Raw genomic sequence first — 55990 nt, 5'->3', positions numbered from 1 at the left:
CGGACTATCTGGATGACTGGTTTTATCAGCCCACGGAGTATGCGCTGCTGGATCTGAACCAAGACGGAATGAAAGAGCTCATTCTTCAGGGAAATTACTTTGACACGTTCTACGATGATTTCTATAATTTCTCAGTCTTCACATATGATGCACGCACTAAACAGGTGGTCATTGTACCTTTGGCAGATGGGACATCGGAAAGCAACGCGCCTAAACAAGTCGAAACCTGTTACGGGGAACTGATGTATTCCCCCCAATATCAGTCGCTTGTGTTCACCGATCTGCGCCCCTACTATGTAGGGACAACTGCCATTTCAAATTATGGCTATTACACGCTCAACAATGGCAGCCTGCAAATGGAACAGAGCATTGGGACGAACCACTCGGAGGATTACTCCCAAATATACTATGAGATTCACACTTCTGACGGAGGAAGCACCGTCATTTCTGCCGAGGAATACCGGGAATATATCTCGGAGCGAGACCCCATTGCTTTTGAGCCACTGCCCTGAAGCAGCTACGGCGCAGTAAGCCCCCGCCCCCTGGCGGGGGCTTTTGCAGTTGGCGGCGGAACTCCTTGCAAAACAGACCGTTTTTCCCCTTTTCAGCAGGGAAGAATTCTGGTATAATCAGGCATCATACGGAAGAAAGGACTACGCAGTATGAGAAAACGAATGGTAAGCGCGGCCCTGGCCCTCTGCCTGGCCCTGACGCTTTTCTCCGGCACGGCCCTGGCGGCGGGAGAGCATCCCTTCACCGACGTGCCCCAGGGGCACTGGGCCGGCGACGCGGTGCAGTATGTTTATGAGAACAACCTGATGGGCGGCACAGACAGCACCACCTTTTCCCCCAACAACACCACCACCCGGGGAATGATTGTGACGGTGCTCTACCGTCTGACAGGAGAACCGGCCAGCGGAACGGCCAGCCAGTTTACCGACGTGGCCGCCGGGGCCTGGTACGCCAAGGCGGTGGCTTGGGCGGCGTCCCGGGACATTGTCAACGGCACCAGCGCCACCACTTTTTCCCCCAATTCCCCCATCACCCGGGAGCAGCTGGCGGTGATCTTTTACCGCTATGCCCAGGACCAGGGATGGGACGTGTCCGCCTGGACTGATCTGGGGCTCTACCAGGACGCGGCGCAGGTGAGCGACTATGCCACCCAGGCGCTGGCCTGGGCCTGCGGGGCGGGGCTGATCACCGGCACCACGGACACCACGTTAAGCCCCCGGGGCAGTGCCACCCGGGCCCAGGTGGCGGTGATCCTCACCCGGTTCTGCGAGACGGTGATGCCCGATGGCCCGGTGAGCCACCAGGAGATGGTGCGAAACCTCCAGAATTCCTCCCTGCGGAAAAGGGATACCCTGGCGGCCATGGCCCAGGTTCTGCTGGACGATGGGTTTGCCCCCGCCTTTGTGGCCGGGCTTTTGGGCAACATCATAGAGGAGGGGGACTGCGGCCGCTTTGAAAGCTCGGCCTATCTCTCCAACCCCGACGCCGAGCCCGACTATCTGGTGTACATGGATGAGAATTACGACTACCGGGACAAGTATTCCTACCGGCTGATCTATGAGGGCATCTCCCTCCAGGAGGTCTATGCCATGGTCCTGGAGCTGGGTCCTGCGGGGGCCAACGGCCGGGGAAGCTGCTTCGGCCTGGGCTGCATGCAGTGGACCTCCTACAACCGGATCAAGCGCCTGCTGGAAAACTATCTGGAAGCGGCGGACGGGGCGGACACCATCACCCTGGCCCAGGTCCAGGAGGCGGAGGGGATCACCATCAGCTATGAGCTGCGCAACACCCACAAGAAGGTCTATACGGACTGGCAGACCGCCAACCCTGAGCAGGACACGGAAGAGGCGGCCTATGATGCCGGGGTGAAGGTGTGCACCAGCTACGGGATTCCCGTGGGCTACAACACCCCGGAGGTACAGGAGAAGCGGGGCGGGAATGCTGCCCAAGTCTATGCAGTCATGCTGGGTGAGTCCTAAGACACAACAGATACCACACAAAAAGACCGGCGCTGTGCAGTCCACAGCGCCGGTTTCTTGTTATAGGTTCTGATATTTTTTGTTCCCCTTCAGGGCCTTCATACGGATTTCGTGGTTGAGAATCCGCTTGCGAAGGCGGAGGTTTTCCGGGGTGACCTCCAGCAGCTCGTCATCGGCCAGAAACTCCAGGCACTGCTCCAGGCTCAGGTTCCGGGGCGGCACCAGGCGGAGGGCCTCGTCGGAGCCCGAGGCCCGCATGTTGGTCAGCTGCTTCTTTCGGCAGACGTTCACGGTGATGTCCTCGCTCTTGGGGGTTTCCCCCACCACCATGCCCCCGTAGACCGGGACGCCGGGGCCGATGAACAGGGCGCCTCGCTCCTGGGCGGCCCAGAGGCCGTAGGTGACCGACTCGCCGGTTTCAAAGGCGATGAGGCTGCCAGAGCTCCGGCGGCTCAAATCCCCCTTATAGGGGGCGTAGGAGTCGAAGACAGAGGCCATGATCCCCTCTCCCCGGGTGTCGGTGAGGAATTCGTTGCGGTAGCCGAACAGGCCCCGGGCGGGGACCAGGAACTCAATCTTCATCCGGGTACCCACCGGGGTCATCTCCAGCAGGTCTCCCTTCCGGGAGCCCATCTTCTCAATGACCGCCCCCACCGCGTCGGCGGGCACGTCCACCACCAGGCGCTCCATGGGCTCGCACTTCACCCCGTCGATCTCCTGGTAGAGGACCCGGGGGGGAGAGACCTGGAACTCATAGCCCTCCCGGCGCATGGTCTCAATGAGGATGGACAGGTGCATCTCTCCCCGGCCGGCCACGTTGAAGGCCTCGGTGGAGTCGGTGTCGCTGACCCGCAGGGAGACGTCCTTTAAGGTCTCCCGCATGAGCCGGTCCCGCAGGTTCCGGGAGGTGACGTATTTGCCCTCCTTGCCGGCGAAGGGGGAGTCGTTGACCGAGAAGGTCATCTCCATGGTGGGGGCGGAGATTTTCACAAAGGGCAGGGGCTCGGCCAGGCCGGCGGCGCAGATGGTGTCCCCGATGGTGATGTCCCCGATGCCGGACATGGCGATGATGTTGCCGGCGGCGGCCTCGGTGACCGGCGCCCGGGCCAGACCCTCGAACTGGTAGAGGCTCACCGCCTTGGCCTTGCGGCTCTGGCCGGGGTCGTGGTAGTTGCAGACGGTGATCTCCTGGTTCTGCTTGATGGTGCCCTGCTCAATGCGGCCGATGGCGATGCGGCCGACGAACTCGTTGTAGTCAATGGAGGAGACCAGCATCTGGAAGGGCTTGTCCGCCTCCGCCTCCGGGGCGGGGATATAGCTGAGAATGGTCTCAAACAGGGGCTGCAGGTCGGTCCCCAACACGTCGGGGTCCCGGGAACAGATGCCCTGGCGGGCGGAACAGAAGAGCATGGGGGAGTCCAGCTGCTCCTCTGTGGCGTCCAGGTCCAGCAGCAGCTCCAGCACCTCGTCCATGACCTCGTGGATGCGCTGGTCGGGGCGGTCAATCTTGTTGATGACCACGATCACCCGATGGCCCAGGTCCAGGGCACGGGAGAGGACGAAGCGGGTCTGGGGCATGGGCCCTTCGGCGGCGTCCACCAGGAGGATGACGCCGTTGACCATTTTCAGAATCCGCTCCACCTCGCCGCCGAAGTCAGCGTGGCCCGGGGTGTCTACAATATTGATCTTCACATCGCCGTATTGGATGGCGGTGTTTTTGGCCAGAATGGTAATGCCGCGCTCCCGCTCCAGGTCCCCGGAGTCCATGACCCGGTCCTTCACTTCCTGGTTCTCCCGGAAGGCGCCGCCCTGCTTGAGCATCTCGTCCACCAGGGTGGTCTTGCCATGGTCCACGTGGGCGATGATGGCGATGTTTCTCAGTGATTCGTTCTGCACAGGTTCGCACCTCATATCTATCGAAAATTCAAACGGACGCTAATTCAACGGCTATCTATTATACTATTGTAAATAAAGGATTGCAAGGATAAATTTTGCCGCGGCCCTGGGAGACCGGGCGGCGGAAGGGAGTTCAGGGGCGGGGGACAGGCAGGACAATCTTCCCGCCTGATTCTTTTCACTTTTTTTGAAAAAGGGGCTTGACAAATGGAGAAAATGTGTTATTGTATTATTCGTGCAGTACAACAGTACAGCGACACAGATGAACACCACCAAGGAGGGATGGATATGGCGTGGCAGTTTCGCAATGACATCCCCATCTATACCCAGCTGATTGCCCAGATCCAGCAGAGGATTGTCAGCGGCGCCCTGCTGCCGGGGGAGCGGCTTCCCTCGGTGCGGGACCTGGCCGCGGAGGCAGGGGTAAACCCCAACACCATGCAGCGGGCCATGATGGAGATGGAACGAGAGGAGCTGGTTTACAGCCAGCGCACCGCGGGCCGGTTTGTCACCGAGGACGGGGAGCGGATTCGGCGCCTGCGGGAGTCCCTGGCCCGGAACCAGGTGAAGGACTTTTTAGAGGGAATGTACCAGCTGGGGTTCCAGCTGGGAGAGATCGTCACATTTGTACAGACGGAAGGAGAGAAGGGACACCATGAGCATTCTGGAGTGTAAAGGGCTGAGCAAACGCTTCGGGGCGGTGACCGCCCTGGACGGAATCAGCTTTACCATTGAACCGGGCCGGATTGTGGGTCTGCTGGGCCCCAACGGCAGCGGAAAGACGACCTTGATTAAGCTGGCCAACGGCCTGCTGGTCCCCACGGCGGGGGAGCTTTGGATCAACGGAAGGGCGCCGGGGAAGGAGAGCCACGCCATGGTCTCCTATCTTCCCGAGCGGACCAGCCTTCCCCTTTGGATGACCGTGAAGCAGCTGCAGGACTTTTATGAGGATTTTTATGCGGATTTCCAGCGGGAGCGCAGCGAGGAGATGCTGGACCGGCTGGAGATCTCCGCCAAGCAGCGGATGAAGCACATGTCCAAGGGCACCCGGGAAAAGGTGCAGCTGATCCTGGCCATGAGCCGCCAGGCCAAGCTCTACCTGCTGGATGAGCCCATCGGCGGGGTGGACCCGGCGGCCCGGGACTATATTTTGGACACTATCATCCGCAACTACAACCCTGAGGCCTCGGTGATCATCTCCACCCACCTGATCGCGGATGTGGAGAAGGTGCTGGATGAGGTGCTCTTCATTGACCGGGGGCAGATTCTCCTCCAGTCCTCGGTGGACGCCATCCGGGAGGAGAAGGGCATGAGCGTGGACGCGCTGTTCCGGGAGGTATACAAATGCTGAGAAAACTGTTGAAACATGAGTTCCGGGCCACAGCCCGGGTGATGATTCCCCTGTATTTGATTACCGTTCTGCTGGCGGTGCTCACCCGCGCCACCGCATTGTGGGCCGAGATGGTGACCTTTGACGGGATGCTGGGCCGCAACTTCCTGGCCCTGCTGTCCGGGATCATTATTTTTGGGTTTGTCCTGGCGCTGATTGCCACCTTTGTGGTGGCGGTGATCCTGGCCATCCTCCGGTTCCGGAGCAATCTAATGGCGGACGAGGGATACGTGATGTTCACCCTGCCGGTGTCCACCCATACCCTGGTGTGGTCAAAGCTGATTGTCTCCGCCGTCTGGTTCCTGGGGGCGGTTGTGGTGGATGTCCTGTCCCTGCTGGCCCTGGTGGCGAATGTGGAGATGTTCTGGGAGCTGGGTAGGGTCTTCCAGGAGATTGCGGACCAGTGGAACGCCTACTATGTGGGCAACGGCGTGGCCTTCCTGGTGGAGTGCCTGCTCCTCTTTTTGGTGTTCTGTGTGGTCGCCTGCCTGGAGTTTTACACGCCTCTGGCCATCGGCCATAGCTTTGCCCAACATAAAATGTTGCTGTCTGTGGCCTTCTTTTTCGCCATCCAGGTGGTGACCCAGATTGTCTCCGGTATGCTCCTCTTTGCGGGGGTCCCCATGCTGGATTCCATGGATGGCTGGCTCAATTCTCTGACCCCAGCCACCGCCATCCACGGCTTTATGTGGGGCAGTATTCTGATCTCCGCCATTTATGGCGCGATCCTCTACTGCATCACCATTCGGATGCTTCACCGGCATCTGAATCTGGAGTAAGGATACGGTTTCCAGTCTGCGCCCCCGGCCACGGGCCGGGGGCGCAGACTGCCTTTAAGGGGAGGAGAACCAGCGGGTGCCCTCGGTGGGGCCGTAATACCCGTGGGAGCCGCAGCACTTTTTCAGGCCGCCGATATCGTGGACCTGGGTATATCCCATGTCCTTCAGCCGGGAGACGGCCCGGGCACTGGTCTCTCCCCCATAAGCGTAAACAAAGAGGGGGACCGACAGATCGGGCAAAACCTCTTTGGCCCGGGAGAGCTCCTCCAGGGGAAGGTTTCGGCTTTCCGGGATTCGCTTGCGCGCGTACGATTCCCGGGAGCGGACGTCCAGCAACACCGCGCCCGGCGTGGCCTGATAGTTGCGAACGCCCCGGTTGATGTCGATACAGAACAGATGCGAAAGAATGCCCATAAAAACTCCTTTCTCAGGGATGCCTTGCGCCCGCTTGCGGGGGGGCGGGCCGCTGTTCTGTTTTTAGTATAGACGGCGTGGGGGGGACGTTCCGTAATTAAGTCCCATTCGGCCATGTCCAAAGTAGATTGACAAACCAATTATCATAGGATAAAATAAAAATGTCTGTGCCCCCGTAGCTCAGATGGATAGAGCGTCCGCCTCCTAAGCGGAAGGCCATGCGTTCGAATCGCGTCGGGGGTGCCATGGGGAAAAGCCAATCGCGGCAATGCGATTGGCTTTTCTTTTTTGGGCGGGCCGCTGGTTTTTCCTGCGCTTGGGGGCGAAAGAGACGTTTTTATGGCGATTGTTTGAGAAAAAGAAAAAATGTTGTTGCAAAAAGGGGATTTCTCCCGTCTTATTATGGCAGAAAGGGGTCGTTGGAATGAGAGAGCCGAAGCAGTACCTTTTCCTCCTGGCCTGCCTGGGGGTCTGCGTCTTTGCCCTTTTGCTGGGGCTTCTCACCGGCTGCGGTTGATGCGCCGCCGGGCGGAGGGGGAATGGTTTTTTCCCCTGCAGAAGAAACAGGAAGTAGAATCTGAGGAAAAAAGCGAAAAATCCAGCTTTTTTGACAGAGATACAACCAATCTGTATAATAGAGGGAGCCGGCACGGCAAGCGCAGCCATTCCTTTTTGGAGAGGAGTCTCGATCCATGTCATTTCAGTCCTACACATTTCTTTTTGCCCTGCTGCCGGTGTCTGTGGCAGGGTGGTGGCTGCTGAACTGGCGGGGCCATGGGCGTCTGGCCCAAGGGTTTCTGCTGGTGGTGTCTTTGGCCTTTTATGGAAAGGGAAACTTGGCCTTTCTCCCCCTTTTGCTGGGGAGTATTCTGTTTAACTTTTTGGTTGGTAAGGCAATGGGAGCCCTGCCCCGGGCCAGAAAACCTCTGCTGGTGCTGGGTCTGCTGGGCAACTTAGGCCTGCTGGGTTACTTTAAGTACGCCAACTTTTTTCTGGACAACCTCAACTGGCTGCTGGGGACCTCCATCGGGGCGCTGTCGCTGCTGCTGCCCTTGGGGATCAGTTTCTTTACCTTTCAGCAGATTGCTTTCCTGGTGGACCGGTACCGAGGAGACCCGGCAGACTATACCCTGCTGGAGTATGCCTGCTTTGTGAGCTTTTTCCCCTGTGTAACCTCCGGCCCCATTGCCTTCCATGACGAGGTGATTCCCCAGATGCGGGCGGTCCAGGGAAAAGGACCTTCCGCCCAGGGCATTGCCGAGGGCCTGTGGCTGTTCTCCTTGGGGATTTGGAAGAAGGTCATTGTGGCAGAGGCTTTTGGCGGCGGCGCGGACTGGGGCTGGGCCAATCTGCCTGCCCTCAACAGCACCACGGCCTTGGCGGTGACGCTGAGCTACACGTTGCAGCTCTACTTTGATTTCAGCGGCTACACGGACATGGCCCGGGGCATTGGAAAGATGCTGGGGGTTACCCTGCCGGAGAACTTTGATGTGCCCTACCAGGCGCTGACCATCCGGGGCTTTTGGAAGGGCTGGCACATGACCATGACGCGGTTTTTCACCCGGTATCTCTACATTCCTTTGGGCGGCAGCCGGCGGGGGTTGCCGCGGACCTGTGTCAACACCCTGGTGATCTTTTTGGCCTCTGGGCTGTGGCATGGGGCGGACTGGTCCTTTGTGGTCTGGGGAGGGCTGCATGGGATCGCCATGGTGGCCGACCGCCTGCTGGGCAGCCGGCTGGACCGGCTCCACCCTGCGCTGTCCTGGGCGCTGACCTTTGGGTATGTCAATTTCTGCTGGATTTTCTTCCGGGCCGGCAGTGTCCGGGAGGCGCTGGCCATGTGCCGGGCCATTGCGCGGTGTGCGTTCGGTCCGCTGGCAGAAGAGTTTACCACCTCCTTTCAGATGCCGGAGATTACCTGGATTGGACGCTACCTGGAGATAGATATGGCCCGTTTGGCCCTGCTCATGTTCCTGCTCTTTGTGGTGGGGAGTATGTTCTTTTGTCTGCAAGAGACGCCAGTGGCCCGGAGAAAGCATCGGATGACAGGGCGGCGCGGTGTGCTGGCGGGGATTCTGCTGTTCTGGGCGGTGATCTCTCTAACGGGCGTGAGCCGGTTTATCTATTCTAATTTCTGAGAGGGGGAGACATTCGGTGCCCAAACGATTTCTGAGACTGTTTTTTGCGGTCTTTCTGGCGCTGACGGCCTTGTTTGCCGGGACAATCTATGTGGTGGACCCCTATTATCATTACCATGGCCCAGTGGCGGGACTTCCCCTCTGGCTCCAGGATGGGCGGTATCAAAACGTGGGGGCGGCGGAAAATCTGGACTATGATTACCTGCTTATGGGCACCTCTGTCACGGCCAATTTTACCTTGGAGCCCTTTCAGCAGCGTCTGCCAGGGCAGACGAGGAAGCTCATTGTCCAAGGCGGATATTTTGAGGATTTTCTTCTTCCCCTGGACGTGGCCCTGGAAACCCATACGGTGCGGCAGGTTTTTTGGGGGGTGGACTCCAACTGTTGGCGGCGGTATGACAAGGAGAATACCTGGGAGGCGCCTACCTACCTTTTTGATGAAAACCTGTACAATGATGTGCATTACCTGCTGAGTAAAGATACTTTTTTCTGGTATATCCCCGACATCCTGCGTGCGGCCAGGGAGGGGTACCAGGCGGATGAGAGGACAGGGGGATACCTGTGGGGAGACGATGTCCAGTGGAGCAGAGAGGTGGCGCTGGGGGTTTACCAGCGGCCTGAACCCCGGCCCGCCGTGGCGGCGGATGCACTGTTGGGCCCAGCCCAGGAGAATTTGGACCATGTTCTGGCCCGGGTGGATGCCCATCCCCAGACCACGTTTACCTTTTACCTGCCGCCGTACAGTATCCTTTTCTGGGATATGACCATTCGGGAAGGGGAGCTGGAGGCGACGCTCACCATGCATGAGAGGGTCCTGGAGGGGTTAATCAGCCGGCCCAATGTGCGGGTGTTTTACTTTATGGATGACCAGGCCCTGATTACAGACCTGGACCAGTACAGCGACCACATCCACTACTCCCCTGATGTATGCCAGGAGCTGGCCCGCCGGCTTCTGGAGGAGGAGCCGATGACCGCCCAGGAGATTGCCTCTCGGATGGAGGCGTTCCGGGATTTTCTCTCCACGTACGATTTTGAAAGCCTGTTCCAAGACGCTGGCTCCTGATGAAGAGGAGGCGGGGGAGCGGAAACAAAAAACAGCCGCGGCCTGTATGTTACAGGCGCGGCTGTTTGCCGTACGTACGGAGATGGCGGATCAGGAGGGGGAGGACAGCGGCCAGAGTAACCAGAGCCAGCAGCTGAGAGGTGGAAAATACCCCCCACATCCCCCGGGCGGCATCGCCCCGAAGAAATTCCAGGGCGAAGCGGAACAGGGCGTAGGCGGCCAGATAGACCAGCAAAAGGGCCTCCCCCTTCCAGCCCCGCCGGGCCAGGCGGTGCAGCAGAAGAAAGAGGAGCAGGCAGCCGGCGGCCTCATACAGCTGGACGGGGAGGAGCGCCACGCCGTTGGGGGCCACGGGAGAGACCCGAAAGGTCACCCCCGGCCAGCCGGCGGGGGCGGGAATGCCGTAGCAGCACCCGGCCAGGAAGCAGCCCACCCGGCCAAAGGTGTGGAACAGGGGGACGGCGGGGACCAGGTCGGCCCCCAGTTGGGAAAAGGGGACCTTGCGCCGCCGGCAGAACAGCCAAACCGCGGCCAGAGCGCCGAACAGCCCGCCATAAAAGACGAACCCACCCGAGAGGTAGCGGGCGGAAAAGGCGGCCGGATCGGCCGCCAACAGGGGGAGGTCCTGGAGCAGCTGGGGCAGCTGGAGCAGCAGGTAGAGAAATTTTGCGCCTACCAATGCCCCCAGAACCCCAAAGAGAAAGGCTTGCTCTGTCCGGCCGGGGTTTTCTCCCCGGGCTTTGAGCTGCCGGTGGAAGTACAGCCACGCGGCAGCGGCGCCCAGCAGGGTCAGCAGGCTGTACGTGGGGAAGAGAGTGCCGCCAAGATTCCAATAGGGTAGCATAACCGTAACGAAAGCTCCAAAATAAGGCGCCGCGGCAGGAATGCCGCGGCATAGGTGGAAGGAATTACAGGGGAAGGGTGCTGGCGATCCCCGCACAGCTGACGCAGGCGACACAGGCCACAAAGGCCAGGGCGCCGCCGATCAGACCAATGAGGGAGAGCACAAATCCCGCCGTGCGGATGGCGTCCAGGTATCCCAGTTCCTTGGCCTTGCTGGCCTGGATCAGGCCGACGATTCCTAAAATGACGGAAAGGATGGAGGAATAGCCGAAAAACCAGAAGACCACCGCGATGATACCCAGCACCAAGCTGGCAGTGGCGTTGCTTTTTCCGGGCGGATTGGTGTGTTCAGGCAAAGTCATTGCCCCCTTTCTCAAACTCGGCGCGGATGGGGTTGAAAAATGCGGCCGAAAAGATTAACACTATCATTTTAGGAAATCTTTCTTCAAAAGTCAATCGGCTGACAAAAAAAGAGCAAGATCCTGCCGAACCTTGTCGGTTTCGGCAGGATCTTGGAATCGTTATTGGGGCAGTCTGGTGGCCACCGTGAGCCCCTCCAGAGAGGCCCCGGAGGCCCTGCGGCGGCAGTAATTGGCCGTGCAGGATTTATAGGCGGCAAACTGGCGGCGGGCGGCGGCCTCATCGCCGTAGACCTTCCAGCAGCCCACGCATTTGCAGTGTTTCCCCTGGTGGGTCATAAACCCGGCCACATCTTCCGGGGGATATCCCAGGAAGAGGCCGATCTCATGAGGAAAGGTTCCCCCAGCCTGTAGCCGCCGCTTGAGCTCCCGGAGGCAGGCGTGTTGGGCCAGGTCCTGATAGCCCGCCTGCCGGAGGAGCCGGCGGGCCTCCCCCCGGGATAGATCCCGGGAGAGCGCCGCCGGGCGAAAGAGATAGAGAAGGACCCGGGTGTTGTCCCGGCGCAAGGGGAGCAGCCGGAGTCCCCGGGGAACCAGGACCTGATTGATGGCCCGGAGGTCCCGGACCATGGCCTGGGGAGAGGAGAAGAAGCAGGGAAAGAGGTTGCCCGTTTTAATTCCTGCCAAGGTAGGGGCGGCGTGCTGGATCACATAATCCACAGACATAGGCTCAGCTCTTGGCGCCCGCGTGGGCCTCCAGGATGGTGCCCAGGGCGGACATGGAACTGGAGCGGGAGCGGACAATGACCGTGTCCTGGCCCCGGGTTTCATTGAGGGCGTTCTGTACCATTTTATGGGAAATGGTGTCGGTGAACATGACCAGCAGATCGGGGTTGCCCAGCCGGTTTTTCAAGGTCCCGCCCATCTTGGAGATGACCTTGGCAGAGCACTGGTAGGACCGGCAGAGGTCCTTGTATTTGCGGACCATGCATTCGTTTCCGCCTAAAATGACGACACTCATTGAGAAGCTCCTTTCTTTTGAGGTTAGCTAAGGCTAACTATCCGAGTTTTTTTTAGCGCCCCAAGGGACGCAGTCTATTTATGGAATCTTAGTATATGATAAAGAGAGACGGATTTCCGTCGGAGGAAGAAAAAAGTTCTTCCTGATCGTTAGCTTATGCTAACTATTTGGGAGTATACAGGATTTTTCTGTGGCTGTCAAGGAAAAATTCAAAAACAGGGCAGGAAAATTGACCGGGGAAGGGGAGAAGGCCAATCTGTTACAAAAAATTAAGAGAAAATTAATTGACTTTTTTTCAGGACGTTGTACAATAGAGAAAATATATTTGCAGGCAACCATGCAAGCATATTTTCATCTTGCCGGAAAAACCAGAGAAAGCCGTAGAACCACCGATGGAGCTTCCCGGGCGGATGATTGACAGGAAAAAAGAAGCATATCGCCTGGCGGGAGGGATAAGAAGGGTCCTCCCCGCCCGCTGCCGGTTCCGCCCATCGGGACAGATTGACAGAAAGAAAAGGGTGTTAAAAGGTTAAAAAATGGATACCATCTTGACGATCAACATTGTCATAGCGGTGGTCTTTACCTGCTGCTATGCCTACCAGCTGTTTTTTTTGGCTGTACCGTTCACCAAGAAGCAGGAGCCTCATAAACCAGAGGTCCTCCACCGCTTCGCCATTTTGATTTGTGCCAGAAATGAGGAGGCGGTCATTGCGGATCTCATCCAGAGCATACGGCACCAGACCTATGACCAAAGTCTGCTCACCGTGTTCGTCATGGCCGACAACTGTACCGACGCCACGGCGGACATTGCCCGGCGGGAGGGCGCGGTGGTCTATACCCGGTTCAACCGGGAAAAGGTGGGCAAGGGATATGCCCTGGAGCAGCTGCTCCTGCACATTGAAGAGGATTACCCCAAGGTCTATGACGGCTTTTTCGTCTTTGACGCGGACAACGTGCTGGACTGCCGGTTTGTGGAGGAGATGAACCGGACCTTTTCCGACGGCTATGAAGTGGTCACCAGCTACCGCAACTCCAAAAACTATGGGGACAACTGGATTTCCGCCGGCTATGCCCTGTGGTTTATCCGGGAATCCCGGTACCTGAACAACTCCCGGATGCTTCTGGGCACCAGCTGCGCGGTGTCCGGCACGGGCTTTCTGTTCAGCCGCCAGGTGATGGAGAGCACCAATGGCTGGAAGTTCCACCTGCTGACAGAGGACATTGAGTTTTCCGTCCACCACATCCTCCAGGGCCGGAAGATCGGCTTCTGCGCCGATGCGGTGCTGTATGATGAGCAGCCGGTTACCTTCCGCCAGTCCTGGCGGCAGCGGCTGCGCTGGGCCAGGGGCTTTCTCCAGGTGTTCCGCAAGTATGGCTTTGGCCTGGTGAAGGGTATTGGAAAGGGGCACTTCTCCTGCTATGATATGAGCATGACGGTGATGCCTGCATATATTCTCACCGTTGGCTTGATTATCGCCTACCTGGTGGGCGGCGTCATGTCCACGGCGGAGGGGATTTCATTCCTGCCCTGCCTGATGTACATTTTGCAGACCTTCCTGGGGCTGTATGTGGTGCTGTTTCTGGTGGGGGTCTTTACCACCATCACCGAGTGGAAGCGGATTCACACCACGCCGCTGCGGAAGGTGCTGTACACGGTGACCTTCCCCCTGTTCATGCTGACCTACATCCCCATCTCCATGGTGGCACTGTTCAGCAGAAAAGTGCAGTGGAAGCCCATTGAGCACCACCGGGCGGACCGCCGGGTGCTGGAAACCGCCGCCGGCCGAAAATAATCGCTGCCATCCCCCGCCGAGCCCGGCGGGGGATTTCCCTGTCCAGGGAGCAAGACCAGAGAGGAGCGTGCAAGGATGGATTTGAACGGAAAACATTATACTTGGTTTCAAAACCGGGAATGTGAGTATTTCCCCTGCCATAAAGGGGTGCGGGAGGAGGAGTTTAACTGCTTGTTCTGCTACTGCCCCCTCTACCGTGCCTCGGACTGCCGGGGCAGCTTTGTGATGCGCAACGGGGTGAAAGACTGCTCCTATTGCCTGCTGCCCCACAACGGCCTGGAGAGCTACGCGTACATCCTGGCGAAGCTGCGGGAGGAGAAGCTCTTCTCTCCCGGGCAGGAATGACATACCACAAAACGAAATCCCCCGGCGGCACAGCGAAAGCTGTACCGCCGGGGGATTGAACTTGAGTCCGGTTTCAATGGGGTGGAAGGGAATGAAAGACTGGGCTTCCGGTCCGCCTCACAGGAACAGAGCGGGGAAAAGCAGGAATGCGGAGATCACGCCGATGGCCACGTTGCACAGACCGGCCAGCTTGGTCAGGGCGGGCTTGCCAGTGTACCAGGCGGGGATCAGGGTGAGCAGCAGCACGTCAATGACCACCAGGTCGATGCCCAGGGGCCAGACCAGGCCGTCCTGGAACGCGCGGATGGTGAAGCCGATGCACAGGATCAGGCCGCACAGGAAGAAGTGGGCCATGGCTTTCTTGTCGCCGCCTTTGATGAAAAAGAAGCCCACCAGAATCCAGAACAGGCCGAAGAAGCCGAAGACAGTGCCCAGATAGACGCTGTGGTCACCGCCCACGGAGAACAGGTACATGCACAGAGAGGTGAAGAGCTGGGTGAAGCCGCCGAAGAAGATGGCGATGTAGCCCAAGGTGCGGGTGAGCTTTTCGTGGTCGGCGCCTTTCACGCCGACACCCAGCTGCTCCAGGCCGAAACAGATGACAGTGGCGAACAGGCCAAACAGGCCGATTGCTTCAGGGTTGACAGGGATCATGGGAAAGTCCTCCTTTGATGAAATGGGTTATGAAACCGATCTGCTGGCATCAAGGTACCTGAAGAAGGCCAAAAGGTCAACCTATTGTCAATATATTAAAGGAAAGAAAACATTTCTTCACGGGAGTGACAGAAAACTTGCGTTATAAGCTGGAAAAGGTCGAGTTTTTGCGAGATGACAGGGAACTTGCGGCAAAAATTTGGAAATTCCAGGAAAAAACGGGGCTGTGCATCGCCTTTTGCAGAAAAAATGAAAGGAGGACGAAAAAAACTTGCCTGACGGCACCGGGAAGGCGCCGTCAGGCAAGTTGTCAAGGTAGACAAAGCTGGGGGTCCAAAAGCTCGTCCTGCCAAAGCAGTTCAAAGTGGCAGTGGGGGCCGGTGGACCGGCCGGTGGAGCCCACAAGGGCGATGGTTTGTCCCTGGGTGACCTGGTCGCCCTCCTGGACCAAAAGTTCGGAGCAGTGGGCGTAATAGGTGGTAAAGCCGTTGCCGTGGTCAATTTTGACCAGGTTGCCGTAGGTGCCTTTGGGTCCGGCCCAGATCACCTGGCCGCCGGCAGAGGCGGCGATGGGGGTGCCGCTGGGGGCGGCGATGTCCAGCCCCCGGTGGAAATTCTCCCCGCCGAAAATCTGCCGCCCGCCGAAGGGGGAGGTGATCCGGCCGCGGAGGGGCCAGAGGAACCGGCCCTTTGCCCCCTCCACGCCCTGGGCGGTGCCCACGGCCACTTGGGTGGGGGTTGCCTGCGCCAACCGGTTTCGGGACATGTTCTCCCGGCTCTGCTCCTGGCCCATGGTGTAGGTGACCCGGTCTGTCCGCTCCTCCAGGCCAGGGGTGCCCTGGGAGAGGACCTTCTCCTCCCCCAGCAGGAGGGTGCTGTCCTCCACCTCTTGGACCGGGGGCTCCACCGGCTGGGTATAGGTGACTTCCTCCACGGTGCATACCGTCAGGAGGGGGAGAGTACCCTGGTCCTGGTCGATGGCCTGGGCCTCGGCCCGGAGGGTTTCCATGGACCGGGGCAGTTCCTGGGCGGGCTCCAGGACCTGAAGCAGTGCCTCGATGGCTGGTTGGGCCTGCTGCCGGGGCTGGGTCAGGCGCTCTGCCAAAGCCTGGGCGCCCAGAACTTCCGCTTGGGCGGGGAGATAGCCCACCACCACGTCCACGGTGTTGTCAAAATAGGCGGACACGGTGAACTGGTTGGTGTAGGTATCTTTGATTCCTTGCAGGGCCTGGTCGATGGCCTCCCGGCTCTCGCAGGCGCCGATGGGGAGACCGTCAATGGTGAGAATGTACTCCGCTTTGACCTGGTCCACCGTCTCCATCAGGCTGGCGGTGAGCTGGTCAGAGGTCTGGAGGCTGTTCTTGGGGGCGATGGTCAGGGCCATGGTGGTCTCCTGGGCGTAGCGGTAATCCGACCGGAGAATCTCAGAGACCTGGTCCTCCACCTGCCGGACCGCTGTCTGATAGGTGTCCTCGCCCTGGACGTAGGCCAGAGGGGGAGAGCCGTCGGTGGAGACCGCGTAGCACAGGGTGCAGGTGGAGACGATCACCGCCCCCGCCACAGAAAGCCCGGTGAGCCCCAGCAGCACCCCTGCCAGCAGCGCCCGCCGGCTGCGCCGGGGGGTGGGCCATTGGACCGTGGGGCCGGTGTCCGGCGGCGGGGCGGGCTGCGGGATGGCCGCCGGAGAGAACCGCGTTTGCACGTCCCGGTCCGGCCAGTCCGGGAGAGCCGGCATCGAATGTTTTTCCAAGGTGTCGCTCCTTTCCAGTAAAGTGTACAAAAGAGAACAAAAGAGTAACAAACTGGTTACAAGATGATGATACGAGGGGCGGTCTGATCCGTCAAGGGGTTGAAAATCAGGGTTTTTGCCGCCTTTGGCCCCATGGCGGGGAAGGGTGTCGAGGGGGACAAAGTTTTTCTTTCGGCGGACAGCCCGGCGGGAGAAAAATTCTCTTTTGGGGGCCCTTTACAGTGGGTATTTTGCAGAGTATAATAATACGAAATGTTAAAAACCCAGTTGTCTGGGAGGGGAAGATAGGAGGGATGGCATGCAGGTACGGTTCGCGCAGACCCTGTCTCAGCTGCGCCACGAAAAAGGGGTCAGCCAGCGGCAGGCCGCCCAGGCGCTGGAGGTTTCCCAGGCGCTGCTGTCCCACTATGAAAACGGCATCCGGGAGCCCGGCCTGGCCTTTGTGGTGCGGGCCTGTGATTACTACCAGGTCTCGGCGGACTACCTGCTGGGGCGGCGGGTGGAACGGGAGGGCGGCCGGGCCCAGGGCGCCCCGGAGGGAGTGGACCCGGCGGTGCTGCGGTCCGCAGCGGAGGTTTTGACCCAGCTGTGCCTGGAGCTGTGCCGCCGCCACCCAGAGAGCCAGGCGCTGTTCCACTGCCTGGCGGGGGAGCTGGCCCAGGAGATGCCGGCGGAGAAAAAGCCCACAACGAGGGAGAAGAAACCCAAGGCCGTCAAGGCTTAAGGAGGAGCATTCAATGACAGACCAAAGTAAAATTCGCAATTTTTCCATCATTGCCCACATTGACCACGGAAAGTCCACCCTGGCCGACCGGCTGCTGGAGCTGTGCCACGCGGTGCCCGAGCGGGAGATGGAGAATCAGCTGCTGGACAGCATGGACCTGGAACGGGAGCGGGGCATCACCATCAAGGCCCGGGCGGTGACCATCCAGTATGATGCCCTGGACGGCCAGACCTATACTCTGAACCTCATTGACACCCCGGGCCACGTGGACTTTAACTATGAGGTCTCCCGCTCCCTGGCCGCCTGCGAGGGGGCCATCCTGGTGGTGGACGCCTCCCAGGGGGTGGAGGCCCAGACCCTGGCCAACACCTATTTGGCCATTGAGCACGACCTGGAGATCCGACCGGTCATCAACAAAATTGACCTCCCCGCCGCCAACCCCGCCCTGGCCAAGGAAGAGGTGGAGAACGTCATCGGCCTGGAAGCCGCCGACGCCCCGGAGATCTCCGCCAAAATGGGGATCAATATTCAGGCGGTGCTGGAGGATGTGGTCCACCATGTCCCCGCCCCCCAGGGGGACCCCAAGGCCCCCTTCAAGGCCCTGATCTTTGACAGCCAGTACGACGCTTACCGGGGGGTGGTGGTCTATTTCCGGGTGATGGAGGGGACCCTCACCCTGGACCAGACGGTGCGGATGATGGCCTCGGGGGCGGAGTACGGCCTGGTGGAGATCGGCCACCTGCTGCCCACCAAGCTGGAGCCCTGCAAGAGCCTATCCGCCGGGGAGGTGGGGTATCTCACCGCCTCCATTAAAAACGTGAAGGACACCCAGGTGGGCGACACCATCACCACCGTGGAGACCCCTGCGGCGGAGCCCCTGCCCGGTTACCGCCCCGCCCGGAGCATGGTCTACTGCGGCATTTACACCGAGGACGGGTCCAAGTACCCCGACCTGCGGGACGCCCTGGAGAAGCTCCAGCTCAACGACGCCTCCCTGACCTTTGAGCCGGAGACCTCCGCCGCCCTGGGCTTCGGGTTCCGGTGCGGCTTTTTGGGGATGCTCCATATGGAGATCATCCAGGAGCGGCTGGAGCGGGAGTTTGACCTGGACCTCATCACCACCCTGCCCAACGTCATCTATGAGGTCACCAAGACCGACGGCACGGAGGTCCGGGTGGACAACCCCCACAACTATCCCGATCCCTCGGTGATTGCCGAGCAGCGGGAGCCCTTTGTGAAGGTCTCCATCATCTCCCCCCCGGACTACGTGGGCAACATCATGCCCATGTGCCAGGAGCGCCGGGGCGAGTTTAAGGACATGCAGTATCTGGACACCAACCTGGTGGAGATCCATTACCACATGCCCCTCAACGAGATCATCTATGACTTTTTTGACGCCCTGAAGGCCCGGACCAAGGGGTATGCCTCCCTGGACTATGAGTTTTTGGACTACCGGGCTTCGGACCTGGTCAAGGTGGACCTGCTGCTCAACGGAGAGCAGGTGGACGCCCTGTCCTTCATTGTCCACCGGGAAAAGGCCTACGGCCGGGCCCGGCGGATCTGTGAAAAGCTCAAGGAGAACATCCCCCGCCAGCTCTTCGAGGTCCCTGTCCAGGCGGCCATCGGCGGCAAGATCATCGCCCGGGAAACCGTCAAGGCCATGCGCAAGGACGTGCTGGCCAAGTGCTACGGCGGCGATATCAGCCGGAAGAAGAAGCTGCTGGAGAAGCAGAAGGAAGGCAAGAAGAAGATGCGCACCCTGGGCACGGTTCAGCTGCCCACAGAGGCCTTTATGGCGGTGCTCAAGTTGGATGAATAACCAGAAAACCGGGCGGTGTACGCCCGGTTTTCTGCGTTTTCTTTAAGTTTTGACGGAATCGGTGCAACCGGCGGCCATTGTTTCCGGTCTATAAGGATAAGAACACCCGAGAAGGGGAGGAGAAAGGGGAGGCGGCGGAGATGGTGCTTCGAGACCAGGAGATCCTGTCCCTGTGCCGGGCACGGGACCAGCGAGCCATCGCGGCCTTGGCGGAGAAGTACGGGGCGTACTGCCACACAGTGGCCCACAACATTTTGGGGGATCATCCGGACGCGGAGGAGTGTGTCAACGACGCTTATCTGGCGGTGTGGAACGGGGTGCCCAGCGCACCCCCGCGGAGTTTGCTGGCCTATTTGGCAAAAGTGACCCGCAACATTGCGCTGAAGCGTTTGGAGCACAACCAGGCCCAAAAGCGGGGCGACCGTTTTTATCTGCTGCTGGATGAGCTGGCGGAGGTACTGCCGGGAGAGGACTCCGTGGAGGACGCGGTGGCCCAGCGGGAGCTGATGGAGGCTATCAACGACTTTCTGAAAACCAAGACCGACAGAGGCGAACGGCAGCTCTTTCTGCGCCGGTATTTTTGGGGAGATTCCATTGGAGAACTCACGGTGCTCTTCCGCCACAGTGAGAGCAAGGTGAAATCCCAGCTCTTCCGAACCCGGCAGCGGCTGCGGGGGTATCTGGAGGAAAGGGGGCTTCTGGGATGAAAGGGGAAAAACTCTATGAACTGCTGGACCTTTTGGACGACAATCTGGTCATGGAGTCAGCCGAGGTAAAGCGCGGTGTCTGGCGGCGGCGTCTGGCCATTGTGGCCGCCATTGTGGCTGCGGCGGTGCTGGTGTGGTTTGTCACCACAGAGCCTGTCCGCCACCCCCGGCAGGACGTGGGGGGCGAGGCAGGGGTGCTGCAGGACGGGGCCTACTATGTCTTTGCGGGCAGCGGCTTCCCCGGGCCCGATGAGGCCCGGGTCCCCCAGGGAATCTTCCGCTATGTGCCGGGGGAGGGCAAGGAGCAGCTGGTGTCTTACCAGGCGCACCGGATGGATGTTCTCTTTTCCTGCTGGGGGGTGAATACCCACAGTCTATACTATGTGGATATAGACACCAACGCCCTCTGGCGGCAGGACCTGACCACTGGAGAGGAGACCCTGCTATACACGGCCCCCGGCCCAGAGGAACCGGAAGCGGAACTGGGGGTGGGGGACCTGTGGAACTACTTTGCCCATGGGGAGGAACTGGAGCTTACCTATGATGTGGCCCTATTCCTGAACCAGGTGGGGGAGGACACGGTGACGCTGACCTACCGGTACCCTGACGGGAAGACCACGGACACCGTTGTGCTGGACAGCCGCACCGGGGCCCTTTTGTCCCAGACAGCGCAGAGGGAGAACGGGTATCCCCTGTGGCTGGGGGAGCGGTGCATTGAGGTGGTCTATGTGGACCACCCGGAGGGCTTTACCTACCCTGGCTGGGAGGAGGATGTGGAGTTGAACCAGTACCATTGGACCGATCTCCAGGAGGACGGCCGGTCTCTCCTGCCCCCGGGCACCATGGGAGCCGGGGAGCAGGCCGCCATAGAGATTCCCGGCGGGCTCCTGATTGGGTATGCGTCCAAAAACCGGTTTGACGAGGCGGGCAACTACCTCTGCGACGCCACTGGCTATCTGCTGCTGACCCCGGCGGGCCGGGACTATATTCTGCCGGAGCCCGAGGACCCGGAGGATTCAACAAGGGATTACCTGGCCGTGGCGGACGGGTGGCTGTACTTTACCAACAGAACATGGGCTGCGCTGGACAATGGGGGGCGCAGGCAGGAGTGGAGCCTCTGGGCCAGGCAGCTGGAGACTGGGGAAGAGGTGCTGGTGCAAAACGAGTGCGGCCCCCTTCGCCTGATCACCGATGGCACCTGGTGCTACCTGAGCGACGGGAACACCACCGACTGCTACCGCCTGGAGCACGACGGCCAGGGCCGCCCCTGCGGCCTGACCCTGGTGGAGGAGACCATTTGAGCACCGAAACAAAGCCCCCGCTGAAGGCGGATGCCTTCGGCGGGGGCTTGTGTTTAGTCAGGGAAAGGGGTTTCAGGGTCCTGGGGGAGGGGGCGGGCCTGCAGGCGGGTCTGGCGCTCCTGCTCCTGGGAGGTCATGAGAACGCCCAGATCATGCTCGGTCAAAAGGACCTGGGGGAGCATGGAAATGCTGGCATCCAGGCCGAAGCAATTCCCCAGAATCCGCAGGGCGGCGCGGTAGCCCAGGTGGAAGGCGTCCAGGGCCAGGATATACTCCCGGTCCTCCCAGACCAGGTCGAGATCGGTCCATTGGTCCTGGGCTGTCTGATCCGGCAGCTGGTCATAGACCGTGTCAAACAGGTCTGTGGCCTGCTGGCAGGCCCAGGTGTAGCCGGTGCAGTGGACGGTTTGATCCAGCACCTTTTGGGTGACCAGGCCGGGCAGGGGGGTGGTGAGGGGCTCGTTGGAGAAATACTGCTGGAACCCGGTGCACAGCCCCTGCTGGACGGCGAAGGGGAGGAGCCGGCGGAGGATGTCCCTGTGTTTTTCCTCCAGGGCGGCCAGGATTTGTTTTTGCTGGGGGGTCAGCAGGTCCTCCAGGGCGGCGCGGGCTGCCTGGGCCTCCTCAGGGGGGACGGTGCTGCCTTGGGCATCCAGTGTTTTTTGGGAACAGGAGAGGAGCTTTGTTAGCAGATCCTCTGTGAAGATGGCCTGTTTCATTCTATCCAGTTCGGCATCAACATTCATTTAAGTATCTCACCTTTCTTTAACGTTGCCTATTTTGGTATGGCCAAATAATGGCCATACCATATGGCTATTATAGCGGCCATAATAAGGCGTGTAAAGGAGGGGGCATATGATTCACTATAATTCTCTATGGGAAACAATGTCAAACAAACACTTTACGACCTATACGTTAAGAGAAAAACATAATATTGGACACGGGACTGTACAACGTTTGCAAAAAAATATGCCGGTTTCTACTTACACGTTGGATCGGCTGTGCAAAATCTTGGACTGCCGATTAGATGAAGTGGCAGAGTATTTGCCAGACGAGGAAGCGGAAAAGATTAATAAAAAATGATAGCAGAATAATATGGCTAAATAATGGCCATATTCTTGTAGCCCTGGTTACATCCATAATGGATGGGTAGAAAGGGGGGTTACAAGGCAATGATTCGCTATCGCCCGTTGTGGGAAACTATGTCGCAGAAGAAAGTGACAACGTACACTCTGCGCGTGAAGCATGGAATGAGTCATGCAACCGTTCAGCGGCTACAAGCGGATCAGCCTGTGTCAACGCATACCTTGAATAAATTGTGTGAAATTCTGAATTGTCGCCTGGATGAAGTTGCGGAGTATGTTCCAGATGATGTGGATTAGAAAATGGGATTTACGGTGCTTGTGCTTTGCCGGGCACCGTTTTATATATGTTTAGATAAAGTGAGAATATATTTTCTGGTCTGTCTAATGGAGTTATATTGTGTTTTCACCATTGCCGTTGGAACGGCAGGGAACTTTGGCTTCCCAGCCGGGGCCCTATTTCTTTGAAGAAATAGGGGAAAGAACACCAGGGGACTTTGCCCCCTGGACCCCTGCGGGGGAAAGAGTTTCTTTCCCCCACACCCCTTTTCTCTGGACCGTTGTAGAAGCAGCGATTTTCTTCTACCGGCGTACCTGGCCTGCGGCCTCCAAGACCAACGCCTCATGGCCCGCCCACCGGCTCGGGCGGGCGGGAGAAGTGGTTTATTGTCGGGAGGAAAAAGTGGGAACCCGAACGGTTACTTTCTGTCTTCTCCCAAAGGGCACCCACCCACGTCCCCAGCCCGCCCAGCCGGTGGGCGGGCCGTTACGGGCCTTTCAATGTGAGGGCCGCAGGCCAGGTAATAAGTGAGAAGTACAGCCTCCCCCACACAACCCCACCAGAGAAGGGGGTCCCGGGGGAGGAACCTCCTCCCCCGGGGGTTCTTTCCCCCATTTCTTCCCAAGAAATGGGGCCCCGGCCGGGCAGGCCAAGGTTCCCTTTATATGGCATCATTTTCCTGTTGACAAAATAGGAGATTGAGCATACAATAAGGATGCAAAGAAGTCTTTGCACCGGGGATGACGGTTAGAATATCATTCATTCGTATGTGTCTCAGCAACCGGGAATGACGGTTAGAATATCATTCATTCGTATGAGACCCTGCACTCCTAATTTTAGCGGGTGCAGGGTTTTCTTGTATAAGACGAGAGATAGGGATTTAAGATGAAGTTTATTACAATATCCCAGCGATATTTTGATATTTGTGGAGACGATCCTGAAATCTTGTTTCGGAAAAATCGGCGTCCGCATTTGTTGGTGCTATCCCTAAAATACAAAGGGCAAGTGAGCCACTTCGCAGTCCCTCTCCGCTCTAATATTTCTGCGGCTACACCCAAAGACCAGTATTTTTCTTTGCCGCCAAGGCCATCGACACGTCCTGGGAATCATCACGGGTTGCACTACATTAAGATGTTTCCCATTACAAGAGAGTATCAGGAAAAATTTTGGGTTGGAAAAGATGCTGCGTACATATTGTATCAGAATATCATCAATAAGCATGAAAAAGAAATTGTAGCGGAATGCCAGAAATATCTTGATGCTTATGCGAATGGTTTGCGTCTTAAATATTCTGTAAATATCGACCAGGTATTTGAAAGACTGAACGCAAATCAACAGAATACAAATAGAAATTGATTGGGTAGGGGGACTGGTATGGTGCTGGTCTCCCTATTTTTTGATGATGGGTTTTGAAAAGAGAAGCTGCTTTACGAATGAAAGAAGAGTACCGCCCCAATATCCACATGGTTGACAATGCTCTCGTTAGAGACTATAATAAAAATGTGGAAACCCAGACGGTTGCCACAACACTTGAACTAACATGAAGTTGTGAAGAAGAAACCTTTCACAAAAGCCGTGAGCCGTTCTGCTGCAACAGACGGCTCGCTTCTTTCTGTTTTGGAACTTGTCCCACGCCTGATCCAGAATCCAGGCAATGGAAACAAGCCAGAAAACGTCCTGGGGATAGAGTAAGGCAACAGACAAAGAAAGTCAACGCAGTGGGAGCGCCTCCGTTCAGAGTGCGCTCCCGCGTTTTGCTTCCCGGCCAAATCGGAAAGAAACCCGCCCAAGACCCCAGGCACTTTTGTGCCAGGTGCCTTTTTTTCGGGGATCGCGGAAAAACCCGTGAAAAACCCATGATTTTATGCTACAATAAGCTATTCAGGTGCGGCGCTCCGCCGCAGAAAGACAGAGGAGGAGCACAGCCATGTCGGCAAAAGAGGAATTTATTGAGATTTTTCGGGAGCATGTCCACCGGGACGGGGCGGAGGCCCTGCTGGACTATCTGACCAACAAGAGCGACTTTTTCACATCCCCGGCCTCAGCCCGGTACCACGGGGCCTATGCCGGCGGCCTGTGCGAGCACAGCCTGAATGTTTACCACTGTCTCACCGATTACCTGGCCCGGGAGCGGGTCACGGACCTCTATGGCTTGGAGTACAGCCCGGAATCCATTGCCCTGGTGGCCCTGCTCCACGACGTGTGCAAGATCGGCTGTTACAAACCCTCCACCCGGAATGTGAAGGGAGAGGACGGCAAGTGGACCCAGGTGCCCACCTTCACCTATGAGGACCCCCTCCCCTACGGCCACGGGGAGAAATCGGTCTATGTGATCAACGGCTTTGTCCGCCTGACCCGGGAGGAGGCCATGGCCATCCGGTGGCACATGGGCTTCTCCGGCACCGAGGACAGCCGGCTGGTGGGCCGGGCCTTTGCCAAGTATCCCCTGGCCTTTGCCCTCTCGGTGGCCGATATGGAGGCCACCTACTTCTTAGAGGAGGAGCCGTAAGGTCAAACCCGCTGTATGCCCCCGTGGTTGGGAGGCACAGCGCGGTGATGTTTCCGCCGCCCGCCGGGCGGCGCAGCTCCGCGCGGCAGTCTGCCGCTTTGACAGTAACCACGGCGCTCTCTGGCGGAGGGAGGGCGCAGGAAAGGAAGCAGTTCATTTTATGACAAGTTTTGCATCCCTTGGGATCACGGAACCGATTTTAACCGCGTTGACAGACTACGGATACGCGGAACCCACCGTGATCCAGGAAAAAGCCATCCCGGCCGGCATCGCGGGCCGGGATGTGCTGGGCAGCGCCCAGACCGGCACGGGAAAGACCTGTGCTTTCGGCGTGCCCATTTTGCAGCGGCTGGCCCAAGGGGGACGGGGGAGAACGATCCGGGCCCTGATTCTCACCCCCACCCGGGAGCTGGCCATTCAGATTGACGAGAACCTCCACGCCTACGGCAAGAACCTGCCCCTCACCGAGGCGGTGATCTTCGGCGGGGTGGGCCAGGCCCCCCAGGTGGACCAGCTCAAGCGGGGGGTGGACATTCTCACCGCCACCCCCGGCCGCCTGCTGGACCTGGCCGGCCAGGGCCTGCTGGACCTGTCCAAGGTGGAGATCTTCGTCCTGGACGAGGCCGACCGGATGCTGGACATGGGCTTTATCCATGACGTGCGGAAGGTCATCCGCCTCCTACCCCAGAAGAAACAGACCATGTTCTTCTCCGCCACCCTCCCCCCGGAGATTTTAGACCTGGTGGACACCCTCCTCCATGACCCGGTGAAGGTGGCCGCCGCCCCGGTGTCCTCCCCGGTGGAGGTCATCCGCCAGGAGGTCTGCCTGGTGGATCGGAAGAACAAAACCGCCCTGCTGCTGGAGATTTTGGAGCAGGAGCAGGTGAAAAGCGCCCTGGTGTTCACCCGGACCAAGCACGGGGCGGACAAAGTGGCCCGGGACCTGACCCGGCGGGGGGTGGCCGCGGCGGCCATCCACGGCAACAAGTCCCAGACCGCCCGGCAGGAGAGCCTGCGGAAGTTTAAGGAGGGAAAGCTCCGGGTCCTGGTGGCCACGGACATCGCCGCCCGGGGCCTGGACATTGAGGAGCTCTCCTATGTGTTCAACTACAACCTCTCCGAGGTGCCGGAGACCTATATCCACCGCATCGGCCGCACGGGCCGGGCGGGCCGGGGGGGCACCGCCATCTCCTTCTGTGACTATGGGGAGATGCCCATGCTCAAGGACATTGAGAAGCTGCTGAAAAAGCCCATCCCCCGGCGGGCGCATGACTATCCCATGGAGGTCTTTGAGGTCCCCGTGAAGGACGCCAAGGGCCGGGTGGTCAATCCCGAGGACGCTGAGGCCCGCCAGGCCGCCCGGGAAAAGCACGCGGCCCAGCGGAAGCAGGCCGCCGAGAAGGCTGCGGAAAAGGCTGCCCAGCCGCTGGATGCCCCGGCGGACCCAGCCCCCGGCCGGAAACGCCGCCGGGGCAAGGGACAGGGCCAGGCAGCCGCCCCCCAGCCCCCGGCCCAGCCGCCGGAGAAGGGGGAGAAGGCCCGGCGGACCTTCCCCCACGGCAAGCAGAATCTGGGGAATCTGGAGGACTTCCTGGCCGCCCAGCCTGTGGAGGAGGGCGCGGTGTCCTTTTCCCACCGGGACCCCCTAGAGGGGGAGGTCATCATGGACGCCACCGCCCGGCTCCTGGCGGCCAAACCGGTGTACCAATACTATAAGCCCGGCGCGGCCCACGGCAAGCGGGGAAAAGGGGACAAAAAGCCCAAGGCCCAGGCCCAGCCGGCCAAACCCCAGCCCCCGGAAAAGACGCCCAAGGCCGCCCAGGCGGCCCAGACCCGAAAGGCCCCCAAGAAGGGGGCGCCCGCCCCGGCGAAGAAGGGGACTGGGGCGCTCGGCCGACCGGCTGCCCGCTCCGGCCGGGGCAGAGGGCGCATCCCGCCCCGGGTGGAGCCGCCCAAGAGCCGGCAGAAGGACTCCACTGAGCAGAAGAGTTTGATGAAACCCTTCTATATTGACCATGATTAAAGAATCCGATTGGAACGAACGATATCCCCGCCCCCGCCGCCGTCGCCGCCGCCGGGGATGCCTGACCCGGCTGGTGACCACGGTGCTGGTGCTGGGCCTGCTGGTGGGATGGTTCTGGTGGCAGCAGAATGGGCTGTCCAGCGAGACCATCACCGTCTCCAGTGCCCCGGACGGGTTTGATGGATACCGCATCGCCGTGGTCTCCGACCTCCACGCCAAGGAGTTTGGGGAGGGGAACCGGGTCCTGCTGGACTATGTCCGGGACCTGGAGCCCGACCTGGTGGCTGTGGTGGGGGACATCCTCCACGAACCCGACCAGATGTCCATGATCCCCGCCGTGGCCAAGGGTCTGGCGGCCATTGCCCCCACCTATTACGTCACCGGCAACCACGAGTGGGCCGCCGGGGTGGTCCGGGAGCTGGAGCCGCTGCTGGAGCAGTGCGGGGTGACGGTCCTGTCCAACGAGTATGTCATGCTGGAACGGAACGGGGACCGGATCGCCCTGCTGGGGGCGGAGGACAGCAACGGCTACGCCGACCAAAAGACGGTGCAGGAGCTGGCGGACCAGGTCCGGCAGGAGCAGGGGGCGGTCTATGAGATTCTCCTCAGCCACCGGAACAACCATTATGAACAATACACCCAGGCCCGGGTGGACCTCACCCTGGCCGGCCACGCCCACGGGGGCCTCATCCGCCTGCCCGGCACCGACGGGCTGGTGGGCCCCAAGCGGGAGCTTTTTCCCCAGTATACTGCGGGACTGTACGACCTGTCCTATGGACAGATGGTGGTCTCCCGGGGGCTGGGGAATCAGTTCCCCTGCTTTCGGCTGCTGAACCGGCCCGACGTGCCCCTGGTGGTGTTGGGCTGACGGAAGAAACCAGAGAGAAAGAAGACACAGAGCATGAACACCAAGCAATTTTCCCGGGGCCTGCGGGTGGGGGTTCCCATCTCCCTGGGGTATTTGGCGGTGTCTTTCACCTTGGGGATCACCGCCAAGAACGCCGGCCTGAGTGCCTTTCAGGCGACCCTGACCAGCCTGCTGGTCAACGCCTCGGCAGGGCAGTACGCCGCCTTTACCATGATGGCGGCCCAAGGGGGCTATTGGGAGATCGCCATTTTAGAGGCGGTGACCAATGCCCGGTACATCCTCATGTCCTGCGCCCTGAGCCAGAAGCTGCCCGCCGCATCCAAGCTCTGGCACCGGCTGGTCATTGGCTTTAACGTCAACGACGAGATTTTCGGCATGGCCATTGCCGAGCAGGGGAAGCTGAACCCCTTCTACTATTTCGGCATGATGACCGTTGCCATGCCCGGCTGGGCCCTGGGGACCTTTCTGGGGACCTCGGTGGGCAACGTCCTGCCGGCCAACGTGGTCAGCGCCCTGAGCGTGGGGCTGTACGGCATGTTCCTGGCGGTGATCATCCCCGCCTCTCGGAAGAGCAAGGTGATTCTGGGGGTGGTGGTGGTCTCCATGGCCGCCAGCTTTGCCCTGGAGTGTATCCCCCTGTTCGCCTCCTTGGCCTCGGGTACCCGGATCATTTTGCTCACTGTGGTGATTGCCGCCGGGGCGGCGCTGCTGTTCCCGGTGAAGGAGGAGGAAAAGGAGGGGGAAGGCCATGGAGCATAATGTCTATCTCTATATCGCCGTGGTGGCCCTGGTGACCTATCTCATCCGGGTGCTCCCCCTGACCCTGATCCGGCGGGAGATCAAAAATCCCTTCCTGCGCTCCTTCCTCTACTACGTGCCCTATGTGACCTTGGCGGCCATGACCTTTCCCGCCATCCTCCACGCCACCGACAGTCTCTGGTCGGGGCTGGCGGCCCTGGTGGCGGGGGTGCTGGTGGCCTGGTTCAGCGGCAACCTGTTCCTGGTGGCCGCGTCGGGCTGCGTGGTGGTTTTTTTGGTGGAACTTTTGCTGTGACAGGAGACAACGATGGAAGAACGTATATCCCAGAAACCCATGACCTATGAGGCCGGCACCTACCACGTGGCTGTGGTGGGGGCCGGCCACGCCGGGATTGAGGCCGCCCTGGCCTGTGCCCGGCTGGGGCTGCGGACCCTCTGCTTTACCATCAACCTGGACGCGGTGGGCAACATGCCCTGCAACCCCGCCATCGGCGGCACGGGCAAGGGCCACCTGGTCCGGGAGCTGGACGCCCTGGGGGGTGAGATGGGGAAGGCCGCCGACCTGGCCTGCATCCAGTACCGGGTGCTCAACCGGGGCAAGGGCCCTGCGGTCCACTCCCTCCGGGCCCAGGCGGACCGGCGGGAATACCAGAAGATTATGAAGCATACCCTGGAGAGCCAGGAGAACCTGTGGGTGAAGCAGGGCGAGGTGACCGCGCTGCTCACAGAGGAGGGGCGGGTCACCGGGGTACAGACCGACACCGGGGCTGCTTATCGGGCCCAGGCGGTGGTGATCTGCTCAGGGACCTACCTGGGGGGAAAGACCATCCTGGGTTCTGTGGCCAAATGGAGCGGCCCGGACGGCATGTTTGGCGCCAATCAGCTCACAGAAAGCCTGCGCCAGGCGGGGCTCACCCTCCGCCGGTTTAAGACGGGCACGCCCCCCCGGGTGAACGCCCGGTCCATCGACTTTTCCCAGTTGGAATGTCAGGTGGGGGACGAGGATGCCATGCCCTTCTCCTTTGAGACCGAGAAGCCCGCGCCCAACCGGGTGTGCTGCCACATCACCTATACCAACGAGAAAACCCACGCCATCATCCGGGCCAACCTGGACCGGTCCCCCCTCTTCTCCGGGGTCATTGAGGGGATTGGTCCCAGGTACTGCCCCTCCATTGAGGATAAGGTGGTGCGCTTTGCGGACAAGCCCCGGCACCAGCTCTTTCTGGAGCCCATGGGGCTGGACACGGAGGAAGTTTACATTCAGGGGTTCTCCTCCTCCCTGCCGGAGGATGTGCAGATCCAGATGCTCCACACCCTGCCCGGTCTGGAGCGGGCGGAGATGACCCGGGCGGCCTACGCCATTGAGTATGACTGCGTGGACCCCACGGAGCTGCTGCCCACTCTGGAGCACAAAAAGGTGTCCGGCCTTTACGGCGCGGGGCAGTTTAACGGCTCCTCCGGGTATGAGGAGGCGGCGGTCCAGGGCTTTGTGGCGGGGGTCAATGCGGCCCTAAAGATTTTAGGCCGCCCCCCACTCATCCTGGACCGAAGTCAGGGGTACATCGGGGTGCTCATCGACGACCTGGTGACCAAGGGGACCAACGAGCCCTACCGGATGATGACCTCCCGGACCGAGTACCGCCTCCTCCACCGCCAGGACAACGCGGACCAGCGGATGTGCCCCATTGGGTATGCCATCGGCCTGGTGAGCCGGGAGCGGTACGAGAGGGTGCAGGAGAAATATGAGCAGGTGAAACGGGAGGTTCACCGCCTGGAGCACACCGGTGTGGCGGCCACGGCGGAGCTGAACCAGCTGCTGGCCGCCAAGGGGGAGCCCCCGGCCAAAAACAGCCTGCGCCTGTCCGACCTGGTGCGCCGGCCCCGCCTGACCTATGAGGATCTGGCTCCCCTGGACCCAGACCGCCCCGCCCTGTCCCAGGCGGTTCGGGAGCAGGTGGAGATCTCCCTGAAATACGAGGGCTACATCGCCCGCCAGCAGCGACAGGTGGAGGAGATGCGCCGGCTGGAGGGGAAAACCCTGCCGGCGGACCTGGATTACCACCAGCTGGCCGGCCTGCGCCTGGAGGCCCGGCAGAAGCTGGACGCCATCCGGCCTGGGAACCTGGGCCAGGCGGCCCGGATCTCCGGCGTCTCCCCGGCGGATGTGGCCGCCTTGATGATTGCGCTGGAACGACAGAACAGACCAGGAGAAACACCATGAAACGAATCCATGTGAAAGGAAACACCTGGGTGCTGGAGGGCCCCCAGCTGGTGGGGCTCTACCAGATCGACGAGAGCACCTGCCTGCTGCTGGACCCCGGCAGCACCAAGCTCCAGGGGGAGATTGAGGCGGCCCTGGCCCAGGCCGGCCTGACCCCGGTGGGGGTTCTGTGCACCCACATGCACTACGACCACCATGAGACCACCCGCTATTTTCGTGAAACCTATGGCGCCAAAACCTGCCTGCCCCAGCTGGAGGCGGACATCGTCCGCAGTGAGGAGAGCCTGAAAAATCACCTGTTTAATTTTACCATGGGGATGATCCGCACCATTCCCCGGCTGCAAAACCTGGTGTGCCCGGTGGACCGGGTCATCGCATTTGGGGAGACGGAGCTGGTGTTCTGTGGGGTTCCCCTCCAGGTGGTGCGCACCCCGGGGCACGCCCCGGACCATGTCTGCTTCATCACCCCGGACAACGTGTGTTTTGCCGGGGATGTCCTGATGACGGAGGACGTGCTGGCAGGGGCCATGGTGCCCTTTGTCTTTGATATGGCCGACGACCTGAAGAGCAAGGAGATCGTGGCGGGGCTCTCCTGCGACGCCTATATCTTCTGCCATAAGGGCATCCGCTATGGTTCGGTGGCGGAACTGGCCCAGATGAATATCCGCCACATCCAGGGGCAGCTGGCGGCCTGCGGGGCGCTGGTGACCGAACCCATGACGTACAGCCGGTTTTACGCCGCCGTGGTGACCGCCATGGACCTGCCGGTGGGGCACCCGGCCCGGGGGCTGCACCTGGAGCGGTATATTCGCCCCTATTTGGAATACTTGGTGGACCGGGGGGACCTGACCCTCATCGAACAAAACGGCGCCCCGGCGGTGGCGCCCAAGGAGGCCCGCCATGGGCGGTAAGACGGTGGTGCTGGGGCTCTCCGGCGGGGTGGACTCCGCCGTGGCCGCCCGCCTGCTCCAGGAGCAGGGCTACACGGTCTACGGGCATTGGCTGGACATCGGCCTGGGCGGCCGGGAGGACGCCCAGCAAGTGGCGGAGACCTTCGGCATCCCTTTTTCCGCCGGAGATATCCGCCGGGAGCTGGAGGCGTCGGTGATGGGCCCTTTTCAGCGGGATTACCTGGCCGGGCGCACCCCGCTGCCCTGCGCCCGCTGCAACCCTACGGTGAAGTTTCCCGCCCTGTTCCGGCGGGCGGAGGAGGTGGGGGCGGACTGGGTGGCCACCGGGCACTATGCGCGGATTGCCGCCGGACCGGCGGGGGAGCCGCTGCTCTGCCGGGGCGCCCACACCAATGACCAGGCCTATATGCTGGCCCGGCTGCCCCAACACTGGCTGTCCCGCCTGGTGTTTCCCATCGGCGGGTATGAAAAGACCCAGGTTCGGCAGCTGGCCCGGGACTTTGGACTGCCGGTGGCGGAGAAACCGGACAGCATGGAAATCTGTTTCATTCCGGACGGCGACTACGCCGCCTGGCTGGAGGCCCGAGGCGCGGTGCCGCCGCCGGGCCATTTTGTGGACCGGACCGGCCGGGTGCTGGGCCGGCACCGGGGTATCCATCGCTATACCATCGGTCAGCGCCGGGGGCTGGGTATCCCGGCGGCCCACCGGCTGTTTGTCTCGGAGATCCGCCCGGAGACCCAGGAGGTGGTCCTCTCCGACGGCACGGACCTTATGGCGGACACGGTCTGGGGGGAGGACTTTAACCCGTTGGCCCCTCTGACCGAAGGGGAAGAACTGACGGTGCGTCTGCGCCACTCTAAAACCGAGACCCCTGCCCGATTCTATCCAGAGGGGACGGGAGGGCGGCTGGAGCTTCTCACCCCCGCCCGAGCGCCCACGCCGGGCCAGCTGGCGGTGCTCTATCGGGGGGACTGGGTCCTGGGCAGCTTGTGGATTACCCGGGCCCGACGCATCCCGGGATAACCCCGTCCCCACCGAGGCGCCGCCCCGGCGGCGGGGAAGGGAGAGAAGAAAGAGGGAAGCCGAATGGAACTGGAACGTGTCAAGGGCAACACCTGGGTGCTGAAAAGCTGGGAGCTCATCCCCCTCTACCAGGTGGACGACACCCGGTGCATCCTGCTGGACACGGGCACCGTGGACCAGCGGGCGGAACTGGAGGCCGCCCTGGACCAGGCGGGGCTGACGCCGGTGGCCATTCTGGGCAGCCATGCCCACATCGACCACATGGGGTCCTATGGATATTTTCAAAAAACCCGGGGGGCCGTCCTGGCTCTGACCCTAGGGGAGGCGGGACAGCTCTTTTCCCCCCTGGGTCTGCAGCTGCAGTACTACAATCTGTCCCTGGGGGCCTTTGGGCAGTACCCAGAGCTGGAGAGTGCCCCCTGTCTGCCTGACCGGATCATTCTGCCCCAGGAGCGGGAGGTCACCCTGTGCGGGGTGACCTTCGGCCTGGTGCGGACGCCGGGGCACACGGTGGATCACATCTGCGTGCGGACCCCGGACAATGTGCTCTATGTGGGGGATGCCATGATGACCGGCCGGGTCCTCCACCGGGCCAAGTTTCCCTATGCCTTCTCCATGAAGGTCTATCTGGAATCCCTGGCAAAGCTGCGCCAGGAGAGCGCGGACCGGTTCATTGTGGCCCATCGGGGTGTTTACCGGGAAATTTTGCCCTTTATTGACCTGGAGCTTCGGTTTTTGACCCAGCGGATGGAGGACCTGCTGACCTTGGTGGGGGAGAGCACCACCCCCAAGGAATTGACCGAGGCCATCTGCCGGACCTACCAGGTTCGGACCAAAAATCCCCGCCATCTGGCCTATTTTGAACAGGCCAGTCAAACGTACCTCCATTACCTGACCGACCGGGGGGACCTGGAATTGGTGATGGCAGAGGATCAGCTTCGCTACCGCCGGGTAAACCGGCGGCGGGAGAGGCTCACCCTGCCCCCCACAGGACGGTTTCGATAGGGGAAGAGATACGGCGGGAGGAACGTGAAGTTGTAGGATAAGGAGGGAATCGCTATGGAATTAGAACAAGTCAAGGGGAATACCTGGGTGCTGAAAAGCTGGGAGCTCATCCCCTTTTACAAGCTGGACGACAGCCATTGTATTCTCTTGGACACCGGTCTGAACGATCAGCGGGAAGACCTGGAGGGAAGCCTTCGGGAAGCGGGGCTCACGCCCGTGGGTGTGATTTGCAGCCACGCCCACATTGATCACATGGGCAATGTGGCCTATCTCAAACAGACCTACGGCACCCAACTGGCCATGTCCCTGGGGGAGGCGGGGCACCAGATGTCCTACCTGGGCCTGAATATCACCAACTACCTCATGTCCCCGGAGGACGTGGTGGAGTCGCCGCCGCTGCACGGGACCCCCTGCCTGGCCGACCGGATCATTCTGCCCACAGAGGATCGGATCACCTTCTGCGGGGCCACCTTCGACATCATCCACACCCCCGGCCACACGGTGGACCACATCTGTACCCGTACACCGGACAATGTCCTGTACCTGGGGGACGCCATGATGACCGGCCGCACCCTCCACCACTCCAAATTCCCCTTTGCCTTCTGCGTGCGGGACTATCTGGACTCCATGCGGAAAATGCGGACCGAGCCGGCGGACAAATTCATCGTGGCCCATTACGGCATCTATGATGAGATTCTCCCTCTGGTGGATATGGAGGCCCGGTTCTTTGCCGAGCGGATGGTGGACCTGCTGGACCTGGTGGATGGCCCCACCACCCCGGCCAAGATGGCTGCGGACATCTGCCGGACCTATCACATTGATGCCGGGGACCTGAGAAATCTGTCCTACTTTGCCACCTCCAGCCTGTCCTATATCAACTATCTGCGGGGGCTGGGCTATTTGGAGGCCTACATTGAGGATAACCAGATTTTCTACCGCCGGACCCCCGCCTCTTACGAGCGCAAGGAGCAGAAAAGCCAGTCGGTGCTGCCGAAGACAGGACAGTTCCGGTGAGAACGAATGAGATGAAAACGCAAGCCGCACAGCCAAAGTTGGCTGTGCGGCTTTTTCTATGGGCAGGGGACGACGGGGCAGGCCCTCACTCCGGCCGTGTGGTTTGGAACAGCGGGCTTTCCTGGAGCCACTCCTCCAGGGCCTGCTGCCAAGCGGGCAGAAAGGCGGTGAGAGAGGTGGTGTCCCATGGTGTTTTTTCCACGGTGCCCCGGGCAGGGGTGTCCGACCCTTCCAGGGGCAGCTCCCACGAAAAGCGATCCCCATTGCCCACCAGGGCTTGGAAGACGGTGCCGCAGAAGCGAAGGTATTCCGTGGCAGAGGAGAGGGCGCCTTGGGGACAGGCTTCCTGGAACTGGAGGGTGATCCCATAGGGAGCGCGTTCCGTCTGCAGGGCGATCTGGTAGGGGCCCACTGCCTGGGAGAGGTGCAGTTCCTCCAGAATGGCCAGGCAGGCCGAGGGGCTGCCCAGATAGGGGGTTTTCAGGGCATAGAGGTCTTCCGCCCATCCCTCTCTCAGATAGGAGGACAGGGAGGTCTGAAAAGCGCGCCACCGGGGGTCCTGGAGGAGGGATTCCGGGAGGACCGCCTTCTTTTGCGAGGCAGAATAGCCGTCGTGGTTGAGGCGGACCAGAACAGGGGCCCCGGTCTCCCCAAGAAAGAGACAAAACTGGGTCCCCCGGTTGGCGTTGGTGAGGAGGAGGGCGCCGTTCGGCAGGGAGAACTGCGCCAGGGGAGTGTAGTCCTCTTGGTCGTAGTCCCGAAGAAGGGAGACCAAGGATGTCTGGAGTTCCTCAGGAAGTCGCACCGGGGTGCCGCGCAGCTGGAGGTAGGTCTCTGTGATGGCGACCCCTTCCATCTGGTCCTCCGGTACCCCGGGGTTGGCCAGAATCAGGACGATGGTGGCCGCACACACCAGCAGCGCGATCCCTGCCACCCAGACCGGGGGCCGTTTATAGTCCAGTACGTGCCGGATGCGTCCCTTGGGGTCCTCCTCCCCAAAGGCCAGGGGCACCGCCTGGGGCAGCTTGCCGCTGTGTCCCAGGTGCAGCAGGGCGGCGGCGTATTGGGCGGTGTCCTTGGCGCCAAAGCGCCGGATGACGGCCTGGTCGCAGGCGGTCTCCAAATCCCGGCAGAACAGGCGGTAGGCCAGCCAGAGAAGGGGGTTGCACCAGTGCAGGCACAGCGCCAGCCAGGCCAGGGGCTTGGTCAGGTGATCCCGCCGCCGCAGGTGGGCCTGCTCGTGGAGAAGGACGTAGGGCCGGTCCTGGGGGTCCAGCCCCACGGGGAGATAGATTTTAGGGGAGAAAACACCGCAGACAAAGGGGGCGGCAATCTGATCGGTCTCATAGAGGTTGCCCTCTAGCCGGATGGCTTCCCCGGTCCGCCGGCGCAGACGGAGGTAGGAAACGCCCCCCCAAAGGAGCATGCCCAAGGTGCCGGCCCCCCAGAGTCCGACCACCACATCGGTCCGGTCCGGCCCGGCGGAGGCCCCTTGGTCTGCCGGGCCGCCGGTGTCCGCCGGGGCAGGCGCCTGGGCGCGGGAGGAGGCCTCCAGCGCCTGCCCAGCCTGCTGCACGTAGGTGCCCTGGGCGATGGGGGCGGGGACCAGGCTCACGGGAAGGGAGAAGCTCACAGGACAGACCATGCGGACAAAGACCACCATCCACAGCAGACAGGTGATCCACCGGGGCGCCCGTTTCAGAAGCAGACGGAGTCCCATCACGCACAGGGCGGCCACAGAGGCGGTGGTGGTCATGGTGAGAAGGGTTTGCAGAATTTGGTCCATGGGGACCTCCTTTCAGGGGATGGGTCAGTGGGGCGTGCTCTCCAACTGGACCAGGAAGGACAGGGGGCCCGCCGGCTGCCCCGGGGTGGTATAGCCCAGGAAGACGTTCCCGTCCCACTCATAAAGGCGGTAGCCGGTGTCCTGGGTAAAGACATTTTCCACAATGCACCAACGGGCTTCTCCCTGGTGCTGCGCGGGGTCCACGCCATAGCGGGTGAGTTGGTCGTTGGCCGCCTGGGGCTGCCAACGGTAGTAGGGAGTATCATAGTGCACGCCCTGGCTGTCGGAGAAGGAGGTGAGGGCAAAAACATCACTCCACAGTTCGCTGAAGATGCCATGGGAGCGGCCCGCCTCGAGGGGGAAGGGGCCGTCATACCCGGGCGCGCAGTAGAGCACCTGTTCGGTGTCTCGGTAGCGGCCGAAGAGGGTGATCTGAGCGGCGCTGCCGGCCTGCTTCATCTGCCGGTAGGTCTCCCGGAAGGCCTCCTGGGTTTGCGGGGGCGTGTCCTGGCCGGAGAGGCCATCGGGATAGGTCATATAGCTCCCAGTCCCGTGGAGGGAGCCCTGGGCCCCGAAGGTCCAGTCGATGTAGAAGAGCGTATCGTCCAGAGCGAACAGGGCGGAAGAGGCCAGGTCCAGATAGGGGATCAGGCGGGCCGCGTCGGTGGCCAGGACGGGCGGGGTGTCCAGATAGACGGTCAGAATCGTGGGATCGGGGGACTCGCCCTGGAAAACCTCAACCGTATAGGGGCCTGTGAAGGCGCGGAGGTTCAATTCCTCCAGCACTTGTTCCGCCGCCTGCTTTGTCTGGAGGGAGCAGCCCCGGCGGGTATAGAGGGTGTCCGGGCGGGTGACCCAGAGATATTCTTCCAGGGAAGCTTCCCAGGCCAGATAGGCCTGCTCCAGCTGACCGGTCATACGGTACGGTTGGGATTCCCGGTCTTTTCCGCCGGAGGAAGTCGTATGGACCAGGAGAGGGTGGTCCCCGCGAAAAATTTCCCAGTGGTCTTTCTTGCCCGAGAGAAGGATTCTGGTGTCCGTTTCAAAGGAGAGGGAAGACATGGGCTCCAGATCTCCGTCATATCGGTTGCAGAGAGCCAGCAGCTCCTCCAGCAAGGGCTCTGGGAGGGGGAGAGTCTCCCCATAGGAGAAAACCATCCCCTCGTCAACGGGCCTGCCCTCCAGTCGGCCGTTGGTGTCCCCCAACAGGAAAAGACCGGCCGCAAGGCAGGCCGCCGCAGTGGCCAGAATGAGCCAGAGAGCGGGCCTGCGGTAGGAGAGCACAGCCCGGATGCGTCCCTTGGTGTCCTCCGTGCCAAAGGCCAGGGGAACAGCGGCGGGGAAGCCGGACCGGCACCCCAGGTGCAGAAGGGTGGCGGCGTACCGGGCGGTGTCCTCTCGCCCCAGCGGACGGATCACCGCCTGGTCGCAGGCGGCCTCCACGTCCCGGCAGAACAGGCGGTAGGCCAGCCACAGAAGGGGGTTGAACCAGTGCAGGCACAGGGCCAGATAGGCCAGGGGCTTGGTCCAGTGGTCCCGCCGGTGCAGATGGGCCCGCTCATGGAGCAGGACATAGTGACGGTCTTCCGCTGGGAGGGAGGCGGGGAGATAGATCCGAGGGCGGAGCAAGCCGCAGACGAAGGGGGTGGAGACGCGGTCGCTCTCATAGACCCCTTTCTCCACCGGCACGGCCTCCGCCACCTGCCAGCGGAGTCTGGCGTAGGAGACTGCGGCCCAAAGCAGGGCGGCCCCTGCCCCCGCGGCCCACACCCCGGTGAGCAAGGCGGGCCGTGGAATATCCGCTGGCGCGGCTGGGGCCGGTGGGGTCCCGTCTCCGGCGGAAAGGGTGTGCTCGGCCGGGGCGGGCGTGTCTTGGACGGGGACCGTTTCCTGGGCCGGCCCGGGCTCGGCGGGGAGGAGGTGCTGGACATAGGCCCCGCTGGTGATGGCCTGGGGCACCAGGCTCACCGGCAGAGACAGCCCCACAGGACAGATCATCCGAAGAAACACCACCCCCCACAGGGCACAGGTGATCCACCGGGGGAGCGGCCTCAGGACCAGGCGCAGGAGCATCACAATGCCGGCCACCAGGGCGGCGGTGACGGACATGGTCAGAAGGGTGGAAAGGAACGTGTCCATAAAAGGGCCTCCTTTCTGGGGGAGTGGGAAAGGGTGTCAATGGGACTGCCGGTATTCCTCCAGCATTTGCTCAATTTCAGCGGCCTCCTGGTCGCTGACACTGCCGGCCCGGAGAAAGGCGGCCAGGAAACTGGGCAGAGAGCCGTGGAAGGAGCGCTGCAGGACCTCCTGCCCGTCCGCCTGCTGCACAGTGGCCCGGTCCACCAGGGAGGTGACCACGGCGGCCTCGTTCTTCAGGCAGCCCTTGTCGCACAGGCGCTTGATGACGGTGTAGGTGGTGGTGCGCTTCCAGCCCAGCTGTGCCTGGGCCAGCTTGCACAGCTGGGGGGAGGAGATGGGCTCAGAGGACCAGACCAAGTCCAAAAGACGGTGGTCGGCCAGGGAGAGGGAAGGGGGAGATTTCATGGGACATACCTCCAGTCGAATGTTTTAGACAACGTTAGTCTAACAGATTAGACTGGCGTTGTCAAGAAAAAACCCGCGCCCCGGAAAAGGGGAGCGGGTCGGGAGATCAAATGACCTGGAAGAGATAAAATTTGAGATACTCGGTCTCGGGCACGCCCCATAGAATGGGGTGGTCCGGGGCTTGCCGCCGGTCCGCGATTTGCCGGAGGGAGACGGCGGCGTCAGCGGCGGCCTCCCAGAGCATCCGGCGGAAGAGGTCGGGGGTCATGAAATGGGAGCAGGAGCAGGTGGCCAGGTAGCCGCCCCGGGGGAGGAGCTTCATGGCTTTGAGGTTGATCTCCTTATACCCCCGGTAGGCATTTTTCACCGTGGCCCCGCTTTTGGTAAAGGCGGGGGGGTCTAAGATGATGTAGTCGTAGGGGTGTTTCTTCTCCCGGGCCAGCTCTGTGAGCAGGGAAAAAACGTCGGCCTTCACCACGTCAACGCGGTCCTCCAGGCCGTTGCGGGCCACGTTGCGCCGGGTGAGGGCCACGGCGTCCTGGGAGATGTCCACAGCGGTGACGTGGGCGGCGCCTGCCTTGGCGCAGTTGAGGGCGAAAGCCCCTGTGTGGGTGCAGCAGTCCAGAATCCGCCGGCCTGGAGCCAGGGCCGCGGCGGCCCGGCGGTTGTATTTCTGGTCCAGAAAAAACCCGGTCTTTTGGCCGTTGATGTAGTCCACATCGTAGGAGATTCCGTTTTCCACCAAGGTGATGTGGCCGTCCAGGTCGGTGGCCAGGCCGGGGAGGGGATAGAACCCCTTCTCCCGGGGCAGCCCCTCCTTGTCCCGCAGGGGGGCCTCGTTGCGCTCATAGATGGCCCGCACCGCCACGCCGTAACCGGCCAGCAGTTCCACCAGAAGGGAATAGAGCAGAGACTTTCGGACCTCCATCCCCAGGGAGAGAACCTCCGTGACCAGAATGTCCCCGAAAAGGTCCACGGTGAGCCCGGGGAACTGGTCGGCCTCCCCGAAGATCAGCCGGGCGCAGGAAAAGTCGTCCCCCATGACGGTCTTCCGGTAGTCCAGGGCGTATTGGAGCCGCCGCCGCCAAAAGGCCTCATCAAACCGGTCGTTGGTGTTTCGGGAGAGCAGACGGACCCGAATCTTCGAGTGATCGTTGAGCAGCCCCGTGCCCAGCCAGCGGCCTTTCTGGGAGACCACATCCACCAGGTCTCCGTTTTCACAGGGCCGGTCGGGACCGGTGGTCTCCACCCCGTAGACCCAGGGATGCCCGGCCCGGATGGCCCGGGCGGCCTTTTCATTGACGGTGAGAATGGGATAGGGACGTGTGGCCATGGCGTGGGCCTCCTTTGTGGATTTGAAAAGAATGGGACTCCTATTATACTGGTTTTCTCCCGGGCATGCAAGGGGGGCGGGGGCTGGCCGGATATTTTGGAAAGAAGGGGCCTGCCCTCTGGCCATTCGCGCCGGGCCGTGGTACAATACCGGTATCAAACAAGACAGGAGGCGGTGGCCATGGGAAAGAAAATTCGGCTGCTGGCGCTGGACCTGGACGGGACGCTGCTCAACGGGGCCAAGCAGATCACCCCCCGGACCCAGGCGGCGCTGGAGCGGGCCAGGCAGCAGGGGGTTCTGATGGTGCCTGTGACAGGCCGCCCGGCCCAGGGTCTGCCGCCGGCGGTGCTGTCCCTGCCGGGGCTGCGGTACGCGGTCACCTCCAACGGGGCCACCATTCGGGACCTGGTGGAGCAGCGGGTGCTGCTGGAAAAGCATCTGGCCCCTGCCCTCTGCTTGCAGGTGCTGGCCCGGTGCGCCCACATTCCCATGATCCGGCAGGTGTTCCGGGCGGGGGTGGGCTATCTCTCCCGGCCGGACTATGAGACCCTCCGGGCCCGGTACGCGGGGACGGCCATGCTGCAGTACCACCTGGATACCCGGCAGGTCCTGCCGGGAACGGTGGAGGAATTCCTGGCGGCGGATGCCCGCCCGGTGGAGGAGCTTTTCTTCCTCACCGACAGTCCCCAGACCAAGCAGGCCCTGCGGCAGTGCCTCGCGGACCTGCCGGGCATCGGCTTTGCCGATCCCTTTCCCAATGACCTGGAGGTGATTGCCGGGGAGATTGACAAGGGAGAGGCCCTGCGGTATCTCCTGGACCGGCTGGACATTGCCCCTGAGGAGGTGCTGGCCATGGGGGATGGCGGCAGTGATCTTCCCCTGCTCCAGGCCGCCGGCATCGGTGTGGCCATGGGAAACGCCACGGAAGCGGTGAAGGCGGGGGCGGACTTTGTCACGGCCTCCTGTGAGGCCGACGGCGTGGCCCTGGCCATTGAGAAGTTTGTACTTTCAGAGGGAGAAACGCTATAAAGAGGAAGGAGAGAGGACGCGCCCCGGCGGGCGCGTCCTCTTTGCTTTTTTGAAAGGAGTGGGCAGGGAATCGCTCACGGCGTTTCCGGTGAGGCGGGCTCTGACGGGATGTTTTGAACAGAATCCTGGGAGAAGGGGGCCGGGGAAAGGGGAGCGTCCTCCAGAAGAAAGATAGATTGGGTTTTGTCCTCTGGGTCAAAGGGAAGATGGCCCGGGGCGGTGTCTCCGGGGAGGAAAAAGGGAAGGTTCTCCACGTCCGGGCAGGCAGAGGGGGGCGCCAGATTCTCCAGGTAGGCCAGGTCATACAGCGCCGCCAAACCGGCAGACGTGGGGATAACCTGGGAGACGGCGTCCTGGGAAAGGGCGGGGGCCGGGGCGGTGCTCTCCTTTGTCTGGGCGGGGAGAAGGAGGACCAGGGCGGCCAGGGCCGCGGCGCTTCCCGCCAGGGCCCATCGCCTCCAGGCGCGGGCGCGGCGAAGGGGGAAGCAATCTGGATGGGTGGCCTGCAGCTGCCGCCAAGATGCCTCGGCGGAAAAAGCGGGGGGCGGCTGGTCCTCCAGGGTCGTCAGAAGCGCCTGGAGGCGGGGCAGGGAGGTTTCCTCCTGGAATAAGGTCGTCTCCAGGAGCAGGCGCTGCGCCGCGGCGCGGCGGGCGGAGGAAGTAGTATGAGACATCGAAACACCTCTCAATCGGGAAAACCGGGGGAATGGGACAGATAGGCGCGGCAGTGCTTTCTGGCCCGGGAGAGCCAGGTGCCGCAGGTGGAAACCGGCACCCCCAGACGCTGGGCGATCTCCTGGTAGGACAGCCCTTCCTCGTAGAACAGGAGCAGAATTTCCCGGTCCCGGGGGGAGAGCTGGACCGGCAGCACCTCGGCCAGCCCCAGGGACGGGGGCGGCGTCGGTGCCAGACCGGCGGGGGAGGGATGGAGGGGCTGTTCCTGGGCGGTCTGCTTGGCCTGCCGGGCAAACTCGTGGCTCAGCTCATAGTTCAGGGCGCGCAGCAGCCAGCCCAGGGGATTTTCGTGGGCTTGCAGGGCGGGGACCTTTTGGGCCGCGGCCAGGAAAACGCTGTGGAGGAGGTCCTGGGCCCGGTTGGCGTCCTGGAGCCGGTAACAGGCGATTCGGTATAAGGTTTCGGCATAGGTGATATAGAGGGTGTGGAGCCAGCTGGCCTCGGCGCTGTTCAAAAGCCTCCCCCCTTTCTCTCTGGCAAAAAGGCCTCTCTGCTTAACGTACACGAGCTGAGGCGGAATTTCTTTCAAAAAATGTTAGGTTTTCAAAAAAATTCTGGGGCCGGCCTGCAGGCCGGCCCCAGAGATGGGCGGGAAAGGAGAAGGATCAGCGTCCCAGGCTGTGAACCAGCATGGGAATGGCGGATTCAAAGTTGACACCGTACCAACGGGCGTCAGGGTCGTTTTGGGTCTCCCGGATGCACTCCAGAGTATAGTCCACGGCGATCTTCAAGGCGCCGGCGAGGTCTTTCCCATTCATCAGGGCGCCCACACAGGCGGAGGCGAACACATCGCCGGTGCCGTGGAAGCTCACAGGGAGCTTTTCATTGAAATAGCTGGCATACGTGTCTGTGGCGGCGTCATAGGCCATGGCGCCGATCTGGCCGGGGGCAAAGCTGACGCCGGTGAGCACGGCGGTTTTGCAGCCCAGGCCGGTGAGCTGTTTCAGCAGATCCCGGATATAGGCTTCATCGTAGTCCTCCCCCACGTAGTCAACCCCCAGCATAAAGGAGGCCTCAGTGAGGTTGGGGACAATAACATCGGCTTTGCCACACAGCTTGCCCATTTCCTTGGCAAACTCCGGCGTAAAACCAGTGTAAAGTACGCCGTTGTCCGCCATGGCGGGGTCCACGTAGATTAGGGTGTCCTGGCCACCGAACCGGTCAAAGAATTGGCTGACCAGATGGATCTGCTCAAAGGAGCCCAGATACCCGGTGTAGATGGCGTCAAAGGAGATGCCCTCCTTTGCCCAGTGGTCGGCGATGGGCGCCACCTCCTGGGTCAGATCATGGAAGGTAAAGCCGGAGAATCCGCCGGTGTGGGTGGAGAGGACCGCCGTGGGAACCACGCAGGTCTCCACGCCCATGGCGGAGATGATGGGAAGGGCCACTGTCAGGGAACATTTGCCCAGACAGGAAATATCTTGAATGGAAACAACGCGCTTCATGAAATATCCTCCTTGTATTGGGACAGAGGCTCTGTCCCGGTGCGATGGGCGGCTCTCGCCGCCGACAGCCATAGAGTAACACAGAACTGGCCTTGTGGCTATGGCCAATCCTGTTTTATTTGGCATAACCAGATTGAGAGAGTACCAAAAAAGCCTTTCGGGAGTGACCCGAAAGGCTCTTTTGGTGAGTAATAATGGAAGGATTTATGTCAGTCACGCCGTGGAAAAGAAGGAAGGAACCACAGGCGGACGTACGCGAAGTAAAATGCAAGATTTATTGCAACTGAAGTAGAAAACCCTTGAGAATCAAGGGCTGCGGCCCTTACCGGAGAACGTGGCTATTATCTTAGATTTTTTCAGAAACGTCAAGATGAAAAGTGAACAAATAATTGACAAATTGTATAACAAAAATGTAGATTAAAACGAAAAGAATAGAGAAAATGAAAAAAGAGAGGAGAAATTATGCAGAATAGACAGAAAAATGAGAGGAAAATGTGCAAGATGGGAGGAAATTCCATGCAAGAACAGGAAAAAAAGCCCCCATTGGGAAGGCGACGCTTCCCAATGGGGGCGGGTGTGCTGGGCTCAGGCCGGACGGACCACCAAACGCTGAATCTCGCCATCCTCACTGAAATCCTGGATGGTGGCCACCGCCCGGATGTGATATCCGTTGTAGACGGCGTAGTAATAGGCCTGGGTGTCACTGACGATCAGGGGATCGGTGATTTCAAACCGCCGGAACAGGAAGCGGTTCCGGAAAAACATGTCAATCCCCTCGGGGCCGTAAGCGTGGAGCTGCGGCTGGCCGGCGTCCTTGGGGCAGTAGTCCACAAAAATCGCGGTGGGGGAGAAGAGCTTGCTCAGGGCCACCGAGTCCTGGTTGAGCATAGCCTGCACATACTGCTTAATCAAAGTCATGAAAACCCTCCTTAATAGACTTTCTCAGAGTTGAGAAGCGCGTCGGTGCCGCCGTCTACGAACAGGACATTGCCGTTGATCCCATGGGCCAGGGGAGAGACCAAGAAGGCGATGACGTTGGCGATGTCCTCCGGGTCCATCAGGGTATCGGTGCCGTAGTTGATGGGGATGGGCAAGGCGGCCAGGGCGGCCTTGGCGTTTTCGCTCATGGTGGCGGTCATGGGGGTGGAGACATTGCCGGGGGCCACGGTGTTGATCCGCACGCCGTTGGCGGCCCAGGAGGCGGAGACCCGGCGGGCCCACCGGGCCAGGGCATATTTGGTGGTTACATAGATGCTGTTGCCCACAGCCAGGCTGCTCTCATCGAACTTCTCAATGATGTTCAGAATGCGTTCCTCATTGACAGGTTTGGTCTGGCTGTAATTGAGCATATCCACCAGATCCATCCGGGCAGCGCCCTGGGAGATGGTGTTGGAGGAGGTCACCACGCAGCTGCCTCCTTTTTTCTTGAGCAGATCGAACAGACCGTGGGCCAGATTGGTGGCGCCGAAGTAGTTCAGACTGATCATGAGCTTCAAATTGCCGCAGGCCCCGGAAACGCCGGCGTTGCAGCACAGGCCGTCGATGCCGTCGGGGTACTGGGCGTGAATGGTGTGAATGACCTCGTCCCTGCCCTCCTTGGTGGCCAGGTTGGCACAGATGTCGCTGTCTTTCAGGTCTACGTTGACCACTTCGTGGCCCTGGCTGCGGAGAATCTCCACGGTCTTTCCGCCGATGCCGCCGGAGCCGCCGGTTACCACATAAACTCCCATAAATTGCTGCCTCCTTATCATAAAAATCGTGTCCCAGATGGGTATTATGGTAATTATGGGAGTCGGAGGGAAAAAGATCAAGGCAAGAAATTCACAAAAAGGCTCACAAGGAGAAAAAAGTTTTTGACCACGGGTTCCAAGATTGGTCTTTTTTTAACAGATTTTTGTCTTTGTGTGACGGAGCCCGCCGGGCAGCGCCCTCCGATGGACGGGAAAAGGCCCGGCGGCCTCAAAGGCTGCCGGGCCGCAGAATGCGCTTAGATGCCCAGGCGTCGGATGGCTTTGGATACTTCCACCTGAAGAATGGAGAGCAGGGAGAGCCCCAGGACCACCAGCCAAGACAGGCCGGAAAGGGTGGTCAGCTGGAAGGCACTCTGGAGAGGGGGAATCCAAAGGATCGCGGCCATGAGCAGAGCGGAGACGCCAAAGGAAACGATCAGCCAGGGGTTGATGCCTTCTGCCCGCACCCAAATGGGCTCTGTGTTGGAGCGCTGGTTGAAGGCCCGCAGCATCTGGGACAGTGCCAGCACGCAGAAGGCCATGGTCTGCCCGGTGGTGTGGTCCGCCATACGGACGCCGATCCAGTAGGCCGCGGTGGTGAGCAGGGCCACAAAAATCCCTTGGGTCACCACCCGGCGGACCAGGTCCCGTTCAAACAGGGTGCCGGACCGCACCGGCGGGTGTTTCATAATATTTTTGCTGGCCGGGTCCACCCCCAGCGCCAGGGCGGGCAGGGTGGCGGTGGCCAGGTTGACCCACAGGATATGGACTGCCAGCAGGGGGGCCTCCCAGTTCAGCGCGGTGGCCAGGAACAGGGTGAGAATCTCCGCGATGTTGCCCACCAGCAGGAACTGGATGACCTTTTGAATGTTGCGGTAGACCCGCCGCCCCTCCTTGATGGCGTAGGCGATGGTGGTGAAGCTGTCGTCCAGCAGGATCATGTCGGAGGCGTCCTTGGCCACGTCGGTTCCGGTGACCCCCATGGCCACGCCGATGTCCGCGGCCTTCAGGGCGGGGGAATCGTTGACCCCGTCCCCGGTCATGGCGGTGACCTCTCCGGTCCGCTTCAGGGATTGAATGATCCGCAGCTTATCCGCGGGAGAGACCCGGGAGAAGACCGTGGTGGTCCCCACCGCGGCGTCCAGGTCCTCCTCGGACATGGCATCCAGTTCGTCGCCGGAGAGGACGGTGTTGCCCGGCCGGTAAATGCCCAGCTCCCGGGCGATGGCCAGGGCGGTGACCTTGTGGTCCCCTGTGATCATAACGGTCCGAATGCCGGCCTGCTGACAGGTGGCCACGGAGCGGGCCACTTCCTTGCGGGGAGGATCTATCATACCGGTGATGCCCACAAAGGTCAGATCGCATTCCACGGAGTCGTCCTCCTCCCCGGGGATGTGCTCCAAGGTCCGCATGGCAAAACCCAGCACCCGCAGGGCCTGCTCTGACATCTGGTTGCACAGGGACAAAATCTGGCGCCGGTCGGTCTCTGTCATGGGCCGGACGCCTGCCGCAGTGAGCATGTGGGTACAGAGGGGGAGCAGTTCGTCCACGGCGCCCTTGGTGTAAGCGATGTTCCGGTCCTGGATTCGGTGCACGGTGGTCATCCGCTTGCGGTCGGAGTCGAAGGGCTGCTCGAACAGACGGGGATAGGTTTCCTCCAGGTCTTCATGGTCAATGCCGAAGGCCTGGGCCAGGTAGATCAGTGCCCCCTCCGTGGGGTCGCCGATGATCTGGCCCGGGTGATCGGGGTCCAGGCTGGCGTCGTTGCAGAGGGCGGCGGCATAGATCAATTCCTGATAGACCTTGGGGTGACGCTGGGCCGCCTCCGCGACAGGGGTGCCCTGGCCGGCTGCAAAGTCCCCGTTGACGGCGATGTGGGTGACCGTCATTTGGTTCAGGGTCAGGGTGCCTGTCTTGTCGCTGCAGATAACCGTGGCGCTGCCCAGGGTTTCCACCGCGGGCAGCTTGCGGATCAGGGCATTTTTCTTGGCCATACGCTGCACGCCCAGCGCCATAACGATGGTGGCGGTGGCGGGCAGGCCCTCAGGGATGATGGAGATGGCCAGAGAGATGGCCACCAGGAACTGTGGAATCAAAGGCCGGTGGTACAGGGCACCGAGAAGGAAGATCAGGACACAGACAATTAGCCCGATGACCGTGAGGGTTTTGCCCACTGCGTTGAGCTTGCGCTTGATGGGGGTGTCCAGTTCGTCCTGATTGTCCAGCAGGTCGGCGATGTTGCCCACCTGGGTGTCCATGCCGGTGGCCACCACTACGCCGGTGGCCCGTCCGTAGGTGACAATGGAGGAGGCGTAGAGCATATTGCACCGGTCCCCCAGGGGGCAGTCCGCTGCCAGCAGGACATCCGCATCCTTTTCCGAAGGGACGGATTCCCCGGTGAGGGAGGCCTCCTGGACCTTGAGATTCGCGGCGTCCACCAGGCGCAGGTCAGCGGGGACCATGTCGCCGTCCCGGAGGAAGACAATGTCGCCCGGGACCAGCTCACTGGCGGGGAGAATGCTCTCCTCCCCCTCCCGGAGGACCCGGGCGGTGGGCGCCCGCATGTTTCGCAGGGCTTCCAGGGAGGACTGGGCTTTTTTCTCCTGGACGATGCCGATGACCGCGTTGACCACCACGATGGTTCCGATGACAATGGCCTCGGTCCACTCCTGCAGCAGGGCGGAGAACAGGGCCGCACCGATGAGAATGAGGACCATCGGGTCCAGCAGCTGTTCCTTCAGCATGCGGAGAATGGACTTGGGGGGCTTTGCCCGCAGCGTATTGGGTCCGTGGGTTTGCAGACGTTCGGTTGCCTCGGCATCCCGCAGGCCGTCCTCAGAGGAATGAAGGGTTTCATAGACCTGGGAGAGGGGCTGGGCGTGCCAAGGCTTGGGTTTGGGATGATCCATGTTGGATCCACCACTCCTTTCGTTGTTTGAGATTTCATATTCTGACCGCCTTGCGGCGGAGGCCAGACAAAAGAACAAAAAAGCATAGCCCACCACCCGAAGGGCGTGGGTTATGCTCGGTCACATTCCATAGAAATGATGCAAAAACTGGTTGGCGTCGCTGTTGTCGCTGTCGTCCATGGCAGGCGGCACAATCCTTCCTTAAAAATACTTCTCTTCCATTATATGGTGTGCCGGGAACAATGTCAAGAGGAAAATTTCAGGCGGTTCGGCAAAGGGAACGGGCCAGCAATCCTGCACACCAGGTTGGGAAAGATGGCCCCTATTGTAGCAGAGAACGTGTGCCGAATCAAGAGGAAGCAGACGATTTCTGGCGTTGCAACGGTGGGAGGAGTGTGGTAAAATAGGTATCATTTTCAAAGAAAGAAGGCGGATTACCATGGATCAAACCGTACGGGATTATGTGGTGGAGCAAACCCACCGGCTGATGGAGGCTTTTTCCTGCAGCGGGGAGGCCAAAGAGGCGGCCCAAGCTTGGCTGGCTGCCCTTGGAACCGACCGGGAGGCGGAAGAGACCCGAAAGTATGTACAGGAGCTGGAGGAGGATCTGGTCACTGTGGACCAGCTGATCGCCTTTGCCGAGTCCGACGAGGGGCGCCAGGTGTTTGGCGCGGAAGCGGCGCCCGGGGTGGCGGCCCATGGGCGGGAGATCAAGGCCGCTGGCGCCAAGTATTGTGACTGCCCGGCCTGCGCGGCGGCAGCGGCAATTCTGGAGAAAAAGGACCTCCTGCTGAAGTAAGAGAAGTACAACAGGGAACCGGGCGCCAGTCAGGGATGATTGGCGTCCCTTTTTTCAGGGGAGTGGGCGGGAGGAAGTGTCCCTGTGGAAGCGCCCCAGGAAGGAGGATGCAGATGAAGAAAGTGAAGATCACCGTGCTGAAGACCACCCTGGACGAGGAACTGGCTAGGGAGTACGGTGCGGACGGCCTGGGGCCATGTCCCATGCTGCGGGCGGGGCAGGTCTTTTATGGGGACTATGCCAAGCCCGAGGGCCTGTGTGACGAGGCATGGAAAGCCATGTATCAGTATGTTTTTGCCCTGGCCCATGGGGCGGGAGAGGGCTTATTTTACTATGGGGACTGGATTGGACGGCCTGGTGTGGCCATCTGCAGCTGCAACGATGGGTTGCGGCCTGTGATCTTTAAGCTGGAGGCCACGGAAGAGGAGGCGGTGATCCAGTACACCCCTGTGCGATGAAAGGAGAAGGCTGCTATGATTGAGGAACTGCTGGCATACAATCGAAAATTTGTGGAGGAGAAGCGGTATGAACAGTATGCCGCCAGCAAATATCCCAACAAGAAGATTGCCATTTTGACCTGTATGGATACCCGGCTGGTGGAGCTCCTCCCCGCGGCGCTGGGCCTGCGGAACGGAGACGTGAAAATCATCAAGAACGCCGGCGGGGTGGTGACCAATCCCTTTGGCAGTGTGATTCGCTCCCTGCTGGTGGCCATCATTGAGCTGGGCGTGGAGGAAATCATGGTCATCGGACACACAGACTGCGGGGTGCAGCACATCGACAGTGAGAGCATGATCGCCCACATGAAGCAGCGGGGGGTTTCCCAGGCGTCCATTGACCTGATGAAATACTGCGGCATCGACTTTGAACGCTGGCTGGCGGGCTTTGACACCGTGGAACAGTCGGTGACCGACACGGTGAACACCATCCGCAACCACCCCCTCATGCCCCGGGATGTCCGGATTGGAGGGTATGTCATCGACACCGAGACAGGAGAGCTCTCCACGGTGTGCAAGGGGTGATCTGCTGCCCATGGGGGTGCCATGAAGGAGCGAGCGCCCTGCCTGGTTTGCCAGGCAGGGCGCTTGTTCTTTTATGCGGGCGGGGTATGATGTGTCCGGGCGTAGTCAATGCCAAGGCAGGCCAGCGCCAAAAGGAGGGTGGTCAGGGCGGAGAACCCTGCCTCCGGGGTGGGAAAGGCCTGGACAGGCGGGGACAGCAGGGCGGGAAACAGGGAGTCGATGAGGAAACTTACGGGAATGGTGAGCAGGAGAACGGCTCCAGCGGCCCGCCACGGACGGTGGCGGAGCTTTCGGCAAACGCCGTACGCCGCCCAGAGACCAGCCAGAGACACCGCCGCCGTGGCGAGGGTGAAGGGCAGTGGAAGGGGAAGCAGAGTCCATAGACCCAACAGGTAGGGAATCAGCGCCAGGGAGAGGGCCAGAAAGCAGGCGCGCACCCGATGGACCTTTGCCTGGAACAGGGGGACGGTGACAACCCAGGCCAGCGCCAAGGAGAGCAGAACGATCAGGGACCAGGAGAGACGTCCAGAAAGACAGAAATCACACAGCAGGCAGATGCCGGCTGCCAGCAGACACAGGGCGGAGAAGAGAAGCAGGGCGTGGGCCCAGAGCCGCCGCAAGCGGTGCCGGACCTGTCTGTCGGAGTAGCGGAGTGCTTCCGCCACGCTGCTTTCAGTCTCCGCTTGGGGTGGATCGGCCATCCGCCGGCCCTGGAGGAGCTCTGTGGTAGAGACCCCTAAAATCTGTGCCAGTGGGATCAAGAGGGAGATGTCCGGGGCGCTCAGGTCCCGCTCCCACTTGCTCACCGCCTTGTCGGTGACATGCAGCTGACTGGCCAGCTCTTTTTGGGTCAACTGGTTCTCTTTGCGCAGCTGCTGGAGAAAGCTGCCGAGGGAAGAATCCTTCATGGAGGCACCACCTTTGTTTTGTGTGTCCATAGCATAGCAGAAGGCGGGGAAAATGGCAACCGACGAGAGGTCGAGGCGGTGGGAAACCAGCAGTAGAGCGACGGGAGACGGCTGCCGGAGCTACGGCCAAGAAAACCGCCCCCATCTTTACGGTCAAAGACAGGGGCGGTGGGTTAGGAGGCGGACTGGGTCATGGCGCGCTCGGCCATGCGAAGGGTTTTGCGCAGGAAGATGGCGCTGAGGGTCAGGGACATGAGCTCGGCGATGGGGAAGGCCAGCCAGACCAGGGTAAGGTTGCCCGTCTGGGACAGCAGCCACGCCACCGGGAGCAGGACCACCAGCTGACGGCAGACGGAGACCACCAGGCTGTATATGGGGTTGCCGATGGCCTGGCACACCGACATGGAGATGATGCAGAAGCCTGCCAGCACGAAGGAGAGGGCGATGATCCGCAGGGCCGGGGTGCCGATGGCCAGCATGTTTTCCGAGGCGTCGAAGAGGGAGAGCAGGGCCCCAGGGGCCAGTTCAAAGGCGGCCAGGCCCACGGCCATAATAGCCACCGCGGAGAAAATGGCCAGTTTGATGGTTTTCTTTACCCGGTCGGGCTTCTTGGCCCCGTAGTTGTAGGCGACAATGGGCACCATGCCGTTGTTCAGTCCGAAGACCGGCATGAAGATAAAGCTCTGGAGCTTGAAGTAGGCGCCAAACACAGCGGTGGCGGTGGTGGTGAAGGAGATGAGGATTCGGTTGACCCCGAAGACCATCACCGAGCCAATGCACTGCATGACAATGGAGGGGAAGCCGATGCGGTAGATGTTTTTTACCGTGGGTCCATGAAAGCGGATTTTACGGGGGACGATGTGAATGTCCGGGTTGCACTTGAGGTTCATAATGAGCGCGGCCACCGCAGCCACACACTGCCCGGTGACCGTGGCCACCGCGGCGCCGGCCACACCCAGGCGAGGGGCGCCGAAAAGACCGAAGATAAGGATGGGGTCCAGGATGATGTTGGTCAGGGCGCCCAGAAGCTGGGTACACATGGACAGGTGGGTGCGGCCGGTGGATTGCAGCAGCCGCTCAAAGGTGAACTGGCAGAAGATGCCGATGGAGCAGCCCAGGCAGATTTGGGCGTAGATGGTGCCGGAGGATACAATCTCCGTTACGTCGGTCTGGAGCTGGAAGAAGGTGCGGGAGAAAAATACCCCAATGACGCAGAAGAGAACGAAGGAGCACAGAGCCAGAAAGATGCCGGTGTTGGCGGCCTGGTCCGCTTTGTCCTGCTCTTTTGCGCCCAGGGACCGGGAGAGCAGGGCGTTCATGCCCACGGTGGTGCCCGCGCAGACGGCGATCATCAGGTTTTGCAGGGGAAAGGCCAAGGAGACTGCGGTCAAGGCGTTCTCACTGAGCCGGGAGACGAAAATGCTGTCTACCACATTGTACAGGGCCTGGACCAGCATGGAGATCATCATGGGGACAGCCATGCCGGCCAGCAGCCGCCCCACAGGCTGGACGCCCATCTTGTTTTCTGCGGGCGTGTTGGAAGGGTTGTTGTTCTGCATAGTTCACTTTCCTCATTTTTCCACAAAAAAATAACAATTACATAGCAAATCTATATTGTATAGCAATAAAATAATCTGTCAATGGTCGAATTGGACAAAAGAGAGGAGGCGCTTTTGGCGCCTCCTCTCTTGGTTTCCTTCGATATGGAAGAGGATGGGAAATGTGGAAAATCCTCCTTAGAACATGGGCAGAACAGAGCCGTTGTAGTTGCTCTCGATGAACTCCCGGACCTCATCGGACTGGAGGGCGGCCACCAGGGCCTTGATTGCCTCGTTGTTCTCGTTGCCTTCCTTCACCGCGATGATGTTGGTGTAGGCCTGGGCGGCATCGGACTCGGGGTCCTCGGAGGCCAGGGCATCGGTGGTGGGGTTCAGACCGGCCTGGAGGGCATAGTTGGAGTTGATGATGGACAGGTCCACTTCCTCAATGGTCTGGGGCAGCATGGCGGCTTCCAGCTCCTTGAACTCCAGGTTCTTGGGATTGGAGGTAATGTCGTTGGGGGTGGCTTCCAGGCCCGCGTCCTCCTTCAGCTCAATGAGGCCCAGGTCCTGGAGCAGCAGCAGGGCACGGCCCTCGTTGGTGGCATCATTGGGCACGGCGATGACAGCCCCGTCGGGGATCTCTTCCAAAGAGGTGGTTTTGCCGGCGTAGATGCCCATGGGCTCGTAGTGGATGGAGCCGGCGTTCACCAGGTGGGTGTTGTTTTCTGCGTTATAGGTTTCCATGTAAGTGATGTGCTGGAAGAAGTTAGCGTCATCCTCCCCTTCCTCCACAGCAACGTTGGGGGTGAGATAGTCGGTGTAAGGGACAATCTCCAAGGTGATGCCCTGGGCGGCCAGGGTGTCCACGACCTGCTCCAGAATCTCCTGGTGGGGGGCAGGGGTGGCGCCAACCCTCAGGGTAACCGTTTCGCCGGATGTCTCAGTCTGAGGGGTGTTTTCATCGGCGGGGTCCTCAGCGGGGGTGCCGCCGCAGGCGGCCAGGCCCAGGCACAGGGTCAGCGCCATGGCCAGTGCAAGAAGCTTCTTCATGGGATGGGTTCCTCCTTAAAATAAAATGAAAGAATTTATCTCAGACGCTTGTCCAACTTGGTGGACAGCCAACTGAACAGGGATTGGATGATCTGGACCAAGACGATGATGAAGATCACGGTCACCCACATCATCTCTGGAACCCGCCGCTGATAGCCGTAGCGGATGGCCAAGTCGCCCAGACCGCCGGCTCCCACCGCGCCGGCGATGGCGGTGTAGCCCAAGATGGTGATGATGGAGATGGAGGCCCCCAGGATCAGGGAGGGGACTGCCTCAGGCAGATAGACTTTCCAGACGATCTGCAGCCGGGAGGCCCCCATGGATTGGGCGGCCTCCACCACACCGGCGTCCACCTCGGCCAGGGAGGTCTCCACCATACGGGCGATAAAGGGGGCGGCGGAGACCACCAGGGGGACAATGGCCCCGGGGACCCCCATCTTGGTGCCCACAATGAGCTTGGTGAAGTCCATGATGGCGATCATCAAAATGATAAAGGGGAGGGAGCGGCCCACGTTGATGATCCAGCCCAGCACCCGGTTGAACCATTTGTGGGGCCAAATGCCATGGGGCTGGGTGATACTCAGGAGAACCCCCAAGGGCAGGCCGATGAGATAGGCAAAAACGGTGGAAAGGCCCACCATAATCAAGGTGTCACGGGTGCCCTCCAGCAGCAGGGTGCCGTACTCGGCCCAGAAAGCGGACAGGGATTCAAGCATGGCCGGTTACCTCCTCTACGGTGATGTCTGGCTGGCTCTGGATGTAGCGCAGCGCCTTGGCGGCCTCCTCGGGCTCCTTGGGCAGGCCCAGGAGCATGGTGCCGAAGGCCTTGCCCTCGATGTTCCGGGTGTCTGCCCCCAGAATGTTGACCTTCACCCCGCAGTCAATGGCTAGGGAGGCGATGAGGGGCTCGTAGGAGGAGCCGCCGTTGAAGGCCACACGGATGACCCGGGAGGGGGGCAGCCGGTCGATCTGCACCCCGTTGGGGTAGACCAGCTGGCGGCCAATGTCTGTCTTGGGCTGGGAGAAGATCTCCGCCACGGTGCCCTCCTCCGCCACCACGCCGTGGTCCAGAATGGCCACCCGGTGGCAGACCTCCTCAATGACATTCATCTGGTGGGTGATGACCACCACTGTGACGCCCAGGGTCTCATTGAGCTCCTTCAGCAGCGCCAGGATGGACAGGGTGGTGGTGGGGTCCAGGGCGGAGGTGGCCTCGTCGCACAGCAGGACCTTGGGGTTGGTGGCCAGGGCCCGGGCGATGGCCACCCGCTGCTTCTGGCCGCCGGAGAGCTGGGCGGGATAGGCGTCGGCCCGGTTGCCCAGGCCCACCAGCTCCAGCAGTTCCCGGGCTCGCTTCACCGCGTCGGCCCGTTTGGTGCCGATGAGCTCCAGGGGGAAACAGATGTTGTCCAGGGCGGTGCGCTGCATGAGCAGGTTGAAGCTCTGGAAAATCATGCTGATGTCCTGCCGGGCCTGGCGCAGCTGCTTGTCCCGCAGCTTGGTCAGGTCCTTGCCGTCCACCAGGACAGACCCGGTGGTGGGGCGCTCCAGCAGGTTCATGCACCGGACTAACGTGGACTTTCCCGCCCCGGACAGGCCGATGATGCCGAAGATCTCCCCCGCCTCAATCTCTAAGTTGATGTCCTCCAGGGCGTGGACCGCAGTGGGGCCGGTCCCGAAGGTTTTGTTCAGATGCTGAATCTGAATGATGGGTTGGCTCACAATTCTCTCCCCTTACCTTGTCCCGTTCCCCTCCGGGAGCGCGGGAATGTACTCTTTCTGTCTGGGCGGCATCCTGGGTGTATGGCTCCCATGGGAGCAAACAAAAAAGTCGTCCTTGATGTTCATCAAGGACGACTGATGCAGCCGTGGTACCACCTTGGTTCGCGCGGCCCCTCACGGAGCCGGCCTTAAAGGGTGCCAGCACACCCCCGGCGCGATGACGGGCGCTCCCGTCGCAGCCTAACGAAGGGGAAACTCCTTCGGTCGGTGCGCGGCTCCGAGACCATCTTCCATCCAGCACGCCGCGCCCTTTTTCACCGGCCGGGGCTCTCTGCTGCTTTGCACAGGATGTACTCTTCTCTTCCTTGCCTTTGTGGTGTTTCATTGTTGCCTTTCAATTTACACCAAAACAGAGGGCTTGTCAAGCACTAATTTTCCCGCAGTTGGACGGCTGCGGTCCCATTGGATGGATGGCTGCCGACGGCGAGATCGGGGGTGCCGCTGGTACCAACATAGGCGGGGAAGGAAGGGTTACCCCAGCCGTTTTACATACTGCCGGACGGACAGAGGCACCGAGGCCAGGCAGAGCAGCAGGGCCAACACCAGGGCTGCCGGTGCGCCCAAAAGGAAGAGGATGCTGCCCTGGGGCAGCGCCGCCCCAGCCAGGCCGGCCAAGGCGGCCACCAGGGCCAGCAAGACCACAAAGAAAATCATCATGTAGAGTCGTGCCTTTTCCACGCCATGGCGGAACAGG

55 protein-coding genes, 1 tRNA gene and 1 pseudogene (1 of these 57 cut by a window edge) are annotated in these 55990 nt (G+C 60.9%); 32 read left to right on the top strand and 25 right to left on the bottom strand.

The features are described from left to right. Together DV520_RS09120 and DV520_RS09115 are read left to right on the top strand one after the other, a co-directional pair. Positions 1-512, top strand: the 3' end of a protein-coding gene (locus tag DV520_RS09120; protein ID WP_117142516.1) for an S-layer homology domain-containing protein. It extends 2014 nt beyond the left edge of the window; the window shows 512 of its 2526 coding nt (coding positions 2015-2526); the start codon falls outside the window, past its left edge; the stop codon is at positions 510-512. A gap of 150 nt (positions 513-662) precedes the next feature. Continuing rightward, positions 663-1991 (top strand): phage tail tip lysozyme, encoded by a 1329-nt coding sequence (locus tag DV520_RS09115; protein WP_117142515.1) that lies wholly within the window; start codon positions 663-665, stop codon positions 1989-1991. 60 nt (positions 1992-2051) lie between these two features. On the opposite strand, the gene typA is transcribed toward DV520_RS09115, so the two are convergent. Then, positions 2052-3887, bottom strand: a complete 1836-nt coding sequence (gene typA, locus DV520_RS09110) for a translational GTPase TypA (protein ID WP_021920374.1) — start codon at positions 3885-3887, stop codon at positions 2052-2054. 288 nt (positions 3888-4175) lie between these two features. Between typA and DV520_RS09105 the strand changes: the two genes are divergently transcribed. The 3 genes from DV520_RS09105 to DV520_RS09095 are packed head-to-tail and all read left to right on the top strand — an operon-like array spanning position 4176 to position 6056. After that, the gene (locus tag DV520_RS09105) at positions 4176-4562 is read left to right on the top strand and encodes a GntR family transcriptional regulator (protein ID WP_021920375.1); all 387 of its coding nucleotides are present in this window, start codon (positions 4176-4178) and stop codon (positions 4560-4562) included. Beyond that, complete coding sequence (locus tag DV520_RS09100; protein ID WP_021920376.1) at positions 4543-5238, top strand: ABC transporter ATP-binding protein; 696 nt, start codon at positions 4543-4545, stop codon at positions 5236-5238. The genes DV520_RS09105 and DV520_RS09100 overlap by 20 nt, the downstream gene beginning before the upstream one ends. Continuing rightward, positions 5232-6056 (top strand): hypothetical protein, encoded by an 825-nt coding sequence (locus DV520_RS09095; RefSeq protein WP_021920377.1) that lies wholly within the window; start codon positions 5232-5234, stop codon positions 6054-6056. Before DV520_RS09100 ends, DV520_RS09095 begins: the two co-directional genes overlap by 7 nt. 54 nt (positions 6057-6110) lie before the next feature. Here DV520_RS09095 and DV520_RS09090 read toward each other — a convergent pair whose 3' ends face one another. Further along, positions 6111-6470: a rhodanese-like domain-containing protein gene (locus DV520_RS09090; RefSeq protein WP_021920378.1), complete on the bottom strand. Its 360-nt coding sequence runs from the start codon at positions 6468-6470 to the stop codon at positions 6111-6113. A gap of 169 nt (positions 6471-6639) precedes the next feature. Between DV520_RS09090 and DV520_RS09085 the strand changes: the two genes are divergently transcribed. The 3 genes from DV520_RS09085 (at position 6640) to DV520_RS09070 (ending at position 9671) form a co-directional block, all read left to right on the top strand. Beyond that, positions 6640-6716, top strand: a tRNA-Arg gene (locus tag DV520_RS09085). Between the two features lie 446 nt (positions 6717-7162). Next, positions 7163-8608: an MBOAT family O-acyltransferase gene (locus DV520_RS09075; protein WP_117142513.1), complete on the top strand. Its 1446-nt coding sequence runs from the start codon at positions 7163-7165 to the stop codon at positions 8606-8608. Between the two features lie 16 nt (positions 8609-8624). Further along, positions 8625-9671 (top strand): hypothetical protein, encoded by a 1047-nt coding sequence (locus DV520_RS09070; protein WP_117142512.1) that lies wholly within the window; start codon positions 8625-8627, stop codon positions 9669-9671. 49 nt (positions 9672-9720) lie between these two features. On the opposite strand, the gene DV520_RS09065 is transcribed toward DV520_RS09070, so the two are convergent. The 4 genes from DV520_RS09065 to DV520_RS09050 all read right to left on the bottom strand — a co-directional run bounded on the left by DV520_RS09065 (position 9721) and on the right by DV520_RS09050 (position 11894). Then, positions 9721-10515, bottom strand: coding sequence for a prolipoprotein diacylglyceryl transferase (locus DV520_RS09065; RefSeq protein WP_117142511.1), 795 nt, complete (start codon positions 10513-10515; stop codon positions 9721-9723). Positions 10516-10579: 64 nt separating this feature from the next. Beyond that, the gene (locus DV520_RS09060) at positions 10580-10870 is read right to left on the bottom strand and encodes a hypothetical protein (protein ID WP_242984677.1); all 291 of its coding nucleotides are present in this window, start codon (positions 10868-10870) and stop codon (positions 10580-10582) included. Between the two features lie 165 nt (positions 10871-11035). Beyond that, positions 11036-11599, bottom strand: coding sequence for a DUF3793 family protein (locus tag DV520_RS09055; protein ID WP_117142510.1), 564 nt, complete (start codon positions 11597-11599; stop codon positions 11036-11038). Between the two features lie 4 nt (positions 11600-11603). Beyond that, the gene (locus DV520_RS09050) at positions 11604-11894 is read right to left on the bottom strand and encodes a DUF2325 domain-containing protein (protein ID WP_021920384.1); all 291 of its coding nucleotides are present in this window, start codon (positions 11892-11894) and stop codon (positions 11604-11606) included. A gap of 190 nt (positions 11895-12084) precedes the next feature. Here DV520_RS09050 and DV520_RS12170 point away from each other — a divergent pair, with 190 nt between their 5' ends. From DV520_RS12170 to DV520_RS09040, 3 genes are all read left to right on the top strand, one after another. Beyond that, positions 12085-12312, top strand: coding sequence for a hypothetical protein (locus DV520_RS12170; protein ID WP_133308851.1), 228 nt, complete (start codon positions 12085-12087; stop codon positions 12310-12312). A gap of 118 nt (positions 12313-12430) precedes the next feature. After that, the gene (locus DV520_RS09045) at positions 12431-13687 is read left to right on the top strand and encodes a glycosyltransferase family 2 protein (RefSeq protein ID WP_021920385.1); all 1257 of its coding nucleotides are present in this window, start codon (positions 12431-12433) and stop codon (positions 13685-13687) included. A 75-nt stretch (positions 13688-13762) separates the two neighbouring features. Beyond that, a complete protein-coding gene (locus tag DV520_RS09040) occupies positions 13763-14032 on the top strand; it encodes a cysteine-rich small domain-containing protein (protein WP_117142509.1) in 270 nt (89 codons plus the stop codon). 117 nt (positions 14033-14149) lie between these two features. Here DV520_RS09040 and DV520_RS09035 read toward each other — a convergent pair whose 3' ends face one another. Together DV520_RS09035 and DV520_RS09030 are read right to left on the bottom strand one after the other, a co-directional pair. Then, a complete protein-coding gene (locus DV520_RS09035; RefSeq protein ID WP_021920387.1) occupies positions 14150-14686 on the bottom strand; it encodes an acetate uptake transporter family protein in 537 nt (178 codons plus the stop codon). 310 nt (positions 14687-14996) lie between these two features. Then, entirely contained in the window at positions 14997-16436 is a 1440-nt protein-coding gene (locus DV520_RS09030; RefSeq protein WP_133308850.1) for a M23 family metallopeptidase, read from the bottom strand. A gap of 298 nt (positions 16437-16734) precedes the next feature. On the opposite strand from DV520_RS09030, the pseudogene DV520_RS12590 reads away from it, so the two are divergent. The 4 genes and pseudogenes from DV520_RS12590 to DV520_RS09010 form a co-directional block, all read left to right on the top strand. After that, a pseudogene (locus DV520_RS12590) lies at positions 16735-16950 on the top strand (helix-turn-helix domain-containing protein); the annotation flags it as partial. 223 nt (positions 16951-17173) lie between these two features. Next, the gene (gene lepA / locus DV520_RS09020) at positions 17174-18979 is read left to right on the top strand and encodes a translation elongation factor 4 (protein ID WP_021920390.1); all 1806 of its coding nucleotides are present in this window, start codon (positions 17174-17176) and stop codon (positions 18977-18979) included. 140 nt (positions 18980-19119) lie between these two features. Next, positions 19120-19686 (top strand): RNA polymerase sigma factor, encoded by a 567-nt coding sequence (locus tag DV520_RS09015; protein WP_133308849.1) that lies wholly within the window; start codon positions 19120-19122, stop codon positions 19684-19686. Continuing rightward, the gene (locus tag DV520_RS09010; RefSeq protein ID WP_117142505.1) at positions 19683-20987 is read left to right on the top strand and encodes a hypothetical protein; all 1305 of its coding nucleotides are present in this window, start codon (positions 19683-19685) and stop codon (positions 20985-20987) included. The genes DV520_RS09015 and DV520_RS09010 overlap by 4 nt, the downstream gene beginning before the upstream one ends. 53 nt (positions 20988-21040) lie before the next feature. Here the strand turns inward: DV520_RS09010 and DV520_RS09005 are convergent, their stop codons facing one another. After that, complete coding sequence (locus tag DV520_RS09005) at positions 21041-21733, bottom strand: hypothetical protein (protein ID WP_117142504.1); 693 nt, start codon at positions 21731-21733, stop codon at positions 21041-21043. 109 nt (positions 21734-21842) lie between these two features. On the opposite strand from DV520_RS09005, the gene DV520_RS09000 reads away from it, so the two are divergent. The 13 genes from DV520_RS09000 to DV520_RS08940 all read left to right on the top strand — a co-directional run bounded on the left by DV520_RS09000 (position 21843) and on the right by DV520_RS08940 (position 34683). Beyond that, complete coding sequence (locus tag DV520_RS09000) at positions 21843-22070, top strand: helix-turn-helix domain-containing protein (protein WP_117142503.1); 228 nt, start codon at positions 21843-21845, stop codon at positions 22068-22070. Between the two features lie 62 nt (positions 22071-22132). Then, on the top strand, positions 22133-22369 hold the full coding sequence (locus DV520_RS12740) for a helix-turn-helix domain-containing protein (RefSeq protein ID WP_333818860.1): 237 nt from the start codon (positions 22133-22135) through the stop codon (positions 22367-22369). An 865-nt stretch (positions 22370-23234) separates the two neighbouring features. Next, entirely contained in the window at positions 23235-23705 is a 471-nt protein-coding gene (locus tag DV520_RS12165) for a hypothetical protein (protein ID WP_133308848.1), read from the top strand. Positions 23706-24276: 571 nt separating this feature from the next. Continuing rightward, positions 24277-24858, top strand: a complete 582-nt coding sequence (locus DV520_RS08985) for a hydrolase (RefSeq protein ID WP_117142500.1) — start codon at positions 24277-24279, stop codon at positions 24856-24858. A gap of 160 nt (positions 24859-25018) precedes the next feature. After that, positions 25019-26881 (top strand): DEAD/DEAH box helicase, encoded by a 1863-nt coding sequence (locus DV520_RS08980; protein ID WP_117142499.1) that lies wholly within the window; start codon positions 25019-25021, stop codon positions 26879-26881. Further along, positions 26874-27749, top strand: coding sequence for a metallophosphoesterase (locus DV520_RS08975; RefSeq protein WP_117142498.1), 876 nt, complete (start codon positions 26874-26876; stop codon positions 27747-27749). The genes DV520_RS08980 and DV520_RS08975 overlap by 8 nt, the downstream gene beginning before the upstream one ends. Before the next feature lie 33 nt (positions 27750-27782). Further along, positions 27783-28508 (top strand): AzlC family ABC transporter permease, encoded by a 726-nt coding sequence (locus DV520_RS08970; RefSeq protein WP_117142497.1) that lies wholly within the window; start codon positions 27783-27785, stop codon positions 28506-28508. Next, positions 28498-28803 (top strand): AzlD domain-containing protein, encoded by a 306-nt coding sequence (locus DV520_RS08965; protein ID WP_117142496.1) that lies wholly within the window; start codon positions 28498-28500, stop codon positions 28801-28803. Before DV520_RS08970 ends, DV520_RS08965 begins: the two co-directional genes overlap by 11 nt. Before the next feature lie 39 nt (positions 28804-28842). After that, positions 28843-30729, top strand: a complete 1887-nt coding sequence (gene mnmG / locus DV520_RS08960) for a tRNA uridine-5-carboxymethylaminomethyl(34) synthesis enzyme MnmG (protein ID WP_117142520.1) — start codon at positions 28843-28845, stop codon at positions 30727-30729. Then, the gene (locus tag DV520_RS08955; protein WP_117142495.1) at positions 30726-31640 is read left to right on the top strand and encodes an MBL fold metallo-hydrolase; all 915 of its coding nucleotides are present in this window, start codon (positions 30726-30728) and stop codon (positions 31638-31640) included. The genes mnmG and DV520_RS08955 overlap by 4 nt, the downstream gene beginning before the upstream one ends. Then, positions 31630-32664, top strand: a complete 1035-nt coding sequence (gene mnmA / locus DV520_RS08950) for a tRNA 2-thiouridine(34) synthase MnmA (protein ID WP_117142494.1) — start codon at positions 31630-31632, stop codon at positions 32662-32664. The genes DV520_RS08955 and mnmA overlap by 11 nt, the downstream gene beginning before the upstream one ends. A gap of 63 nt (positions 32665-32727) precedes the next feature. Next, positions 32728-33669, top strand: a complete 942-nt coding sequence (locus DV520_RS08945; RefSeq protein WP_117142493.1) for an MBL fold metallo-hydrolase — start codon at positions 32728-32730, stop codon at positions 33667-33669. Positions 33670-33723: 54 nt separating this feature from the next. Beyond that, complete coding sequence (locus DV520_RS08940) at positions 33724-34683, top strand: MBL fold metallo-hydrolase (RefSeq protein WP_117142492.1); 960 nt, start codon at positions 33724-33726, stop codon at positions 34681-34683. Positions 34684-34768: 85 nt separating this feature from the next. On the opposite strand, the gene DV520_RS08935 is transcribed toward DV520_RS08940, so the two are convergent. The 4 genes from DV520_RS08935 to DV520_RS08920 form a co-directional block, all read right to left on the bottom strand. Further along, positions 34769-36469 (bottom strand): M56 family metallopeptidase, encoded by a 1701-nt coding sequence (locus DV520_RS08935; RefSeq protein WP_117142491.1) that lies wholly within the window; start codon positions 36467-36469, stop codon positions 34769-34771. 24 nt (positions 36470-36493) lie between these two features. Continuing rightward, positions 36494-38608 (bottom strand): M56 family metallopeptidase, encoded by a 2115-nt coding sequence (locus DV520_RS08930; protein WP_117142490.1) that lies wholly within the window; start codon positions 38606-38608, stop codon positions 36494-36496. A 36-nt stretch (positions 38609-38644) separates the two neighbouring features. Then, positions 38645-39013 (bottom strand): BlaI/MecI/CopY family transcriptional regulator, encoded by a 369-nt coding sequence (locus tag DV520_RS08925; RefSeq protein ID WP_021919527.1) that lies wholly within the window; start codon positions 39011-39013, stop codon positions 38645-38647. Positions 39014-39119: 106 nt separating this feature from the next. Further along, on the bottom strand, positions 39120-40346 hold the full coding sequence (locus DV520_RS08920; protein ID WP_117142489.1) for a class I SAM-dependent rRNA methyltransferase: 1227 nt from the start codon (positions 40344-40346) through the stop codon (positions 39120-39122). A 180-nt stretch (positions 40347-40526) separates the two neighbouring features. Between DV520_RS08920 and DV520_RS08915 the strand changes: the two genes are divergently transcribed. Continuing rightward, positions 40527-41375, top strand: a complete 849-nt coding sequence (locus tag DV520_RS08915) for a Cof-type HAD-IIB family hydrolase (RefSeq protein WP_021919525.1) — start codon at positions 40527-40529, stop codon at positions 41373-41375. 74 nt (positions 41376-41449) lie between these two features. On the opposite strand, the gene DV520_RS08910 is transcribed toward DV520_RS08915, so the two are convergent. From DV520_RS08910 to DV520_RS08885, 6 genes are all read right to left on the bottom strand, one after another. Next, positions 41450-42049, bottom strand: a complete 600-nt coding sequence (locus DV520_RS08910; protein ID WP_021919524.1) for a hypothetical protein — start codon at positions 42047-42049, stop codon at positions 41450-41452. A gap of 11 nt (positions 42050-42060) precedes the next feature. After that, entirely contained in the window at positions 42061-42564 is a 504-nt protein-coding gene (locus DV520_RS08905) for an RNA polymerase sigma factor (protein WP_021919523.1), read from the bottom strand. 151 nt (positions 42565-42715) lie between these two features. After that, a complete protein-coding gene (locus DV520_RS08900; RefSeq protein WP_021919522.1) occupies positions 42716-43555 on the bottom strand; it encodes a pyridoxamine kinase in 840 nt (279 codons plus the stop codon). A 585-nt stretch (positions 43556-44140) separates the two neighbouring features. Continuing rightward, on the bottom strand, positions 44141-44473 hold the full coding sequence (locus DV520_RS08895) for a hypothetical protein (protein WP_021919521.1): 333 nt from the start codon (positions 44471-44473) through the stop codon (positions 44141-44143). An 11-nt stretch (positions 44474-44484) separates the two neighbouring features. After that, entirely contained in the window at positions 44485-45285 is an 801-nt protein-coding gene (locus DV520_RS08890) for an SDR family oxidoreductase (RefSeq protein WP_021919520.1), read from the bottom strand. A 257-nt stretch (positions 45286-45542) separates the two neighbouring features. Beyond that, on the bottom strand, positions 45543-48194 hold the full coding sequence (locus DV520_RS08885) for a cation-translocating P-type ATPase (protein ID WP_117142487.1): 2652 nt from the start codon (positions 48192-48194) through the stop codon (positions 45543-45545). 439 nt (positions 48195-48633) lie between these two features. Between DV520_RS08885 and DV520_RS08875 the strand changes: the two genes are divergently transcribed. The 3 genes from DV520_RS08875 to DV520_RS08865 all read left to right on the top strand — a co-directional run bounded on the left by DV520_RS08875 (position 48634) and on the right by DV520_RS08865 (position 50015). Further along, on the top strand, positions 48634-48993 hold the full coding sequence (locus DV520_RS08875; RefSeq protein WP_117142485.1) for a molecular chaperone Hsp90: 360 nt from the start codon (positions 48634-48636) through the stop codon (positions 48991-48993). Between the two features lie 113 nt (positions 48994-49106). Further along, positions 49107-49451, top strand: a complete 345-nt coding sequence (locus tag DV520_RS08870) for a TIGR04076 family protein (protein ID WP_021919517.1) — start codon at positions 49107-49109, stop codon at positions 49449-49451. A gap of 15 nt (positions 49452-49466) precedes the next feature. Beyond that, the gene (locus DV520_RS08865) at positions 49467-50015 is read left to right on the top strand and encodes a beta-class carbonic anhydrase (protein ID WP_021919516.1); all 549 of its coding nucleotides are present in this window, start codon (positions 49467-49469) and stop codon (positions 50013-50015) included. 71 nt (positions 50016-50086) lie between these two features. Here the strand turns inward: DV520_RS08865 and DV520_RS08860 are convergent, their stop codons facing one another. The 6 genes from DV520_RS08860 to DV520_RS12330 all read right to left on the bottom strand — a co-directional run. Then, positions 50087-50923 (bottom strand): helix-turn-helix domain-containing protein, encoded by an 837-nt coding sequence (locus DV520_RS08860; RefSeq protein ID WP_165850080.1) that lies wholly within the window; start codon positions 50921-50923, stop codon positions 50087-50089. Positions 50924-51096: 173 nt separating this feature from the next. Further along, positions 51097-52482 carry an MATE family efflux transporter gene (locus DV520_RS08855; RefSeq protein ID WP_021919755.1) on the bottom strand — a complete coding sequence of 462 codons (1386 nt, stop codon included), beginning with the start codon at positions 52480-52482 and terminating at the stop codon, positions 51097-51099. 177 nt (positions 52483-52659) lie between these two features. Then, entirely contained in the window at positions 52660-53514 is an 855-nt protein-coding gene (locus tag DV520_RS08850; RefSeq protein WP_021919756.1) for a MetQ/NlpA family ABC transporter substrate-binding protein, read from the bottom strand. 35 nt (positions 53515-53549) lie between these two features. Continuing rightward, complete coding sequence (locus DV520_RS08845; protein WP_021919757.1) at positions 53550-54230, bottom strand: methionine ABC transporter permease; 681 nt, start codon at positions 54228-54230, stop codon at positions 53550-53552. Next, the gene (locus tag DV520_RS08840) at positions 54223-55239 is read right to left on the bottom strand and encodes a methionine ABC transporter ATP-binding protein (protein ID WP_242984678.1); all 1017 of its coding nucleotides are present in this window, start codon (positions 55237-55239) and stop codon (positions 54223-54225) included. The genes DV520_RS08845 and DV520_RS08840 overlap by 8 nt, the downstream gene beginning before the upstream one ends. 528 nt (positions 55240-55767) lie before the next feature. Continuing rightward, on the bottom strand, positions 55768-55990 hold a 223-nt coding region (locus DV520_RS12330; RefSeq protein WP_165850079.1), incomplete at its 5' end, for a hypothetical protein.

The sequence above is a fragment of the Evtepia gabavorous genome (assembly GCF_003425665.1).
Lineage (GTDB): Bacteria > Bacillota > Clostridia > Oscillospirales > Oscillospiraceae > Evtepia > Evtepia gabavorous.
The sequence above is the reverse complement of the archived record's forward strand: the minus strand, read 5'-3'. Positions and strand labels throughout refer to the sequence as shown.

Excerpts from the sequence above, each read along its gene's own strand:
- DV520_RS09115 (WP_117142515.1), top strand. The coding sequence starts at position 663 with ATGAGAAAACGAATGGTAAGCGCGGCCCTGGCCCTCTGCCTGGCCCTG.
- DV520_RS09105 (WP_021920375.1), top strand. The coding sequence starts at position 4,176 with ATGGCGTGGCAGTTTCGCAATGACATCCCCATCTATACCCAGCTGATT.
- DV520_RS09100 (WP_021920376.1), top strand. The coding sequence starts at position 4,543 with ATGAGCATTCTGGAGTGTAAAGGGCTGAGCAAACGCTTCGGGGCGGTG.
- DV520_RS09095 (WP_021920377.1), top strand. The coding sequence starts at position 5,232 with ATGCTGAGAAAACTGTTGAAACATGAGTTCCGGGCCACAGCCCGGGTG.
- DV520_RS09090 (WP_021920378.1), bottom strand. The coding sequence starts at position 6,470 with ATGGGCATTCTTTCGCATCTGTTCTGTATCGACATCAACCGGGGCGTT.
- DV520_RS09075 (WP_117142513.1), top strand. The coding sequence starts at position 7,163 with ATGTCATTTCAGTCCTACACATTTCTTTTTGCCCTGCTGCCGGTGTCT.
- DV520_RS09065 (WP_117142511.1), bottom strand. The coding sequence starts at position 10,515 with ATGCTACCCTATTGGAATCTTGGCGGCACTCTCTTCCCCACGTACAGC.
- DV520_RS09055 (WP_117142510.1), bottom strand. The coding sequence starts at position 11,599 with ATGTCTGTGGATTATGTGATCCAGCACGCCGCCCCTACCTTGGCAGGA.
- DV520_RS09050 (WP_021920384.1), bottom strand. The coding sequence starts at position 11,894 with ATGAGTGTCGTCATTTTAGGCGGAAACGAATGCATGGTCCGCAAATAC.
- DV520_RS09045 (WP_021920385.1), top strand. The coding sequence starts at position 12,431 with ATGGATACCATCTTGACGATCAACATTGTCATAGCGGTGGTCTTTACC.
- DV520_RS09040 (WP_117142509.1), top strand. The coding sequence starts at position 13,763 with ATGGATTTGAACGGAAAACATTATACTTGGTTTCAAAACCGGGAATGT.
- DV520_RS09035 (WP_021920387.1), bottom strand. The coding sequence starts at position 14,686 with ATGATCCCTGTCAACCCTGAAGCAATCGGCCTGTTTGGCCTGTTCGCC.
- lepA (WP_021920390.1), top strand. The coding sequence starts at position 17,174 with ATGACAGACCAAAGTAAAATTCGCAATTTTTCCATCATTGCCCACATT.
- DV520_RS09015 (WP_133308849.1), top strand. The coding sequence starts at position 19,120 with ATGGTGCTTCGAGACCAGGAGATCCTGTCCCTGTGCCGGGCACGGGAC.
- DV520_RS09010 (WP_117142505.1), top strand. The coding sequence starts at position 19,683 with ATGAAAGGGGAAAAACTCTATGAACTGCTGGACCTTTTGGACGACAAT.
- DV520_RS09005 (WP_117142504.1), bottom strand. The coding sequence starts at position 21,733 with ATGAATGTTGATGCCGAACTGGATAGAATGAAACAGGCCATCTTCACA.
- DV520_RS09000 (WP_117142503.1), top strand. The coding sequence starts at position 21,843 with ATGATTCACTATAATTCTCTATGGGAAACAATGTCAAACAAACACTTT.
- DV520_RS12740 (WP_333818860.1), top strand. The coding sequence starts at position 22,133 with ATGGGTAGAAAGGGGGGTTACAAGGCAATGATTCGCTATCGCCCGTTG.
- DV520_RS12165 (WP_133308848.1), top strand. The coding sequence starts at position 23,235 with ATGAAGTTTATTACAATATCCCAGCGATATTTTGATATTTGTGGAGAC.
- DV520_RS08985 (WP_117142500.1), top strand. The coding sequence starts at position 24,277 with ATGTCGGCAAAAGAGGAATTTATTGAGATTTTTCGGGAGCATGTCCAC.
- DV520_RS08980 (WP_117142499.1), top strand. The coding sequence starts at position 25,019 with ATGACAAGTTTTGCATCCCTTGGGATCACGGAACCGATTTTAACCGCG.
- DV520_RS08975 (WP_117142498.1), top strand. The coding sequence starts at position 26,874 with ATGATTAAAGAATCCGATTGGAACGAACGATATCCCCGCCCCCGCCGC.
- DV520_RS08970 (WP_117142497.1), top strand. The coding sequence starts at position 27,783 with ATGAACACCAAGCAATTTTCCCGGGGCCTGCGGGTGGGGGTTCCCATC.
- DV520_RS08965 (WP_117142496.1), top strand. The coding sequence starts at position 28,498 with ATGGAGCATAATGTCTATCTCTATATCGCCGTGGTGGCCCTGGTGACC.
- mnmG (WP_117142520.1), top strand. The coding sequence starts at position 28,843 with ATGACCTATGAGGCCGGCACCTACCACGTGGCTGTGGTGGGGGCCGGC.
- DV520_RS08955 (WP_117142495.1), top strand. The coding sequence starts at position 30,726 with ATGAAACGAATCCATGTGAAAGGAAACACCTGGGTGCTGGAGGGCCCC.
- mnmA (WP_117142494.1), top strand. The coding sequence starts at position 31,630 with ATGGGCGGTAAGACGGTGGTGCTGGGGCTCTCCGGCGGGGTGGACTCC.
- DV520_RS08945 (WP_117142493.1), top strand. The coding sequence starts at position 32,728 with ATGGAACTGGAACGTGTCAAGGGCAACACCTGGGTGCTGAAAAGCTGG.
- DV520_RS08940 (WP_117142492.1), top strand. The coding sequence starts at position 33,724 with ATGGAATTAGAACAAGTCAAGGGGAATACCTGGGTGCTGAAAAGCTGG.
- DV520_RS08935 (WP_117142491.1), bottom strand. The coding sequence starts at position 36,469 with ATGGACCAAATTCTGCAAACCCTTCTCACCATGACCACCACCGCCTCT.
- DV520_RS08930 (WP_117142490.1), bottom strand. The coding sequence starts at position 38,608 with ATGGACACGTTCCTTTCCACCCTTCTGACCATGTCCGTCACCGCCGCC.
- DV520_RS08925 (WP_021919527.1), bottom strand. The coding sequence starts at position 39,013 with ATGAAATCTCCCCCTTCCCTCTCCCTGGCCGACCACCGTCTTTTGGAC.
- DV520_RS08920 (WP_117142489.1), bottom strand. The coding sequence starts at position 40,346 with ATGGCCACACGTCCCTATCCCATTCTCACCGTCAATGAAAAGGCCGCC.
- DV520_RS08915 (WP_021919525.1), top strand. The coding sequence starts at position 40,527 with ATGGGAAAGAAAATTCGGCTGCTGGCGCTGGACCTGGACGGGACGCTG.
- DV520_RS08910 (WP_021919524.1), bottom strand. The coding sequence starts at position 42,049 with ATGTCTCATACTACTTCCTCCGCCCGCCGCGCCGCGGCGCAGCGCCTG.
- DV520_RS08900 (WP_021919522.1), bottom strand. The coding sequence starts at position 43,555 with ATGAAGCGCGTTGTTTCCATTCAAGATATTTCCTGTCTGGGCAAATGT.
- DV520_RS08895 (WP_021919521.1), bottom strand. The coding sequence starts at position 44,473 with ATGACTTTGATTAAGCAGTATGTGCAGGCTATGCTCAACCAGGACTCG.
- DV520_RS08890 (WP_021919520.1), bottom strand. The coding sequence starts at position 45,285 with ATGGGAGTTTATGTGGTAACCGGCGGCTCCGGCGGCATCGGCGGAAAG.
- DV520_RS08885 (WP_117142487.1), bottom strand. The coding sequence starts at position 48,194 with ATGGATCATCCCAAACCCAAGCCTTGGCACGCCCAGCCCCTCTCCCAG.
- DV520_RS08875 (WP_117142485.1), top strand. The coding sequence starts at position 48,634 with ATGGATCAAACCGTACGGGATTATGTGGTGGAGCAAACCCACCGGCTG.
- DV520_RS08870 (WP_021919517.1), top strand. The coding sequence starts at position 49,107 with ATGAAGAAAGTGAAGATCACCGTGCTGAAGACCACCCTGGACGAGGAA.
- DV520_RS08865 (WP_021919516.1), top strand. The coding sequence starts at position 49,467 with ATGATTGAGGAACTGCTGGCATACAATCGAAAATTTGTGGAGGAGAAG.
- DV520_RS08860 (WP_165850080.1), bottom strand. The coding sequence starts at position 50,923 with ATGAAGGATTCTTCCCTCGGCAGCTTTCTCCAGCAGCTGCGCAAAGAG.
- DV520_RS08855 (WP_021919755.1), bottom strand. The coding sequence starts at position 52,482 with ATGCAGAACAACAACCCTTCCAACACGCCCGCAGAAAACAAGATGGGC.
- DV520_RS08850 (WP_021919756.1), bottom strand. The coding sequence starts at position 53,514 with ATGAAGAAGCTTCTTGCACTGGCCATGGCGCTGACCCTGTGCCTGGGC.
- DV520_RS08845 (WP_021919757.1), bottom strand. The coding sequence starts at position 54,230 with ATGCTTGAATCCCTGTCCGCTTTCTGGGCCGAGTACGGCACCCTGCTG.